This window comes from uncultured Bradyrhizobium sp., assembly GCF_964252615.1.
In the GTDB taxonomy this organism is placed as follows: domain Bacteria; phylum Pseudomonadota; class Alphaproteobacteria; order Rhizobiales; family Xanthobacteraceae; genus Bradyrhizobium.
Window position 1 is genome coordinate 1 of record NZ_CAXUNQ010000017.1, and the last position, 57,671, is coordinate 57,671.

Below are 57,671 nucleotides of genomic sequence, written 5' to 3' on the forward strand. Positions count from 1 at the left end.
AGAAGAATCCATGCCATGCGCTACGTCCACTTAAATCGAACCGGACAGCCGTGGGACAAGCCCGGCCATGACGGCCTCCCCCGTGTCCCGGGCGCGATGCGGCATTCTTCATGCCGCTTCGCAGAATCGGGACCCTGGTTCCTTGCAGCCGCAACAACCGAAACCCCGGTTCTTCGCGTCGTGCCGCGCATGACATAGACCGCGCCGTCATGCCCGGCCTTGTGCCGGGCATCCACGTCTTTCTTCCTGATGTGGGGCAAAGACGTGGATGGCCGGGACATGCCCGGCCATGACGGACTCCCGGAGTCCGGGCGATGCGGCGTGCAGCTCTGGGCAGCGCCGTTCGCAGAACCGGGCCGGCCGCCGTCCGTTCTACCTCAGGAGGTGGTCGCCTGATTTGGCGCATGCTATCGTGAGGCAAAGCAAAAACGAGCAAGGGAGAGAACATGCCGGTTTCAACGCAGGACAAGCGCGCGGCGTTCAGGAAGCTGCACGAGACGGGCTGCTTCGTGATACCCAACCCATGGGACGTTGGGGGCGCGCGGGCGCTGCAGCACCTCGGCTTCAAGGCCATCGCCTCGACCAGCGCGGGTTATGCATGGACGACCGGACGCCCCGACAACCGTGTCACCGTCGATGACGTCTGCGACCACCTCACCGCGCTGTGCAACGCCGTCGATCTGCCCGTCAATGCGGATTTCGAGGGCGGTTTTGCCCATAAGCCGGAAAAGGTGGCCGCCAACGTCGCACGGGCGGTGAAGACCGGCATCGCCGGCCTGTCGATCGAGGATTCCACGGGCGACCGGGAAAATCCGCTCTACGAGCGGGCGTTTGCGATCGAGCGCATCAAGGCGGCGCGCGCCGCCATTGACGCCGATGACAGCGGTACGCTGCTGGTCGGACGCTGCGAAGCGTTCCTGGTCGGGCTACCCGATCTTGCTCTGGTGATCGACCGGCTTAATGCCTATGCGGAAGCCGGGGCGGATTGCCTGTACGCACCCCGCATCAGATCGAAAGAAGATATCTCAACGCTGGTGAAAGCGGTGCATCCGAAACCGGTCAACCTGCTGATCGACTTTCCCGGCCTCAGCATCGCTGAAGTCGCCGACCTCGGCGTACGCCGCATCAGCGTCGGCAGCTCGCTGGCCCGGGTGGCTTGGGCCGGGTTCATGAACACGGCACGCGAGATCGCCGAGCAGGGGACGTTCACCGGACTGGGCAACGGATTTCGGGGCGACCTGAACAAGATGTTCGGCGCCTAATCTGGTCCGTCGCGAAAAAAGAGCAGCGGGCTGTCAGGCCCGCTGCTTTCCATGGTGGCATGCTTGACGATTATCTGGTGGTCGAAGCCGGCGCCGTGCTGTCGGCGGGCGGATTGGCCGAGCGGTCCACTTCCGCGCCGGTCGGAGCGGAAGCCGGTGGCTGCTGCGGACGCGCCGGTGCGGCACCCGTCGTCATGCCGGGCTCGGTATTGCTGCGCGGCGTTACGTCCCTGATAGCTGGAGCCGGCGACGTCTGGGCGGTATTCTGGGTGGCGGGTGCCGTCGCCGTCGACCCGGTGCCGGCCGGGTTCATCGATGAATTGTTCAGGCCATAGAAGACCGCGCCGAGCACGATCGCGGTCGCAAGGGCGAACATCGCCACCTTGCCGCCGCTGGCCCGGCCTTCGCTGAGTTCGGGGTCGGCTTGCAGCTCTCGGTCAAGACTCTGGTTCCGCTGCAGCTCGTCATCGGCGAGATTAGGCCGATAGGGATCGTTCGGGTTACGCTCGTAAGCCATGTTTGGTCCTCCGTTGTCTCGCAAGACAATTCTCCGGCTCGGCCGGGGTTCCCGGGCCGCCGTGGAACCTGAACCGGCGAGGGCACACGGTTCCCTGCTGTGAGGTGGACGGGGACCCTGAGGAGAAGGACGGAGCTTTCGTTCCTTCAGCGGCTTCGTCAACGCTTGTATTTTTTGGCAGTTTTCTTCTTGGCGGCTTTGCCGGCCGACTTTTTCGCGGCTTTCCGGGTGCTGCTTTTTTTCCCGGCCGATTTCTGAGCGGCCTTCTTGGCCTTCTTGACCTTGGCCTTCCTGGTGTTCGCAGCCTGCACGCCCGCCGCCGACTTTTTCGCCTTCTTGACAGCCTTGGCGACCGTCTTCACCGGCGCTGATTTTGCTGCCGCCTTCTTGACGCGCTCGACCACGGCCTTTGCGGCCGTATTTGCCAGCATGGTTGCGCCACTTACAATCAGGTCGCCGACGGCGTCGCCGATGCCTGGCTTCAACTGATCCGGCATTTCGTCATCCGGCTTTTTCTCGGTATCCATGATGCCCTCCATGATTGCGCCGCGACCTTAGCATGCAAACGCGCCGCGGCGCTATAACACGAGGCCAGAGGGTTTTAACGGATCGGCCTGTCCGCTGCTGCACCCGAACGCGGTGCACAAAAGCACGGTGCAAAGAATCGCTCGCATCGGGTGATTTCGGTGCCTTACCTGCCAAGTCTCAAGTCTCAAGCGCTATAGCGGGAAAAACGAACCATGTACCGGAGTCACGTCCTTTCGTGACGAGGCGTTGTCGGGACATAACACGCAAACCGCAGCCCCCGGTCCGGAACGAAATTGCTATCTGCGCGTGCCGAGCTGCCTTGCGGAGATTTCTGATGCGCTGGCTGCGAAAACCGACATAGACTGGTTCTAATGAGTTAAATAACCACGTAAAAACTGCCGCTGCGCCATGGCGCGCGAGTTCATGAGGGTGGAATGGGAATCAACCAAGGTCCGATCAGTCTCGATCAGAAATACACCCAGGCCTCCGGCCACGTATTCATGACCGGCATCCAGGCGCTGGTTCGCCTGCCGATGGCGCAAATCCGCCGTGACCGCGCCGCCGGTCTCAATACCGCAGGCTTTGTCACGGGATACCGGGGATCACCGCTCGGCGGATATGACCAGCAACTGTTCGCGGCACGGAAACACCTCGAACAATACAACGTCAAGTTCCAGCCCGGCGTGAATGAAGACCTCGCCGCCACCGCGATCTGGGGCTCGCAGCAGCTCAATCTTTCTCCAGGCGCCAGGCATGACGGCGTGGTCGGCATCTGGTACGGCAAGGGGCCCGGCGTTGATCGCTGCGGCGACGTGTTCCGCCATGGCAATGCCGCCGGCTCGGCAAAGAATGGCGGCGTGCTGTGTCTGGCTGGCGACGATCATGGCGCGAAATCCTCGACCGTGCCGCATCAGTCGGACCACGCTTTCATTTCGGCGCTGATGCCGTATCTCTATCCCTCCAGCATCCACGAGATGATAGAGATGGGGATGCTCGGCATCGCCATGTCGCGCTATTCCGGCTGCTGGGTCGGAATGAAAGTGATCACCGAGACCGTGGAGACTACCGCGGAGGTCGATCTCACCGATGAAATGAAACCCTTCATCATTCCGGCCGATTTCGAGATGCCGCCGGGGGGGCTTAACCTGCGCTGGCCCGACGACCGCTACGATCAGGACCGCCGGTTGCAGGACTACAAGGGTTTTGCCGCCGTCGCGTTTGCGCGCGCCAACAAGGTCAACCGCATCACCATGGACTCCCCGAACGCGCGCTATGGCATTATGGCGTCCGGCAAGAGCTATGAGGACATCCGGCAGGCGCTGCGCGAACTCGGGGTGACCCCGGAAGTCGCGGCCAAGATCGGGCTGCGCCTCTACAAGATCGGCATGCCGTGGCCGCTGGAGCCGCAAGGCGTGCGGGAATTCGCGGTCGGCCTTGAAGAAATATTCATTGTCGAAGAGCGCCGCGAGATCGTTGAAAACCAAGTCAAGCAGGAGCTTTTCAATTGGCGGGATGATGTGCGGCCGCGCATTGTCGGCAAGATGGACGAGCAGGACCACCGTTTCCTGCCGTTTGCCGAAGAACTGAGCGTCGCCTCGCTGGCGAGTTCGCTCACCGAGCGGCTGCTGCGCCTCAACCTCAATCCCGAAATCGCGGCCATGCTCCGCGCCAGGGCCGACTGGTTCAACGGCCGTCAGGCCACGCAGATGCAGGCCGTGGCGCCGATCACCCGCACGCCGTATTTCTGCTCGGGCTGTCCGCACAACACCTCGACCAAGGTGCCGCAAGGCAGCCGCGCGTTCGCGGGCATCGGCTGTCACTTCATGTCGCTGTGGATGGACCGCAACACCGAAACCTTCACCCATATGGGCGGGGAGGGCGTACCATGGGTCGGCGTCGCACCTTTCACCGATGAAAAACACGTCTTTGCCAATCTCGGCGACGGCACCTACTTCCATTCCGGCAGTCTAGCGATCCGCCAGGCCGTCGCCTCCGGCGCCAATATCACCTACAAAATCCTCTACAACGACGCGACGGCCATGACCGGCGGCCAGCATGTCGACGGCGAGCTGTCGCCACAGCAGATCACCTTCCAGCTCCATTCCGAGGGCATCCGCGACATCTATCTGGTTTCGGAAACGCCGGATGCCTATCCAACCTCCGACATCGCGCCGGGCACCAAGACCGCGCATCGCGACGAACTGGACGCGGTGATGAAAATCTGCCGCGAGATCAAGGGCGCTTCCGCCATTGTGTTCGTGCAGACCTGCGCCGCAGAAAAGCGGCGCCGCCGCAAGCGCGGCACGCTGGAAGATCCGCAGCGCCGGGTGCTGATCAATCCTGCGGTGTGCGAAGGCTGCGGCGACTGCTCGGTGCAGTCGAACTGCATCTCGGTGGAGCCGCTGGAGACCGAGATGGGGCGCAAACGCACCATCAACCAGTCGACCTGCAACAAGGACTACTCCTGCCTCAAGGGTTTCTGCCCATCCTTTGTCACCGTCGATGGCGGCAAGCCGCGCCGCCGCGCCCCGGCCGATCTCGGCAACATCAGCGGTCTGCCCGAGCCCGCCACCCGACCGTCACTCGACAAGCCCTATAACGTCGCGGTCGGCGGGGTCGGCGGCACCGGCGTGCTCACCATCGGCGCGCTGCTCGGCATGGCCGCGCATATCGAAGGCAAGGCGAGCATGATCCTGGACATGTCCGGCCTTGCGCAGAAGGGCGGCGCGGTGTTGAGCCATGTCCGGCTGTCGCAAAACCCCGCCGATGTGACGTCGTCCCGTATCGTCACCGGCACGGCCGATCTCGTGATCGCCGCCGACGAGGTGGTTGCCATCGCCAAGGAAACCATCACGCTGTGCGAATCCGGCCGGACCCATGGCGTCATCAACACTCACCTGATTCCGATCGCGGATTTCATATTGAATCGCGATTTCAACTTCCAGAGTGGCAAGGTCAACAGCGTGCTGCAAACCGCGCTGCGCAAGGATTCCTCGTTTTTCGATTTCACCAAGCCGGCCGAAACCCTGCTCGGCGATTCCATCGCCACCAATATGATGATGATGGGCTATGCCTACCAGAAGGGCCTGCTGCCGTTGTCGGCGGCGGCGATCGAGCAGGCGATCGAGATCAACGGCGTTGCGATCAGGATGAATACGCAGGCCTTCCAGCTTGGGCGTCTGGCCGCGGCCGATCCGGCGCGGCTGGCGGCGATGATGAAGGGGCAGGAGGAAACCGCGGCGCCGACGACGCTGGATGCGATGTCGCTGGACGAGATCATCGCGCACCGTAGCGCGCATCTAACCGATTACCAGAATGCGGCGCTCGCCGCGCGTTATCGCAATCTGGTGACGCAGGTGCGCGATGCCGCCGGCAAGCAAGGCTTCGGCGACGAGCTGCCGCGCGCGGTGGCGATCAATTATGCGAAACTCCTCGCCTACAAGGACGAATACGAGGTGGCGCGGCTTTTTGCCGACGGCAGGTTCGAGAAGCAGTTGCGCGACCAGTTCGAGGGCGATTTCAAGTTCAGCTTCAACCTGGCGCCGCCGATCCTCGGCGGCGGCGTCGATGCGATGGGTCGGCCCAGAAAGCGCGTATTCGGAGCCTGGATGCTGCCGGTGTTCCGGCTGCTCGCCAAGATGCGCGGAATACGCGGCACCGCATTCGACCCGTTCGCGGCAAGTCCCGACCGCAAGCTCGAGCGCGATCTGATCGCGGGTTACGAAAAGGACGTCGCCACGGTGCTCGGCCTGTTGTCGCCGCTGACGCTCGACACTGCGATCGAACTGTTGTCGCTGCCCGACCGCATCCGCGGCTATGGGCCGGTGAAGGAAAAATCGGTGCAGGACGCAAAAATCCGTTACGCGGAATTAGCCAAGGATCTGGTCAATCCGCCGCCGGCGCCGCGGCAGATCGCGGCGGAGTAATCTCTCGGGCCCCGGCCGCTGCGCCATAAGCGCGTTCACGCGTCTTCGACGCGCTATGGCGTCGCACTTGCAAAGCGGTGCGCCTGCATGAGGAATGCCGCACTGCGTCCGGGACACGGCTGCTATTCCCTCGCAGCGCGCTTGCCAAGCCTCTCCTGACAGGCCACAAAAACCGCTGGGGAAGAACGCCAGCGGAGACCGGCATTGAGTATTAAGGATAAGGCCTATATCGCCGGGATTTACGAACATCCGACCCGGCACGCACCCGATAAATCCACAGCCCAGCTGCACGCCGAAGTCGCCAAGGGAGCACTCGATGACGCCGGGCTGACCAAGGCGGATATCGACGGCTATTTCTGCGCCGGCGACGCGCCGGGTGGCGCCTGGCCGATGGTCGATTATCTCGGCCTCAGGGTGCGCCATATCGATTCCACGGAAACCGGCGGCTGCTCCTACCTCATCCATCTCGGCCATGCCGCCGAAGCGATTGCCGCCGGCAAGTGCTCGATTGCGCTGATCACGCTGGCTGGCAAGCCGCGTACCAGCACCATGCCGCCGCGCGCCGCAGGAGCCGAGCAGGATTTCGAGGCCGCCTACGGCGCCACCACGCATAACGCTTACGGCATGTGCGCCATGCGGCATATGCACGACTACGGCACCACCAGCGAGCAGCTTGCCTGGATCAAGGTCGCCGCCTCCCATCATGCCCAGTACAATCCGCATGCGATGCTGAAGGACGTCGTCACTATAGAGGACGTGCTCAACTCGCCGATGATTTCCGATCCGTTGCGCCGGATGGACTGCTGCGTCGTCACCGACGGCGGCGGCGCGCTGATCGTGACCACGCCGGAAATCGCAAAAAGTCTGAAAAAACCGTTGGTGCGGTTGATCGGTCACGGCGAAGCGATGAAAGGCCCGCGCGGCGGCAAGGATCTCGACCTGACTTATTCGGCCGGCGTGTGGTCGGGGCCGCGCGCGTTCGAAGAGGCCGGCGTGACACCGAAGGATATCAAATACGCGTCGATCTACGACAGCTTCACCATCACCGTGTTGATGCAGCTGGAGGACATCGGCTTTTGCAAGAAGGGCGAGGGCGGCAAGTTCGTCGCCGACGGCAACCTGATCTCGGGCGTGGGCAAGCTGCCGTTCAATACCGACGGCGGCGGGCTTTGCAGCAACCATCCGGTCAACCGCGGCGGCATGACCAAGATCATCGAGGCGGTGCGGCAGTTGCGCGGCGAGGCTCACCCCAAGGTGCAGGTGCCGAACTGCGACCTTGCGATCGCGCATGGCACCGGTGGCCTGCTTGGCGTGCGCCACGCGGCCTCGACGTGCATTCTGGAGCGGGCATGATGGCTGAACAGAAGAAATATCCGACGCCGCAGGGCAATCCGGAAACCGCGCCGTTCTGGGAAGCCGCTGCCCAAGGAAAATTCCTGATCAAGCGCTGCACCGCCTGCGGCGAGCCGCATTATTTTCCGCGCTCGATCTGCCCGTTCTGCTTCTCCGACAAGACCGTTTGGGAGGAAAGCTCCGGCGAGGGCACGATCTATACCTTCAGCCTGATGCGCAGATCGGCGAGCGGACCTTACGCGATCGGCTATGTTACGCTGAAGGAAGGACCCTCGCTGCAGACCAATTTCGTCGACTGCGATCTCGGATCGCTGAAGATCGGGCAGAAGGTCAAGGTGGAGTTCAAGTCCACCGACGGCGCGCCATTGCCGTTCTTTACGCCGGTGTGACGATGTCATTCCCGCGAACGCGGAAATCCAGTAAACGCCGGCATTAATGATTACTGGATACCCGCTTTCGCGGGCATGACGACAGGGAAAGATACCGATGCCCAAATACGATGAACTGATGGCGCTGAAGAACCTCGGCCAGAAATACGCCTATACCGATCGCGAGGTGATGCTGTACGCCGTCGGCATCGGCATGGGCGCGGACCCGATGGATGAGAAAGAACTGGCTTACGTCAACGAGGCGGTCTTCAGCCCGCGTCCCTTGAAGGTGGTGCCGACCTTCGCATCCGTCGCGGCATGGGGCGCCAACCCCGGCGAAATGAACCTCAACCGCCTGATGGTGGTCGACGGCGAACGCGACATCACCTTTCACAAGCCGCTTCCGGTCGCCGCCAATATCACCGCGGATTCCAGCGTTCTCGGCGCATGGGACAAGGGGCGGGATAAGGGCGCGGTGATCCGACATGAGACCGTGCTCAAGGGCGAAAACGGTGAGCAACTGGCGACGCTGGTCGCCTCGCGATTTGCGCGCGGCGACGGTGGTTTTGGTGGCCCGTCGGAAGGCCAGCCGGAGCCGCACAAGGTTCCTACGCGCGGTCCGGACAAATCCGTCGACATCTCGACGCGTCCGGACCAGGCGCTGATCTATCGGCTTTGCGGCGACCGCAATCCTTTGCACAGCGATCCGGAATTCGCCAAACGTGCCGGTTTTCCGAAGCCGATCCTGCACGGCATGTGCACTTACGGCATCACCTGCCGCGGCATTCTGCAGACCTATGCCGACTACGATGCGGGCGCGTTCAAACAGCACGCCGTGCGGTTTTCCTCGCCGGTCTATCCGGGCGAGACGGTCACCATGAACATGTGGAAGGACGGCGACGTGATTTCGTTCGAAGCAAAGGTCAAAGCGCGAGGCGTGACCGTCATCAAGAGCGGCAGGACGGTGCTGGGATGAGTTCGTCTCGCACCGAATGCATTAAACGATACCGTCATGCGTGGACGGGAACCGCGCATCCACCCATCTTTACAAGATTCAAAGGCGGATGGATTGCCGGTCAAGTCCGGCAATGACGGAGTAACGGGAGAGAAGACCATGGGATTACTCGACGGCAAGGTGGCGCTGATTACCGGCGCCGGCGGCGGGCTTGGCGAAGCCTACGCCAAACTGTTTGCGCGCGAGGGTGCGGCGGTGGTCGTCAACGATCTCGGCGGGCCCCGCGATGGCAGCGGCGGCGATACGTCGATGGCACAGAAGGTAGTCGATGCGATCAAGGCGGAAGGCGGCCGCGCGGTCGCCAATGGCGCGGATATTTCCACCATGGCCGGCGGTCAATCGGTATTCGATGACGCGATAAAGCATTTCGGCCGCGCCGACATCCTCGTCAACAATGCCGGCATTCTGCTTGACCAGACATTTGCCAAAGCGACCGAAGCCGCATGGGACAAGGTGCTGAAGGTGCACCTGAAAGGCACGTTCTGTGTCACCCAGCCGGTGTTTCGCTGGATGCGCGAGAACGGCGGCGGCGTCATCGTCAATACGTCGTCGACTTCGGGGCTGATCGGCAATTTCGGCCAGACCAATTATGGCGCTGCCAAAGGCGGCATCTTCGGCCTTAGCAATGTGCTGGCGATCGAGGGCCGCAAATACAATATCCGGCTGTGGTGCCTGGCGCCGGGCGCGCTGACCCGCATGACCGCGGACCTGCCGCGCTATATCGAAAACCCCGGCGCCGCGCTCGGACCCGACGGCATAGCACCTGCGGTGCTGTACATGGTCAGCGGGTTGTCAGGCGACCAGACCGGCAAGATTCTGGGCGTCTCCGGCCCGCGCGGCGTACGTGAGATGCGGATGATGGAAATGGACGGCTGGAAACCGCCGCGCGAGGGATGGAGGGCGGAGGATATTGTCGAGCATGCTTCGGAGATTTTCTTTTCCGAGGACGCAATCAAGAAATCGGCGCGGCGTTTCTAATAAGGTCGCCATTGCGAGCAATGCCAAGCAATCCAGACGCTGCAAGCAGGACTGGATTGCTTCGTCGCTTCACTCTTCGCAATGACGAAGTGCTTTAGTCCGGCGCGCAGCCATTGACGGGAAACATCATGAAACTCACCCACCAGGCCGCCGGCACCTTCGCCATTGCCCCGACGCCGTTCCACGACGACGGCCGCATCGATATGCAATCCATCGACCGTCTGACCGACTTCTACGCCGAGGTCGGATGTAACGGCGTTACCGTACTGGGCATTTTGGGCGAAGCGCCGAAGCTGGAAGGCTCCGAAGCCGAAGAAGTCGCAAAACGCTTTGTCAAGCGTGCCAAAAACATGCAGATCATTGTCGGCGTGTCCGCGCCGGGATTCGCCGCGATGCGTTCGCTGGCGCGCGCTACGATGGATGCCGGCGCAGCCGGCGTGATGATCGCGCCGCCGCCCACTCTTCGCACCGACGATCAGATCATCGGCTATTTCAAGCAGGCGGTGGAGGCGATCGGCGACGACATTCCGTGGGTGCTGCAGGATTATCCATTGACATTATCGGTGGTGTTTACCCCGGCGGTGATCCGCAGGATCGTGATGGACAGTCCGTCTTGCGTGATGCTCAAGCACGAGGACTGGCCGGGGCTGGAGAAGATCTCCGCGCTGCGCGCATTCCAGGCGGACGGTTCGCTGCGGCCGCTGTCGATCCTGACCGGCAATGGCGGATTGTTTCTCGATTTCGAGATGGAGCGCGGCGCCGACGGCGCCATGACCGGTTATGCCTTCCCGGAATTGCTGATCGATGTCGTGAAGCTGTCGAAAGCGGGCAGGCGCGATGCCGCGCACGACCTGTTCGACGCGCACCTGCCGCTGATCCGCTACGAGCAGCAGCCCGGCGCCGGCCTCGCGGTGCGCAAATATGTGCTGCAGAAGCGTGGAGTGATCGCATCCGGTGCGCAGCGCAGGCCGGGATCGAGCATCACCGCGACCGCGAAGGCGGAAGTCGATTATCTGCTGTCGCGGGTGGCGCGGGTCGACAAGCGCGCGGCGATACTGCCGCAATCCAGCGCGGCCGGGTGACCCATGGCCGAAGCCGCCAAAGCCCGTCCCGCGTCCACCATCCTGCTGCTGCGCGACAGCGCCGGGCCCGACGGCAATGGCGAGATCGAAGTCTTCATGATGGTCCGTCATTACGAGATCGATTTCAATTCCGGCGCGCTCGTGTTTCCCGGCGGCAGCGTCGATGCGAGCGACCATGAAATCGCCGCCCAAGCCGAACTCCATCCCGGCGGCGGCAAGCTCGATGCCGAGGCGTTGGGTTTCCGGATCGCGGCGATCCGCGAAACCTTCGAGGAAAGCGGCATCCTGCTGGCGCAACAGCGCGGCCCGGCCCGATTGATCGATGCGAGGCGGGCGGGCGAGATCGAAGCCGCCAGCCGCGCCGAACTGTGCGATGGCAAGGTCACGTTCCCGAAGGTTCTTGCCGATAACGGCTTGCTGCCGGCGCTCGACGCGCTCGTCCCCTATGCGCACTGGATCACGCCGGAAGGAATGCCGAAACGTTTCGACACCTGGTTCTTTCTCGCCGCCGCGCCGCCGGACCAGGCCGGCGCTCACGACGGCAAGGAGGCGACGGATTCGATCTGGGTTTCGCCACGCGAGGCGCTGGCGGGCGGCGAAACCGGCCGGTTCAAGCTGCCGTTCCCGACCACGCGCAACCTGATCAAGCTCGGCAAGCATCGCACCGTGAAAGAAGCGCTCGATCAAGCACGGAGCAAGCCGATCGTCACCGTAATGCCGGTGATGACGACGCTGAACGGCGGCCGCCAACTGCGGATTCCGGCGGAGGCCGGGTATGACGGGGAGGTATTCGAGGTTGGCGCCGTCTAGCGCGCGATCTGGCCGTGCTCCACCCGGGACATAGCGCATGCGCCCGGCTACTCCATCAACAACGTCGTCCCCGCCTGCGCGGGGACGGCGATGGGGCGGGGCGCCGGCTGCGCGGAGGATGCTGCGCCCGCGCGGCTTGCCATCATGGTGACGGCGGGCGCTATCCCACTTCGGCTCGCTCGCATGCCGCGTTGTTCTCGCCGTAAAGCCGTCGCAATTCGCGCTTCAGTACTTTGCCGGCGCCCGAAAGCGGAAATGGCTCGGTACGGATATCGACGCTACGCGGGCATTTATAGCTTGCGATTTTCTCCCTGCAGAACGCCATGATCTCGGCGGCGTTGACGCCGGTGCCGGGCTTCGGAATCACGAAGGCATGCACGGTTTCGCCCCATTGTTCGCTGGGAATGCCGATCACGGCGCATTGCGACACCGCCCGATGCTGCGCGATGACGTTTTCCACCTCCATGGAATACACATTCTCGCCGCCGGAAATGATCATGTCCTTTACGCGATCGACCAGATAGACGTAGCCTTCCTCATCCATGTAGCCGCCGTCGCCGGTGTGCATCCAGCCGTCAACCACGGCCTTGGCGGTTTCCTCCGGGCGTTCCCAGTAACCCATCATCACGTTCTGGCCGCGCACCGCGACCTCGCCGACCACGCCCGCCGCGACCGGTCTGCGATCCGTATCCACGATCCTTACCTCACAGCCGATCGCGGCGCGGCCGCAGGCGCGCTGCCGGTTCTTCTTAGTCGCGGCTTCGCCGGTGTGCTGGTCCCACGGCAGGTGGGTCGCCAGCGGCGACAGTTCGGTCATGCCGTAAAGCTGATGGAACGCGGTGCCCGGCAGCCCCGCCATCGCGCGGTTCAGCAGCGCCTCGCTGATCGGAGAGGCGCCGTACATGATGCGCTTCAGCGACGTCATGTCGGCGGTCCTGAACGCGGGATGATCGGTCAGCATCTGGATCATGGTCGGCACGATCAGGGTTGCCGTGACCTTCTCCTTCTCGATGGTCTGCATTACCAGTTCGGGATTGAACATCCGCACGATCACATTGGAACCGCCGCCGATCAACGAAGCAAACATCGCGCCGCCATTGGCAAGATGAAACATCGGCGCGGCGTTGAGATACACGGTGCCGTCGGGCAGCAGGCCTTCGCTCAGCATATGCAGCGCGTTGCTGACGATGTTGGCGTGGCTCAGCATCACCCCCTTGGAGCGGCCGGTGGTGCCGCCGGTGTAGAAAATGCCGGCGAGATTTTCGCGCGCCGCCATCGTGTCCGGGACAGGTTCGCTCGCGGCCAGCATTTTCTCGTAGTCTTGTGCCTCGGCGGGGCCGACATCGTCGTCGGCATAGACCAGTTTCAGCGGAACGGCCCGCGCCAGTTCAACGCCCATGGCCGCAAACGCCTTGTCCACCACCAGCGCCGAGGCGCGGCAATCGTGCAGCGAATCCTCGATCTCGGCCTGGCTCCAACGGATGTTGGTCGGCACGATCACCGCGCCGGCCCAGGCGATGCCGAGGTAGAGTTCGAGATAGCGATCGGAATTAAGCATCAGCACTGCGACCCGGTCGCCTTGTTTGACGCCAAGTCCCTGCAATCCGCCGGCGAGCCGCGCGACGCGGTCGCCGATCTCGCGCCAGGTGCGGCGGCGCTCGCCATCGACGGTCGCAATCCCGTCGGGATTGATCTGCAGCACCCTGCGCAGGCCCTGAGTGATGTTCATGCTATTCTCCCTGACATGCCGAGCGCTTGCCGCGCCTCTTCGACGGCCGCGGCGATCATAACGAAGCAAGGAGGGCTCGCAAGCGTCGCCCCTTGCTGACCCGGCTGTTTCCCGGCATCCTGCCGCGAAATCCGGCATGGCAGGGCGCGATCGGGGCAGGGGCACGCAGGATGAAGTTGAACAGGCACCGCATCGCCGTGGCGACTGCCTTGCTGGCATGCCTGACCGGGCCTAATGCAGGTTTCGCTCAGGAAAGCTTTCCAAGTCGGCCTGTCCGTATCGTCGTGCCCTATTCGCCGGGCAGCGTGACCGACGTGTTCGCGCGCATCGTCGCACAGAACATCGCTGCGCAATGGAACGGCTCGATCATCGTTGAATCCAAATCCGGCGCCAATGGTTCGATCGCCGCCGAGGAAGTGGCTCGCGCGGCACCCGACGGATATACGTGGCTGCTGGTCACGACGTTCTTCACCGCGAGCCCGGCGCTGAACGCGACGCTGCGCTGGGATCCCGTGCGCGATTTCGTTCCCGTCGGCCAGGTCTGCCGCGCGCCGAACTTTTTCGTCGTGCCGGTTTCGCTTCCGGTGCGGAGCGTCGCCGAATACGTCGCGCTGGCGAAGGAAAAGCCGGGTAAGCTGAATTACAGCCATCCCGGCAAAGGCTCGACGGGGCATCTCGGTTTCGAGCTGTTCAAGCGGCTTGCCGGGATCGATGTCGCGGCCGTCGGCTATCGCGGTTACCCGCAGATGGTGCCAGACATCGCCAGCGGCCTCATCACGTCGACCTTCCTGTCGGCCAATCAAGCCCTGGCACAGGTGCAGACCGGCGCGATCAGAATTATCGGCGCGATCAGCGATGGCCGCTCGAAGTATTTTCCTGACGCGCCGACCATGGCCGAACAGGGTTTTCCGGACGCCCAGGTAACGCCATGGTTCGGTGTCGTTGTGACGGCCGGAACGCCGCAGCCGATCGTCGATCGCATCAGTAAGGCGTTGGAGCAGGCGCTCGGCGCGCCGGATGTGCGGCAGCGTCTCGACACCGCCGGATGCGAGGCCAGCAGCGCGCCGCTCGCGCAGTTCGCCGACATCATCAAGACCGACGCCGCGCTGTGGGCGAAAGTGGTCAAGGAAGCCGCCATCCCGGCGGATTGAGCGGAGGTCGGGTGTTCCCCCTGACGCCGATTCCATCGTATATATGGCGCGCCTGTTTGGAGCTGGTTTCGATAGCCAATGCCGTTTGCCGCCCTTGTCCAATGGATACGCTCGCTCTCGCTTTCGATCGGTCAACTGACCTTTGGCAGCTTCCTGCTGGTATTGGCGGTGATCATGATGACAAGCATCGCCAGCGTCATCGCAATCCGCCACATCGATACGACCTTTGGCGAACTGCAGCGGCTGCAAAGCGTCGGCGATCTGGCCGAGGAGATCGATCGGCGCATGAACGAGCTGCGGCTGGCGGCCCGCGATTACGTCACCGACCCGGAAGCGCATTCTACTGGCGTCTGGGACGCCGCCTCGGCCCTAAACGTGCTGTTGAAGAAGACGCGGCTGGAGCTCGATCCCGAGCAGCGGGACATGATCGATGGCGTCGCGGCGCGGCTGTCGACCTATCGCAGCGGGATCGAGCGCGTCACCGCGCTGATCGCGCGCCGCGACGAATTGATCGCAGCATTGCCGCCACTGCGCGAGCGCTTCGACAGGACCGCCGCCGAAACCCAGGACAAGGCCACGACCGCGGCGTTGTTCAGCGCGCAGAGCCGGATCGCCGCGGCGCTGCTGGCGCGCGATCCGGCCAGCGCCGAGCAGTCGGCCCAGTCCATGCGCGCGCTGGACATCGCCGAGCCATCGGTTCGCAGCGTGATCGACGCCTATGCCGAGGCGATCATCTCGATATCGACCAGGGAGCGTCAGATCGCGGATCTTGACAGGGAGGTGCTTGGAACCGAGGGCCGGCTGATCGGACGCGTAACCGAATTGCTCCGCGAGCTCAGTGCCAAGCGGGGGCGGGTGCTGTCCAATGACCTCGCGCGCACGCTGACCGACGACAAGTGGCAAAGCATCGTCCTCGGTGCCGCCGGAGTCCTGATCGGACTGTTCGCCGCCCTGTTCATGGTGCGCAGGACGGTTCGGCCCCTCAGGGCCATCGCGACGGCAATCCGTTCGCTCGCCGTCGGCGAAAAAGATACGTCGATTCCGGCCACCGACGTGGATAACGAGATCGGCGACATCGCGCGCGCCGCCGAAGTATTTCGCCGCACGCTGGTCGATGCCGATTCCGCGCGCGAGGCCGCGGTTCACGCGCTGGCCGAACAGCGTCTGGCCGAGGAAAGCTATCGCAAGCTGTTCGAAGGCTCGGTCGACGGTATCTACGTGACCACGCCGGGCGGCCGCCTGCTCAACGCCAATCCGGCGCTGGCGCGGATGATGGGCTACGATACGACCGAAAGCCTGATCGGCGGCGTCAATGATATCGCGCGTACGGTCTATGTCGATCCCGAGGTGCGCGTGGAATACCAGGCGCGCATGCAGCGCGACGGCATGGTGCGTGAATTCGAGTATCAGGTGCGGCGGCGCGATGGCGGAGTGCTCTGGCTTTCCGACAGCGCCACCGCGGTGCGCGGCGAAAACGGCCAAGTCACCCGTTACGAGGGCACGGTGCGCGATATCACCGACCAGAAACGCGCCGAAGACGCCATCGCCGAAGGCCGCCGGCTGCTGCAGGAGGTGATCGACACCGTGCCCGCGGTGATCAACGTCAAGGACAAGCAGCTTCGCTATATCCTGATGAACCGCTACATGGCCGGGATCTTCGGCATCGAACCGGCGGACGCGATCGGCCGCACCACCAGCGACCTGATGTCGCGCTACGGCGCGGAAAAAACCGACGAGAACGACAAGCGCGTGCTGGAGGCGGGCAGCGAACTCGGATTCTACGAGGAGGAATACATCGATTCCTCCGGCAACATGCGACAGTGGCTGGTCAACAAGCTGCCGCTGCGCGACGCCGCCGGCGATATCGGAAATATCGTCACCGTCGCGCTCGACATCGGCGATCGCAAGCGCGGCGAACTGGAGATGCGCAAGGCCAAGGATGCGGCCGAGGCGGCGTTGCGAAACTTGAGGGAAACACAGAACTCGCTGATCGAGGCGGAAAAGCTGGCGGCACTCGGCCGGCTGGTCGCCGGTGTCGCCCACGAGGTCAACAATCCCGTCGGCATCAGCCTGACCGTGGCCTCGTCGCTGGAACGCAAGACCGCGCTGTTCGCCTCGGAAGTCGGCCGCGGTAATCTCAAGCGCTCCAGCCTGAACGATTTCCTGGAGACCAGCCGCGACGCATCATCGCAACTGGTGGCCAATCTCAATCGTGCCGCCGAATTGATCCAGTCGTTCAAGCAGGTCGCGGCCGACCGGAACTATTCGGATCAGCGCGCCTTCGATCTCGGCGACCTCACCGAGCAGGTCGTCATGAGCCTGCGGCCGGGATTGCGAAAGCACAACCTGACCCTCAATGTCGACTGCCAGCCCAACCTGACCATGAACAGCTACCCGGGACCCTATGGCCAGGTGCTCACCAACCTCTTCCTCAATTCCGTCGCGCACGCGTTTCCGAACGGCCGGTCCGGCACCGTCGACATCAAGGTGCGCGAGTCCGGCAAGGACAATGTCGAAATTCTGTTCTCGGACAACGGGATCGGCATGAGCCTCGATGTCAGGCGCCGGGCGTTCGATCCGTTTTTCACCACCCGCCGCGACCAGGGCGGCACCGGGCTCGGCCTGCATATCGTCTACAGCATCGTCACCAATCGCTTGGGAGGGCGGCTCGATCTGGATTCGCAGCCGGGCGGGGGCACGCAGATCCAGATCATCCTGCCGCGTGTGGCACCGATCGAGCAGGCGGCGGAGTAGTCCCTCATTTCGTCGCACCTTAAAATGACCCATGCCGACCGGCCCGCTACCTTGCCACGCGGCTATCCCCGGCGCCGTCGATCGCAGCGCATCGCCGGGACGGCCAAGACACGGAATGACAACGCTCTATCTGTCGGGTCTGACTCCAAACACGGCGCTGATAACGTGCGCTCAGCCGGGGAATGGAGGGCGGCGCTTAAGGCGCCTGCGCCATAAGCCGCAAAAAACGCCGTCGCCCCGGTCGCAAGCGAAGCCGTTGCCCCGGTCGCAAGCGAATCAGTGCTAAATCAGGCCAGCCGCAGCGCGGGAGGCCGTCGATTGACAGCACACGTCATCAGGAAAACTTCGGCCGGTCTTCGGGTTCGGTTGCTGGCCATTATTCTGCTCTTGCTCGCTCCGATCGCGGTGTTCGATGCGATCGGGCTCCTGCAGGTCAGGATGACCCGAATTCGGATCGCCCAGGAGCGTGCGTCCGAACTCGCTAAAGCCGCGGCGGCGCGTTATCAGGATATGGTCGATGACGTTCACACGGTCCTCGATCTGCTCTCCCGCGTACCGGAGGTTACCAGGGAATCACCGGGAACCTGCGCGAAATTTCTTAAGGACGTTGCCGTGGCCCATCATTGGGCCCGCTCATTTTCGTTGATCGGAGCAGACCAGCGCGTGGCCTGTTCCACCAACGCCGACGCCCTTGCATTCGACGTTGCCGCTCGGCCTTGGTTCCAGGCGGCGCGGCAGGCCGGCGCGTTCAGCGTCAGCGATTTTCAGGTCAATCAGATCGGTAACGTCCCCACCACGTTCGCAACGCTGTTTTATCGGGACGGTGAGAGCGGCGAACAGCAGGCCCTGACGGCGAGCATCGATCTGGCATGGTTCGATCGCCTGGCCGCGACGTTCGGCGAGAAGCAGGGCGCCCTGGTGCTGTTGATCGACGGCGGCGGCGTGGTCCTGTCACGCTACCCGGCAGCGCAGATTCCCGGCAATGCCCGCGTTTCGGCACGATTTCTCAACGACATTTCCGCAGCGAATGAAAGCATGTTCGCGGGCATCGGTCCCGATGGCAGCGAGCGCTTGTTCGGTTCCGTCACCCTGCCGGAGGCGCACGCCCATGTCGTCGTTGGCTTCGATCGCGCGGCGACGCTCGGATTGATCGACAAATACACGACGATTGCCGCAATCGTCTTCGGTGCCGTCACGCTGCTGGGCGCGTTCGTGGTTTGGGTCATCGGTGACCGAATTTTTGTGCGTCCGATAGAAGAATTAAACGGCTTGCTCGGCTTCGCCTTGAGCAATATGCCGAACGGTCTCTGTATGTTCGACAAAGATCAGAAGCTGATGATCTCGAACAACCGTTATCGCGAGATGTACGGTTTGACGCCGGAGCAGGTCAAGCCCGGGACCCCTCTCAAGCAGATTTTGGAGTACCACCTCGCTAACGGCGAAAGCAGCGAACCCGACATCGACGGATACATCGCGGTCATTGTCAATCAGAAGACTCAAACCCATGTATTGGCGGACGGCCGTACCGTCGCCATGCGCAGAACTCCGATGCCGGACGGTGGCTGGATCGCAACGCATGAGGACATCACCGACCAGACGCGCATCGAAGCTGCATTGCGCCATGAGCGAGATCGCGCCGAGACCGCGGCACACGCGACGACCGAGTTCCTGACCAATATGAGCCATGAATTGAGAACCCCGCTTACGGCCATTATCGGGGTATCGGACATGCTGCTCGACGGCCCGCAATCACCGGACAAGCAGCGGCACTTTATGGAAATGCAGCGCAACGCCGGGCGAGGCCTGCTCAGCGTCATCAACGACATTCTGGATTTTTCAAAAATCGAGGCCGGCCAGCTCGAACTCGAGAAGGCGCCATTTTCTCTCAAGGAAATGGCGGAAGATTGCGTCAACCTGGTTTCCGACCAGGCGCAACGCAAGGGGCTGAAGGTGATGGCGGCGGTTGCGAGCGACGTCAATGATTGGGTCGTGGGCGACGCCACCCGGCTACGTCAGGTGCTTCTGAACCTTGTATCCAACGGCGTGAAATTTACCCCTTCGGGATACGTCGCGCTCACGGTCGAGCGGGCTCCGGGATCCCGGCATGGGCTTCGATTCGCCGTCGCCGATAGCGGCATGGGTATCGAACCGGAAAGTCTCGCCACTCTGTTTCAACGCTTCGTGCAGGGCGACCGTTCGACGACGAGGCGGTTCGGGGGCTCGGGCCTGGGGCTGGCGATTTCCAAGCAGTTGGTCGCATTGATGGGGGGCGATATCGAGGTATGGAGCGAGTTGGGCGAGGGTTCGACATTCTCCTTCACGATCGAACTGCAGCCTGGCGCGGAGGTTCAGCCGGACCACGGTGTGCCGCTAACGCTACGCGGCGGTCGCTATCGCCTGCTACTCGCGGAGGACAATGACTTGAACCGGCAGCTCATCAAGGCGATGCTGGAACAGGCAGGGCACGAAGTCACCGTCGTCAATGACGGCGCGGAGGCGGTGCGAATAGCCGTCGAAAACGAGTTCGACGCAATCCTGATGGATGTTCAGATGCCTGAGATAGACGGCTATGCCGCGACCCGGGCAATCCGAAGCGCGACGCGCCATACCCCGTCATTGCCGATCATCGCCCTGACCGCCAATGCGCTGTCCGATGAAGCCGAACGGTGTCTGGAAGCCGGCATGGACGTCCACGTGCCCAAACCGGTGAACTGGCCGGCGTTATTTACCACCATCGACCGCCTCGTTCTTGCAGGTCGGAAAAACGGCGGTGGTGAAGCGGATCGGACGGCGGATCGGCAGATCGAGCAAAGCCCTCCGCAGCGGCGCGATGTTCTTAATGCGACGACGCTCAATGCGCTTCGAACGTCGATCGGCGACGAGAACACGGTAAATTTGCTAAAGCTCTTCGTCGTCGATGCCCGGCAGCGCTTCTTGTCCGATCGGCATTCGCCGGAGACACGCAAGACCATGGCCGAGGAGGCTCATGCGTTCGGCGGCTCCGCGGGAATGCTGGGCTTTGAGGTTCTCGCGGCGGCCTGCGCGGCATTCCATGAAGCTGCGCTGCAGAATCGCCAGCTCGATGAACTTCGTGAACGGTGCTGTCGCGCGCGCGATGCCGCGCTGGACAAGATAGAACAACTGATTGCAGGCGGGGAGTTCGGAATTCCAATGCGGACGATCGGCTGAGCCGTCAGACGCTCGCGAGCCAGCCCTGCGCCGAAGCATAGCGCACGATTTCGGCGCGGCCCTTGATGCTGAGCTTGTCGGCCGCCCGCGTCTTGTAGGTTTCGATCGAGCTTAGACTGAGATCGAGCTGACCCGCGATTTCCTTGGCAGTGAGGCCGGCGGCGACCAGCTTCAGCACTTCGCTCTCCCGCGGGGTCAGGGAAGATGAAAGTTTGCCGGCCGGCTTGGAATGCGACGGCGGAAACACATGTGCCGCCATCGCCGGATCGACATAGAGCCCGCCGACCAGGACACCGCGAATGGCATTGACGAGGCACTGCGCCGCCGATTTCTTCAACACATATCCTCGCGCTCCGGCGTCCAGGGCCTGGCTGAGATGAGCGCGGTCTTCGTATTGGGTAAGGACGATCACGCGCACCGACGGACAATCGGCGGAGAGTTGACGGGCAAGCAGGATGCCGTTCATGTGGGGAAGGGCGATATCGATAACGGCGATGTCCGGCATCGAGTCGCAAATGAGCTGCAACGCCTCGGGGCCTGATGCCGCTTCTCCGATAATCTGAAGGTCAGCCTCAGCCCGTATCAACATGCTCAAGCCGGCAAGCACAATCGGATGATCGTCGGCAACTGCGACGCGAATGATCTTCATGCAATACACTTGACCGAAAACATCAGACCGGGTCAATCTATCATTCGAACCAAACGAAATCGACATTCTAAATCGAATTGTCGAAATACTGGATAACAATCACTTAACATGTTCAGCGCAAAAACGACGGGGCCATGCCCCGTCGCCTTTGTTTGCGCCGTCGTGTTGATCATCAGCGAAAGAGCTGGAGCACCGACTGGCCCGCTTGCGACGCTAACGTCAAGGCGGTCGTCGACAGCGATTGACGGGTTTGCAGCGCGAGCAGGTTGGCGCCTTCCTCGCTGGTATCCGCCGCCGTCAGGCTGTCGGAAGCGGCGTTCAAGGCGCTGATCAGCGACTTGGTAAAATCCTGCCGCGTCGCCACAATGTCCGCATTGGAAGCAAACACGCTGACTTGCGACCGCAGCGTATTGAGGCTGTTGGCCAGGCTGGTCAAGGCGTCGTTGATGTCCTTGTCGGTCTGAAAGGTACCGACCGAGGCGGCGATACCGAGGCCTGCGGATGTATCCGTCACGCCGGCAACGCCCAGCGAACTGGTCGATTTCTCGTTGAAGGTCACTCTCAGGCTGCCGCCAGTGAGCAGGTTGGTGCCGTTGAAATTAGCGTCTGCCGCCAGTTGGTCGATCTGGGAGCGAATGGAATCGAACTGCGCAGCGAATGCCGACCGTGTCGCGTTCAAAGTGCCGGCAGCCGTCACGCCGGCAGTCAAGCCGAACTGCGCCAGTTCGGCCGCCGATGCCGTCCCGCCAATGGTAATCGTATTGGTGTTATTTGCCTCTAGTTGCAGTTTGCCGTCTGCGGTCAGCGAGGCCCTCATCTTGAGGCCGGCGGTGTTGTTGACGCCGTCGAGCACCTGCTGGGCAGTCAATGCACCCGCCGATGTGATGGTCGCGGTTGTGGAACCGTCCGACACGGTGAAAGTCTTGGTGGCGGCTACGGCGAACGAACTTGCGCCGGTCAGGCCCGAGACGCTGCCCGTGGTTCTCGCCGTCGTTCCAGTGCTCGACAACGCGTTACGGGCGGTCGATTGCGTACTCGTGATGAGACTGATGAGGGATGAGATGCTGTCGTTGGTGGACTTCAAGACCTTGCTTGCAGCGACAATGCCATCGAAAACATTGCTGAGGTCGGCGGCGCGATTGCTGAACGCGGATGCCGCAAAGAACGCGATTGGATTGTCGTTTGCGGAGTTGACCTTCTTGCCGGTGGCAAGGCGGTTTTGCGTGGTCGAGAGCAGAGCGTTGGTCTGCTGAAGAGAATACAGATTAGACCGGACAGAGTCCGAAAGCAGGATCGTAGGCATAGTAATCACCCCAAGGTTTACTTGATTCCCCAATAATACTCGTATCGAGCGAGGGATGATTTGCACTCAAAAACGAACAAGGTTGGAATCAACGTCGTTAATGCCGCCGCATTGGGCTACAGTGTACTTCAGACCTGCTTTGATCGATAATATTGCAGTAGCGTGTCGTAAAATTCACGACGGGTTCTACTTGCTTTCACGACAGTGAGATCGCAAATAACCTTGCTTAAGCGGCGGCAGGTGCTGCGATAGTGCTACTCGCTGTCGGCAAGTTTACGCAACGTCGCCCCGAAAATCTGGCTGGCTTTTCCGACCAGGGCCGTTCCGTTCATGACGGCGCCGGTGTCGGTGAACGTGCCGGAGACGCCGATTCCCACCGGCGTCGGTCCGCCGAACAACGGATTTGCATCGGGGCTGCTGGTGTGCCGCTGCACCAGCACCTCGCCCTTGAAACTGTCGCCCTTCACTAAATAGGTGCCGGTGTAAAACAGATACGCGTCGCCGCCGAGAATTTGGCCGTCCCGAAAAAGAATCACGCCGCTGCCCTTGCCCGAACGTCCGTCGAGCAAACTGACGTGGATCGAATACAGCCCGTTCTTCATCGTATTCCCAACGCGACCGTCCCGGGTCGCGGAGCGCCATCGCCATTGTGCCAATCCGGCGGCGCAGCGTCAACGCGACTGCTTGGCTATAGCTGTCGTCCTTGAGGCCGGCAGTTCGGTCCAAGCGCCCGGAAATATGACCAGCGAACGAGCAGACCGCCGCCGCGATCTGAGCCAGGATAATTTCGGCCGCTGAAATCCAGCCATTCACGTGCGGACTGTCCGTCGTTCCGTCTACGCATACTTCTTGTCGCGCTCCAGCAGCTCGATCGAGATGCCCTGCGGGCCTCGGATGAAGCAGATGCGCACGCCGGGGCGGATGGTCACAGGCTCCCTGGTGAATGCGACGCCCTTGGCTTTGATTTCGGCCGCGACCGCGTCGATATCCTTTACCGTCAGCCCGATATGATCGAGCCCCTGATAGGGCGTCACCGGCGGCGCGTTGACGCCATCGCCTGCCGTCACCGGCGCGATGAACACCTTCGCGCCGCCGAGCATCACGTCGATACGGTCGGGGCCGCGCACGATCTCGCCGCCGAGAATATCCTTGAGCCACGCCGCCGTCGCCTCCGGGTCGGGGCTGCGCAGGTGAACGTGATCCCATGTGACGATCGGCATGTTGCTCTCCCATTTTTACGGCATTGTCGGCGTCGGTGCCGCCTGCAATCACTTTAACGGCGGCATTGTTCAGTATAGCTCCGCTTTTGCAAAGCGCTCCTTGCTCGACCAGAGTTGCCCGCCCAACGTCCCGCATGCCATACCTGATCTACGATGATGGGTCATTGTCCGGATGGGCACGGTTTTGCGCGCGTTTCAAGAACATCCCTGGCGATGGATGATAGCCCTTAATGCCGCGGTAATGCTCGGCGTTCTGCTCCACAAGATAACGCTTCCTCCCTTTGTTCCATACATCCATCTGCTGGTGGATTATCATTTCGGTTTCACCAAGCGCGCGTTGATCGGCGCAACGGTGTCGGTTTTCGCACCAAAGGTGCCGGTCTGGCTGGTGTTTGCGCTTGGCGCCGCGATCTGGCTGGTTACGCTCGGTCTTTTCGTTGTGCTGTTTCGGCGTACCTTCAGCCTTGGCGAGAGGCAGATGCCGCTATTCGTGTTCATGGTCGGCTCGCCGTTTTTTTTCAAGAATTTCATGCATACGCTCGGGCACTTCGACATTTATGGCTGTGCATTCGCAATCGTGCTGCTCCTGATTCCCGCGCGCTCGATTCTGTTCGTCGCTGCGGCCGCCGCGGCATCGCTGATCCTGATCCTGATCCACCAGATTCATTTTCTGATGTATGTGCCGACCATCGCGGCTCTCGTGGTGCTGCGCTATTATCTTGTCCGCAGCGTGAGCCGGCCGGATGTGATCGCGGGAATTGCTGCGGTCGCTGCCGTCGGCGTGCTGTTTCTTGTCGTGCAAGTTCACGGATCAATGACCGTTCCGGAAGACCAGTTCATCTCCCATCTGCGCGAGCGGATGGCCGATCCGTCCCAGACCAGGCTGCTGACGTTCGGCTATATCTGGTATCAGGGCCTCGGCCGGGAAATTCGCGATACCTGGACGCGCATGCCCTCGAATCTGCTCGGCGTGCCGGTCTTTGCGCTGCTGATCTGGCTCCACGCTCCGCTGCAGCGCTATTTCGCGGCACTGATCCGGTCGCTGTCGGACGATATGCATCGGCGTGCCGCCGTCGCCGCGATCATCGCGGTAAGCGTGGGATATCTCGTCATCTTCGCGGTCGTGTTCGACTACTCGCGATGGATTTCAAATTGGGCGGTCTGCATGTTCCTGCTCCTGCATGCGGTGAAGACGCTGCCGGCCGCACTGGTAGAGCCGGTGGCAGCCTACGGCCGGCGCAACACCGTGTTCGGCTGGATCGTGACGCTGATTCCGCGGGTAGGGATCGTGCGGCCGTTCTAGGCCCCGGTCGGACGGAATAGCGTTAAAGCGTATTCCGCCTTACAAGCTGATTTCGGCGTGTCGCCTTCAGGAAGCCGGCGCGAAGTTTTGAAGCGAAGCCAAACGCTTTATTAGCGATGTCCGTAAAGGTAAACGCGCGTCTTTCGTTGACGACGGCAATAGCAGTCCTATTCATTCGAAGCAGATCGTAATTTGAAGGGCATCGAAATGACAACGTCACGCGCATTCGCAGCACTGCTGGCTTCGGCGGTCACCGTTATAGCGCTCCCGACCATCGCCTCCGCCGGATGTTACGGCTGCTATACACCGCCGCCTTGTGCCACGTGTTATCAGCGCCAGGTCGCTCCGCCCCAGTACCGTGCGGTTCAGGAAACGGTGATGGTAGCGCCGGGCGGCGTGGTCGCCCATCGCACGCCCGCGCAATATCGCATCGTCATGGTGCCGCAGACCGTCATGGTCGCTCCGGAAGGCGTGCAGTACCAGCAGATTCCGGCTCAGTATGCCACCCGCCAGCGCGTCGAAATGGTGGCACCCGCGCGCGAATATTATGTCGCCGCGCCGCCGCGCTGCGGGACGTGCGGATACTGAGGGGGCTATTCATCGGCCGCAGATTAGCGGGGCGCCGTAGACGCAACGTATTGCGCCGCCACTCGCATGAACCGGCGGACTACGCTCCGCTGTTCCGCTACGGCTCTGCAATGACTCTGCCGGTTCAGCTCCAAAAGGGCGTAAGAGCGCACGGCATTGCGATCGCTCCCGCATGATCTGGTGAAATGGACCGCTCACGCATGGCGCGCTCGGAGAGATTCGAACTCCCGACCCTCGGATTCGAAGTCCGATGCTCTATCCAGCTGAGCTACGAGCGCGTGTCGTGCGCACCTTAGCCGGGCGGCATCCGAAAGCCAGCCCCGGGCGACGCGTTTTTCCCAAGCTTTCAACGCGCTGAATCGCTTCGATTTGCGCCGGACATCTGCCGCAACCGGGCAGCCGGCGGAACCAGCCGCCTGCCAGCTTGTTGAAGTCATAATCAAACAGCCTGGGAGGAAACCATGATCCGACTCGCGATTGCGATGCTGCTACTGGTGTCGCCGGCATTGGCGCAGGGCATCGCTGCTCCCGACGCGCTTCGCGAGTGCCCCCCGATCGGGCAGACCGCAAAGGGCGAGATGGTCTATTCGCTCGATTGCAAAGCTCTCAAGGCGGAGAACAAGGACATCAATTACAAGCCGGATATGCCAGCGACCAATCTGCCGGAGACGGTGATTCCCAAATCGGGCGCTACCCAGACGCCCGAAACGACGCCGACCAAGGCCAAGTAGCGAAGGATTCACAGCCCGGCGGGTCCCAAGCGCCGGCTCCCAAGCGCCGGCTCTCAGGCCCGGTGTGGTCATTTAATGCATCTTTTCAGTAGTTTGATTACCTTTTTTTTAATTTCGCTCTCCCTTGGGATGCTTAACGAAATTCGAACACAGTACCGCCAGAGTCTTGCCGTTGGTGGCTGCTGCCTGCCAGCATCCCGGCAGATCGAACCCGGCTGTTCATCGGACCCATGCGCATCACGCCTCTTGCTCTGCTGTTGCCTGCTCTGCTCGCCGTGACGCCGGCGCGTGCCGATCTTCACATCACGCGCGACCACGGCGGCTATGTCACCGAATACAAAGCGAAATATGAACGCATCCGCGATCGTAAGGAGCGCGTCATCATCGACGGCATCTGCAATTCCGCCTGCACCATGGTGTTCGGCATTGTGCCGCTGAACAAGGTGTGCGTGACGCCGCGCGCCAGCCTCGGTTTCCATCAGGCCTATTACGACAAGGCATTCACCTTCGGCATCAAGGTCACGAGCTATGAGGGCACCTCGGATCTGATGGCCTATTATCCGCAGCCGGTGAAGGACTGGATCAGCCGCAACGGCGGGCTGACCACGACCATGAAGAAGATCAAGAACGGCGCGGATCTCTGGAAGATCGTCGATCCCTGTCCGGAAGAGTTCTAGGCAGCTAACACCGTGTCCCAGGCCCGATGCAATGTCGGCATGCGTGGGCTTGAACAGGCATCCATCCCTCTTCGAAGAGTCGTTCGAAGAACGTGGGTTTGCGAGGTAGGCCCGGCAACGACGCGTCAGCGCAACACCCCTAATAATCGCTCACGCACTTGTGAATGATCCTATTGGCTTCTTGAGCGGGACAGATCGAGAACTGGCCGCAGCGACAATCCAAAGGCCGATGCCGCGCCTGCGGCCATGCGTCGCAAGCATCGACTCGGGGCCGACAGGTTCAGCGGGACCATCTCCCATCGGCAGGGATACCGAGCTGCCATCCAACTTGCTGCATGACTCGTCGACATACCCATTGCTGGTCATGGTCCTCCCATCATGCCAAATCGATCGAGCCTTGCATCACCGGCACGCAGCGGCCGCCGATGAAGGTCGCGGCGACGACGCCGCGGCGTTTTTCCGCTCTGGCCTGCAGCAAACTCGCGCGGCCCATCTCGACGCCCTGCGCGATCGCCTTGGAAAGCGTAAGGTCCGTCTCCGGCCGCAACTGTGCGAGCAGTCCGACCAGCGCGACATTGGCGCTTCCGGTCGCGGGGTCTTCGGGAATGCCGTGCTGCGGCGCGAACATCCGCGCCCGGATATCGATGCCGTCCTCATCGACCTGCGTATAGACCAGGATGCTCGTTACCGGGTATTGTGAAACTTCCCCTCGAAAAATATGGTCGCGCGGGCTTGCCGCGGCGAGCGCCGCGCGGGTTTTCAGTTCTGCAAGAATGAAAGCCGCCCCGCAGGAGGCAATGCAGGGACAATGGTTTTCGGTTTCGATGTCATCGACCGCAACCCCGCAGGCCGATGCCACGAGTTCAAGCGAAATTTCCTGGCCGACCGTGAGGGGTTGCGGCGAGGCAAGACGTGCTCCGACGATCGTCGCGCCGTCCCGCAACAGCGTAATCGGAACCAGGCCGGCTTTTTCCTCGAAGATGACTTGATCGGCCGCGACGGCGCGGCCATATGCGGTGCCGGCGCGCGCCTGCACAAAGGCAGTGCCGACATTGGGATGTCCGGCGAACGGCATTTCGCCCCGCGGGGTGAATATCCGCACCTCGGCGGTATGCGTGCCGTCTTTCGGCGGCAGCACGAACGTGGTTTCCGCCAGATTGAATTCGGCAGCAATGGACTGCATCCGCTGCGTCGACAGTCCGTCAGCATTCAACACCACCGCGAGCGGATTGCCGCTGAACTGGTCGGCAGTGAATACATCTACGGTTTGAAACTGCAGGCGCATCGAATTCCTAAAACCTCACGGCGGCGACTGGCCCGGGGTACGGCGTCATGTGATTTCGAGCGAGTGCCCCCGCGCAATCTGTCATTGCGGCATAGCATACGATCGGGCACACGGGTCGGCAAATGAATCGTGACTTTGAAGCCATTGCCGCGCGCGCGGCGCCGGCGATTTTCGTTGTGCTCTGGAGCACGGGCTTTATCGGCACCAAATATGTGCTGCACAACGCCGAACCGCTGACCTATCTCGCGATCCGGATGGTGCTGGTGGTGGCATTGATGATGATCATCGCAGGCATCGCGCGTCCGCAGTGGCCGGATCGCATCGGCATTGCGCATAGCGTGGCCGCAGGCATTCTGGTGCACGGCTTTTATCTCGGCGGTACCGCGATTGCAATCGCCCATTCGATTCCCGCAGGCCTTTCCGCGCTGATCCCGGGATTGCAGCCGATCCTGACCTCGACATTGGCGAACCGCTGGCTCGGCGAACGGGTCACGCCGCTGCAATGGGCCGGGCTGTTGCTCGGGCTCGCCGGCGTCGTGCTGATCTTGCATGATCGTCCGATGAGCGGCGAAGCGGGGTGGGGATGGTTCGCATCCGGCGTGTCGCTGGTCAGCATCACATCGGGGACCTTGTACCAGCGGCGTTATTGCGGTCGGATCGACTGGCGCGCCGGCAACCTCGTGCAATACATCGCGGTGGCGATATTGTTCGGCGTCGGCGCGTGGCTGTTCGAGAACAATGTGGTGCACTGGACCGCCGAGTTCATTCTCGCATTGATCTGGCTCGCCGTGGTGCTGTCGCTCGGATCGATCGGGCTATTGTACTGGCTGATCCGGCGATCGGCGGCGACGTCGGTTGCGAGCCTGTTCTATCTCGTTCCCGCAGTGACTGCGGTGATGGCCTATGTGCTGTTCGGCGAACGGCTCGATGCGATAGCGGTTGCAGGGATGATCGCCTGCGCCGCAGCGGTATTCCTCGTCAACAAAAGCGCGCGCGTCTGAAAAGCGCAGCTTTGGGCGAAAGCCTCCGGAGTTGGTCCGGAGGCTTTGCGTGCAGCGGTCAGCGCTTCGCTTTCTTTTTCTTCTTGGGGGCTTTCTTCGTAGCCTTCTTCGATTTTTTCGCTTGCGATTTCTTGGCGGTCTTCTTCGCCTTCTTCGGCGTCACTTTCTTCGCATATTTTTTGACGGCCTTTTTGGCCTTCCTGGCCACCGTCTTCGCGGCCGAGGTAGTCGCGCTGGCGGCACTGTTCACCGCGTCGGTCGCTGTTTGCACCATCGATTTATCGTCGTCCATGTCATCCCCCAGGGGTTGCCGAAGCCGCAACGATAGCCGATTCGCATTATTGAAACACATGCTGCGGTTAGCTCGTCGCCCTGACCCTGGCGTAGGCCGCCAGCGCTCGCTCACGTCCCTTCCTGTGGTCGATGATTGGCGCCGGATAGGTCGCGCCGAGGGTAATACCGGCCTCGGCAAGCTCGCGGGCTGTGGCGGTCCACGGCTGATGAATCAATGGCGCAGGCAGCTGCGCCAGTTCGGGTACCCAGCGTCGGACATAGGCGCCGTCCGGGTCGAACTTCTCACCCTGCAGAATTGGATTGAACACCCGGAAATAGGGGGCGGCATCGGCACCGGAGCCCGCCACCCATTGCCAGTTGGCGGGATTGCTGGCGGCGTCGGCATCGACCAGGGTGTCCCAAAACCATTTCTCGCCGTCGCGCCAGTCGATCAGGAGGTGCTTGACCAGGAATGACGCCGCCACCATGCGCACCCGATTGTGCATCACACCCGTGTGCCAAAGCTCGCGCATGCCGGCATCGACAATGGGATAGCCAGTCCGGCCGCGCTGCCAGGCCTGCAACGCGATCGCATCAGGGTTCCACGGGAATCCGTCGAACGAGGGCTGCAGGTTGCGTTCGGCAAGGTCAGGAATATCGAACAGCAGATGGCGGCAGAACTCGCGCCAGCCCAACTCGCTGAGGAACTTGTCGATGTCGCCCGCAAGCCGCGGACGCTCGGCGGCGGCATATCGCGTGGCGTGCCAGACCTGACGGGGGCTGATCTCGCCGAACCGCAGATGCGGAGAAAGCCTTGAGGTGTCCTCGCGGTCGAGGCGGTCGCGGTTCGTGGAATAGCCAATTACGCTTTCGTTGAGGAATTGCCGCCTGTGCGGAAACCTCTCCGGGCGTCCACCTGTTGCGCAATCCGCCGGCCCAGTCCGGATGCGCTGGTTCGAGGTTCCAGTCGTCAAGCACGTCGCCGATATTCCCCGCTGGAGGACTTAGCGCCTTCGGCGCCGGCAGCGGCTTCGGTGGATCGCCAAACCTCTGCACGCGTTTCCAGAACGGCGTGAACACGCGCAAGCCCCGGCCGTCCTTGTTGCGGATATTGGCAGGCGCCACCAGCAGGTCGCCGGGAAACGTTTTTGCGGCGACGCCGAGGTCCTGTAGCGCGGCGGCGACCCGATCGGCGATGGCCTGATGGGGCGCTTGCGCGATCTCGTTCCAGAAAACGGCGCCGGCTCCGGCATCCCGAGCCAGATCCGCGATGATCTTCGCCGCCGATCCGCGGCGCAGCAACAATGGCGAGCCGATCGCCGCCAGATCTTTCTGCATGGCGCGCAACGATTGCGCCAGCCACCAGCGCGAAGCCCCGCCCAACGGACGCACATTGGGAGGTCGCTCGTCGAATACATAGAGACAAATTACCGGCGCGCCGGTGTCGGAGGCGGCATTGAGCGCGGGATGGTCGGAGAGCCGCAGATCGTCACGAAACCAGACAATGCAGGGGCGGGCGGTGCGTGCCATCAGGCGATTTCAACTCGAAATGATCTGTCAGATCGGTGCTGGCTGAACGAGCCCGTATTGCAACTTTACATGATCTCGCCCGTAATAAAGAAGGAATTGGCTCTGGAGGGCCGAATGAAGCGATATGCGGTTCTTTATCTGGCAACCCTGATTGTCATCGTCCCGATCGACTTTCTATTTCTTGGCACCGTTGCCAAGAGCTTTTTCGCCTCGCAGGTCGGCGACATGCTCGGCGACATCAGGCTTGCGCCGGCGATCCTGTTCTATCTGTTCTACGTGGCGGGAATCCTGATCTTCGTCAGCGCGTCGCCCGATGCGAGGTGGCAGTCGACGCTCCTGTACGGCGCTTTATTCGGATTTTTCTGCTATGCGACCTTCGAGTTGACGTCGCTGTCGCTGCTCCGGCACTGGACCTGGGCGGTCGTCGTGGTCGATGTGGCCTGGGGAACGTTCGTAACCGCGGTATCGTCAACCCTTGGACTGCTCATCGCCAACTGGATCGTGCCAAAGATTTGAACCGCAGAATCTGGGGCAAAGCCCGTCGCGTCCACTACGACACGGCATGGTAGAAATGGCGGGCGCGGCGCTATCGCGCAGTTGCCCACCTGATGAAACTTCGCGCGTTACTTCGGCTGCGGCACGATCCGGATATAGGGCTTGGGCGACTTCCAGCCCTGCGGGTAAATCGTCTTGGCCTCGTCGTCGGTTACCGAACCCGCGATAATGACGTCTTCGCCCTGTTTCCAGTCGGCCGGGGTCGCCACTCGATGCTTGGCGGTCATCTGCAACGAATCGATCACGCGCAAAATTTCCTGGAAATTGCGCCCCGTCGTCATCGGATAAACCAGCACCAATTTTACCTTTTTATCCGGTCCGATAATGAAGACGTTGCGCACGGTGGCATTATCGGCGGCGGTGCGGGTGTTAGCGTCGCCCGAGGTGCTTGCCGGAAGCATGTCGTACAGCTTCGAGACATTCAGGTCGGTATCGCCGATCATTGGGAAATTCGGCGCCGCGCCCTGCGTCTCCTTGATGTCATCTGACCATTTGGCGTGCTTGTCGACCGGGTCGACGCTGAGCCCGATCAGCTTGACGCCACGCTTGTCGAATTCGCCCTTCAGTTTTGCCAGTGCGCCGAGTTCCGTGGTGCAGACCGGGGTGAAATCCTTCGGATGCGAGAACAAGAGCGCCCAGCTATTGCCGATCCAGTCATGGAACTTGATCTTGCCGTCGGTGGTTTCGGCCTCGAAATCCGGAGCCACAGCGCCAATCTGAAGAGCCATATTCGACCTCATGTCCTTCAAGTTACAATTAAATTCTTATTTGAGTATAGCGGGCAGGGGGCGAAAGCGAAATGGCCCGCGCAAAAGGACAATATCCTTCTCTTAACGAGGTTGCCTCTGAAATCTTCTTTTGCTACGCCCCGCCGCGACGAAAAAACCACAATGGCATCAAAAGGATTGCTGCCTCGATATTGCCGCTTGCGTGCCGCAACCCTGCCGGACGAGGTTGCGACGTCTGCGAACCGCGATCGAAGTTATCGCGACCAATCGGCAACCATTTAAAAAAGACGCCTGTGCGGTGTCGATCGATTAACCACCCGTTTACGCCCGCGTGGAAATGCTGGGATGAAGAAGAAAACAGAGAAGAGCACCGATGTCTGCCCCTGGAATGTCTGCCGAACCGAACGCCGCCATCACCTCGAAGATTTCCTGCCGCAAAACCGCGGCGCAAGCGCTCACTATCGTCCGCGACGGCGTGATCACCGGTGAGGGACCGACTACCACGGGCCGTATCCATTTTTCCCGCGCGCTGGATGCTGCCGACGCCGCCTGGTGCGCGAGAATTCTCACCGCGACCGCCGTCGAGCATCAGCCGGTCAGCCGCGCCGAAGCCGAAGCCCTGTTCGAGATCAACGACGCCGCCGCCGAGCGCAGCGATGACGGACTGTTCGACGATCTGTTCGCCAAAGCGGTCGTTCATCACGCGGCCTCTGCCTCGGGCTTGCCGGTGCCCTCGCGCACCGTCGCCCTGTCGCCGGACACCGCGATCGAAAGCTGGGCGCCCACCAAGGCGGTCGGCGTGGATACCGAAGTGCTGGAATGGATCGCCAGCCAGATGCGCGGCCGGCGTCGCGGCAACCACACCTTGATGCGGCTGGTTGCAACCATTATCGGCGCCGCCACGCTGCCGCTGGCGCAAATCCCGACCGTGTTCGATATCGGGATATAAGCCGGCCGATCGTCATGCCGGCGCCTGTCGCGGGCATCCAGGCCATTCTTCCTTTGTTGATAGCAAGACGTGGATGGCCGGGACGAGCCCGGCCAAGACGACAAACTATTTCTCCACCGTTTTTTATTTGCCGCCTTCGACATCGAGGCCGAGCGTCCGGCCCGGGAAGCCCGCCACGTCGAAATAGCGCTGGGTCTCAACGCGCTGGAATTTCAGCACCGTCTTCAGCCCGTTTGCCGACGCGCGCGAGCTGACGCTGCCGCTAAAGCTGCGCGGCGTCGCGCCATTCGGCATCGCCTCGGTGATCACCCGGCCGATCAGATTGCCGTTCGGTTTCGGATTGAGGCCTAAAAGCCGCGCGGTGGTAGCGCCGACATCGGCGTTGCTGACCGGCAGGTCGCTAATATAGCCGGCCTTGAAGTCGGGTCCGATCGCCGCCATGAAATTCATGGTGTCGCCGCGGCTGAAACTGCCGTGCATGCCCTGGCCCTGCCGCAGCACGGTGTCGGCCACCTCGACGGAACAATTGGTCGGCTCCTCGCAACCGCTCGACCAGGAGCGGAAGTTGACGACGATGGCCGGGTGCGGCGTCACGGCCTTGCCGCGCAGGCCGAGCTGCGAGATCGGCAGCGCGCCTGGAAAGCGCCCGAGATCGTCCTCCACGAACAGCCCGCTGACATAATCCTGCTCCAGCAGCGCCTTGACGATGCGGCCCGCCAGCTTGCGATCGTTATTCGGCAGATAGATCAGGTCGGATCCGCCATTGGTTGCGACCACCACGTCCGGCTTCGCGGGATCCTTGCCCAGTAACCCATTGCCCGCTTTGGGATGGGTGTTATCGGCGACGGCCGCGTTCTTGTCGTTAGGATCGAACAGCGGCAGCTTCAACGCCTTGGCAAGATCGATCGCAAGAAAGCCCAGCGGCAGAAGACCGCTCGGCGTGTCTTCATAGGTTATTTTTGCCGACAGACTGCTCTTGCTCTCCTTTGAGATCGTCGAGAAACCGTGATCGGATGAGATCATGATATTGGTGGATGCCGTGAGGCCGAGTTCGTCGAGCGACTTGCGCAGCTGCGCCAGGTTATCGTCGGCATTTTTGATGCCGGCCATCGAGGTAGGACCATTGATGCCCGGCGTGACCGTATTGAGGCTGTCACCGGTGTTGTGCTGGCTGCCGTCGGGGTCGCGCGACCAGAACACCAGTACAAATGGCTTGTTTCGTGCCTTGAACATCGGCAGCACGACCTTGGTGGCGACGTCGGCCATGTAAGCCTGTTGCGCAATGTTGGCGGATGTGGTGCCCGGCGTCTTGGCATCGCCGGCCTTGCCATTTTCGCCGCGCGGTGTCGTTACGAGTGGAAGGCCGGCTTGGGTCAGGGCGGCCTGCATTTCCTGTGACAGCGGCATGCCGTTCTTGCCGCCGGTAGCATCGTCGATCACGATGGAATGCAAACCATCGGCGCCGATCTTGTCGGTATGGTCGAAGATCAGGGTGGGACCGACCTTACCGATCGCCGCAGTGCTGTAGCCTTGCTCCCGCGCCATTCTCAGCACGGTTTGCTCATTCAGGTAATCACCGCCGAAATGCTCGTCGATATCGAGCAGAACCGGGTCGACTTCGAGAAACGGTGTGACAGTGCCGTTGGCATGGGCGACGGGATAGCCGGTATAGATCGTGTTGCTGAAATCGCCGGTATCGCCGAGATAGTGGCCGGTGGCCATCGCGGAGGCGTTGGCGGTAGTGAAGGTTGGAAACAGCGAATGCGAATTCCTGAAATTTACGCCCTTGTCGCGTACTTCCGCCATCGCCGGCGCCGTCTGCGGCGTGACAATCCGCCCGCGCAGCCCGTCCGGCACGAACAGGATGAGATTGCGCGGTGTACTATTCTGGCTGAAAGCCGCAGCACCAGTCAGTACCGTCAGTCCGGCCGAAAGCAGCACGATTTTCAAGTGCATTAAAATCTCCCCTCAAATGCCAGTTCCAGCATAAGACAGCCGTTGCCTCTCTTTAGTTTTTCTCTACGACGGAATTGTTACATGCATCCCGGCGTGTCAGATTGCGGGCTGGACCCTCCACCGCAAGGTTGCAAGTAAACAAGCACATGTTCAAACGAATTCTGATCGCCAACCGTGGCGAGATCGCCTGCCGGGTTATCAAGACTGCCCGCCGCATGGGAATCGAAACCGTCGCCGTCTATTCCGAGGCCGACCGCGACGCGCTTCATGTTGAAATGGCCGATGACGCCGTCCCGATCGGACCGCCACCGGCCGCGGAAAGTTATCTGCTGATCGAAAAGATCATCGAAGCCTGCCGCAAGACCGGCGCCGAGGCGGTGCACCCAGGTTACGGGTTCCTGTCGGAGCGCGAGGCCTTTCCTCGCGCGCTTGGCAAGGCCGGCGTCGTCTTCATTGGCCCCAACGCCGGCGCCATCGCCGCCATGGGCGACAAGATCGAATCCAAGAAGGCTGCGGCGAAAGCCGATGTTTCCACGGTGCCGGGTCATCTCGGCGTTATCGAGGATGAAAAGCACGCGGTGAGAATCGCCGACGAGATCGGCTATCCGGTAATGATCAAGGCCTCCGCCGGCGGCGGCGGCAAGGGCATGCGCATCGCCCATTCGACCGCGGAAGTGGCCGAGGGATTCAGTCTGGCGAAGGCCGAAGCCAAATCCTCCTTCGGCGACGATCGCGTGTTCATCGAAAAATTCATCGTCGATCCCCGTCACATCGAAATCCAGGTGCTCGGCGACAAGCATGGCAACGTGATCTATCTCGGCGAACGCGAATGTTCGATCCAGCGCCGCAATCAGAAAGTGATCGAGGAGGCGCCGTCGCCGTTATTGGACGAAACCACACGGCGCAAGATGGGCGAACAGGCGGTGGCGCTGGCGAAGGCGGTAAACTACGATTCGGCCGGCACCGTGGAGTTCGTCGCCGGTCAGGACAAGAGTTTTTACTTTCTGGAGATGAACACGCGGTTGCAGGTCGAGCACCCGGTCACCGAGCTGATTACCGGCATCGATCTGGTCGAGCAGATGATCCGAGTCGCGGCAGGTGAAAAACTCGCGCTCGCGCAGAAGGACGTGGCCCTCATCGGCTGGGCGGTCGAGTCGCGGGTTTATGCCGAAGATCCGTTCCGCAACTTCCTGCCCTCGATCGGTCGCCTGGTAAAGTACCGGCCTCCTGTCGAGAGCAGCATCGACGGCATTACCGTGCGTAACGATACCGGTGTGCAGGAAGGTGGCGAAATCTCGATCCATTACGACCCCATGATCGCCAAGCTCGTCACCCACGCGCCGTCGCGCGCCGCCGCCATCGAGGCACAGGCCACCGCGCTGGACTCGTTCTATATCGATGGCATTCGTCATAACATTCCCTTCCTTGCGGCGCTGATGGATCATCCGCGCTGGCGCGGCGGCAATCTTTCCACCGGCTTCATCGCTGAGGAATTTCCGAAAGGTTTTGCGGCGCGCGAGCCGGCAGGCGAGATCGCACGCCGGCTCGCCGCGATCGCAGCCGCAATCGATCACGTGCTCGGCGAACGCAAGCGGCAGATTTCCGGGCAGATGATCGGACGACCGGTGCAGCGCGAACGGCGCCGCGCGGTATGGCTGGAACGCAACGAAATTTCACTGGAGGTCGCGCGCGAAGGCGAGGGTATTGCGATTCACTTCATAGCTCCCGACGGCGCCTTGGGCGCGCCGCATCATCTGGTCTCGGCATGGAAACCCGGCGATCCGGTGTGGCAGGGCACACTCGACGGCCATAGGGTTGCCATGCAGGTGCGGCCGATCCCCAACGGCATGCGTCTTGCGCATCGGGGTTTTGAGGTTGCGGTCAATGTTTTCACCGAAAGCGAGGCCGCTGCGGCGCGGCTCATGCCGGTCGGTGCCAAAGCCGATACGGGCAAGAAACTGCTGTGCCCGATGCCGGGCCTGGTGGTGTCAATCGCGGTCAGCGAAGGCCAGGAGGTCAAGAACGGCGAAACGCTGGCCGTGGTCGAGGCCATGAAGATGCAGAACGTGCTCCGCGCCGAGCGCGACGGCACGGTCAAGAAAATTCATGCCACGGCCGGCGCGACACTGGCGGTGGACGCGCCAATCCTCGAATTCGCGTGAGATTGCAATGCCTTTCCGCAAACGCCGTGAGAGCTTGCGCGCCATCCTTACAGGACCAGCCTGTATCCGTCCGGCTTCGGTTTATGACGCGATTTCCATCCGTATTGCCGAGGATATCGGTTTCGAGATCGGTATGTTCGGCGGATCGGTGGCGTCGTTGGCGGTGCTCGGCGATCCCGACATTACGCTGATCACGCTCACCGAGCTCGCCGAGCAGATGCGCAGGATGTCGCGCGCCGGGTCGCTGCCGGTGCTGGTCGATGCCGATCACGGCTATGGCAACGCGCTGAACGTTCGACGCACCGTCCAGGAACTGGAGACGGCCGGCGCCGCCGGTCTGACTATCGAGGACACGTTGCTGCCGCAGGGTTTTGGCCAGGCAAAGACGCAACTGGTCTCGCTGGAGGAGGGCGTCGGCAAGATGAAGGCCGCGCTCGACGCACGTAGCGATCCGTCTCTGGTGATCATCGGCCGCACCGGGGCCGCATCGGTGACATCGCTGGACGACGCCACCGCACGTGCTAGGGCTTATCAGGCCGCCGGCGTCGATGCGCTGTTCTTCACCGGTGTGAAGACGCGCGCGGAGCTCGAAACCATAGCCGCTGCAACGACGCTGCCCATCGTGCTGGGCGGCCCGACCGAGCAGATGACCGATTGGGATTTCCTTTGCAGCCTGAGGGTGCGCATTGCGGTGCAGGGCCATGCACCGATCGCGGCGGCGACGCAGGCGGTGTTCGAGACGCTCCAAGCCGTTCGCAAGGGTGCTACGCCGAAAGCGTTGAAAAGCGTCGCGTCGTCCGAACTCATGGGCCGCGTCGGCCGCAATACGACGGTAATACAGCGCTCCGCTGATTTTCTCGGGCTGAGGCGGTAGATGGCCGGCGTTGTCCGTCATGTCCTGATCCGGGGCATCGTTCAGGGCGTCGGCTTTCGCTACTGGACCAGGCGCACCGCGACCGCGCGGGGGCTTGAGGGGTGGGTGCGCAACCGCCGGGACGGCAGCGTCGAGGCTTTGTTCGCCGGCCCCGAACAGGCAGTGATCGACATGATCGCGCTATGCCGCCGCGGGCCTGACGCGGCGCGGGTTGATTCCGTTGCCGAAGGAACCGGGACTGCGGATGCGCTGGACTTGCGCCGGAGAGGTGAGCGTTTTTCCGAACTCGGGACGGTCTAGCCGAACACCTCCCTGAAGGCCTGCCGGAGCGCCACATCGACATCCGCCATAGTCAGGAACTGGCCGAGATCGGCCAGGCTCGTGACGCCGTAGCGGGGATCGGCAACGCCGCACGGCACGATCGCCTGGAAGTGGCTGAGATCAGGCTCCACATTGATCGAGATACCGTGGAACGATACCCAGCGCCGCAGGCGCACCCCGATGGCGGCGATCTTGTCCTCATGGTCTTGGCCTTTGTCGGGCCGCGCGACCCAAACACCGACGCGGTCCTCACGCCGCTCGCCCCGCACGTTGAAGGCAGCGAGCGCCAGGATGATCCACTGCTCCAGACCGGCCACATATGCCCGCACGTCGGGCCGCCGCCGCTTCAGGTCAAGCATCACATAGGCGACCCGCTGACCAGGGCCATGATAGGTCAGTTGTCCGCCGCGGCCGGTCAAGAACAGGGGAAAATGGGCGTCGAGCAGATCGGCGTCCTTGCCGCTGGTGCCGGAGGTGTAAAGCGGGGGGTGTTCCAGCAGCCACACAAGTTCCGCAGCTTTGCCGTCGGCGATGGCCCCGGCCCGCGCTTCCATCGCGGCCACCGCCTCCAGATAGGGCACCGGTGTACGGGAAACCTGCCATTCGACCGCGCCCCCGCCAGGCAGGGCAAACGCCCTCAAATCGAGGCTTTGACGGTCGTTAATCATTGGCTAACCATAACGTGGTGTTCTGGAACCCGGCAATTGCGTTCGGATTGCAGTGTGGTGGTTCAGAAGTGCCAACGCTAGATAAAGTCTCGGTCGATCTCATGGTGGTTCTCGGGACTACCTCGATGCCCATTCATCAGGTTTTGCGGCTCAGCCGCGGCGCCATCATCGAACTGGACGCCACCGAGCAGGACGAGGTCAGGGTGCTGGCCAACAACCTGCCCATCGCCAGCGGCGTGGTACTCGTCGACCGCAACCGGATCGCGGTGGAAGTCAAGCAGATGCTACCCCGGACCCCGGGCCACCGCTAATCCGCACAGCTGTCGGCTGGGCCTTGTCCCCCCATCCCTGATTTGTTACATCGGCGCCGTCGATCCGGCCGGGGCGCGAGCCCTGCGCCGATCCAAGGTCGATCTTTGCGCTCGTGGCGGAATTGGTAGACGCGCTGCCTTGAGGTGGCAGTGAGTAACATCGTGGGGGTTCGAGTCCCTCCGAGCGCACCAGGCATCACTGAACAGTGATTCCATGCGAAGGCGAGCATGGTGCTGCCCAGGCAGTGTCTGCCTCAGCGCGCCGTCACCGGCACGCGCTTGAATCGCGGTTCGGCAATAGGCAAGCTTCCAGGGATCATGCGCCTGGATGAGCCGGCATCAACCGAAATAAGCTTTGCAATCGAATCCGGTTCGTTTCTGGCCGGAGCGGCAGACCGCTCAGCATGACGGGCTGACGGGACGACTACGTGCTGCATGGTCAAACCGGGCTTTTTCTGAAGCTCAAACACGTTTTTGGCCGGCACCGGCAAGGTGATCGTCGCGCTGGCGGCCTGCGGTGAGGAAACCGGCGGCCACGGAGCTTGCGGCGGCATGGGAACGGCGCCGGGCGCAAGCCGTTTTGGGCGATCGAAAGATCCCGGCAGCGCCACCAGCCGGCCATCGCGCCAGTCGGAATCCGATACCGCGGGAGCAGGAAGCATCTCCGTTACGGCAAACGCGAAATTGGGAATTTTTGGCCAGTGCGAAATCGCCACGGTTTCCGATACCGGATGTAGCTGCCACTGCAGCGGCTCGGTCGGCGTCTTCGGCCGCTCCGGCGCCGCCGGCAGCACATGGACGATGCGGTAACCCCGGGCTTTCAGATCATGTAGGATTAGCGGCAATGCGGCCACGGTCCGGGCCTGGATATCGTGCAGCAGCAGGATGCCTTTGCCCTTGGCTTCGAGCCGCTTCATCGCGAGGTCGTACACCCGGGAGGAGGGAATGTGCCGCCAGTCGTCAGCCGGAAAATCAGCGCTCCAGGTCTGAATGCCTTTTGAGGCGAGATAATCCTCGACGGCCTCCGCGCGCAACAGGCCGGGAATGCGAAAGAACGGCGCCAGTCCGCCGCCGTCGCCGAGCGCGGCTGTGGTCGCAGCGATGCCGTCGTCGATTTCCTGGCGGGCGTGCTCGATCGGCATCCGGTTCATGCTCAGCGGATGATTCTGGCTGTGGGTGCCGATGCTGTGGCCTGCGTCGCGAAGCCGGCGGACGCCCTGGGGAAAATCCCGCGCCATGCGGCCGATGATGAAGAATGTTGCGTGGACGCATTGCGACGCAAGGATATCCAGAACCTGATTGCTGTGCGGCGGCAGCGGACCGTCGTCGAATGTCAGCACCACCTCGTGGTCCTGCAGCGGCAGGGTTTCGTCGTATTGCATGGTGCCGATTCGAGTATGCTCGCGCGGATCCACGACCAAGGTCCGCGACGTCCCCAGCGCGGCGGGATTGCCCGGGCAATCGGCCGCGGTGGCGGTGCTGGAGGCCAGCAAACCCAGGGCAAGCAAGGCCATTTGCCGTACCCGGTTTCTCAACGCCTTACCCATTCCAGAACACCATCACGCTCAGTGGAGCACAAACTATACGCAGGGCCATAAAAATCGCCTTAATCCTGTTTCTCCGATGGGGATAAATTCTTCGCTGAAGGGGGATGGTCCGGCTTTTCGACCGGGACAGCGGGCACGAGGTGCACCACGCGATAGCGATTGGCGCGGAGATAGCGCAGGAAATCCGGCAGCATGGCGGCGGTTTGCGCCTTGGGGTCGTGCAGCAGGATAATTCCTTTGCGAGCAGCCCTGAGCCGATCGGTCAGCAACTTGAGTTCCTGCTGCGCGGTCATGGGATTCCAGTCGCTGGCCCAGAGATCGGCGCCGAATACCATGATGCCGCGAGATTGCAGCAGGGCGAGAGTGGCCGGCGTGGTCTCGAAACCCGGGAAACGGAAGAACGGCGTAGTGGGGGTCGTGGTCGCCATGCCGTGAAGCGCCACCTCCACTGCCGAAATGCCGTGGTCGATCTCTTCCGTCGTTTCGTCCGGTTTGATCCGCATCAGGCTGCGATGCAGCCAGGTATGATGCCCGACGGTATGGCCTTCGGCTGCGGTCCGCCGCGCCAACTCCGAATGTTCCGATGCGGGTTTACCGATCAGGAAGAACGTTGCCCGCACGCACTCGTTCGCAAGCGCCGCTAGTACCCGGGGTGTGGTCCGGGGCCACGGGCCATCATCGAAGGTCAGTACCACCTCATGATCATCGAGCGGCAGGGTCTGAGGAAAGTTCTTCAACCCCACGCGCGGCGTCTGCGCCGCATTGACCGCGAGAATGCGCGAGGTACCGAGCGTGCCCGGGCGCGGACAGTCTGCGGCTTGCACAGCCGTCATGCCGGCGATCAAGGCAATAGCGGCAGTTCGTAATACGATCATGGATCTTTCCAGCCGTGCAATGCTTTTCTCGGAGTCCGCACATTTGTCATTGCGCTTGGTGTTGCCGATTGGGTAATGCACGAGACGAGCACGGGTTCGCTCCCTCTCACGAGATAGCGCAATTCGCTTCAGGCGTTAGCACACACTTTAACCGGCGAGGCGCGGCATGGCCGATGATGTGGACGTTGCCCAGCCCCCCGGTGCGGCCCCTCAAGCCGTGCTCCATCGTCATTCGATGCGGAATCAGGACGGCGACATCCGGCCGGAGTTTGTGGAGGAAGTTTCACGCGCGGTTCAGGCCGACGATGCGGTATTCCTTCGTGAAATCATCGCCGAACTCCACGAGGCCGACCTCGGCGATCTCATCGAGGAGCTCGATCCGGAGGAGCGGCCCCGTCTCGTGGAACTCATGGGTGCCGACTTCGACTTCTCGGCGCTCAACGAAGTCGACGACACTGTCCGCGAGGAAATTCTCGAAGAACTGGAGCCCGAGACGGTCGCGGAAGGCGTGCGCGAACTGGAATCCGATGACGCCGTCGAACTGCTCGAAGGCCTCGACGAGGAAGATCAGGAAGAGATTCTCGAGAAGTTGCCGCACTCGGAGCGCGTCGCACTCGAGCGCCGCCTGCTTTATCCGGAAAACTCCGCCGGCCGCCGGATGCAGACCGAGTTTATCGCCGTGCCGGCGGACTGGACCGTCGGACAGGCGATCGACTATATGCGCGACACGCCCGATCTGCCGGACCGCTTTTATGAAATCTATGCCGTGGACAGCGTCCAGCACTGGCAGGGCGCGGTGTCGCTCGATGCCTTGCTGCGCGCCCATCGCCCGGTATCGCTTGCCAATCTGATCGACGAGGACCGCCGCCGCATCTCGGTGATGGATGATCAGGAAGAGGTGGCGCGCCTGTTCGGCAAGTACAATCTTGTTGCGGCCCCGGTGATCGATACCGCCAACCGGCTGGTCGGCGTCATCACCATCGACGACGTGGTTGACGTCATTGAGGAAGAGGCCGACGAAGATCTGAAGGCGCTCGGCGGCGTCACCAGCGACGAAGAACTCTCCGACAGCGTCTGGACCATCGCCAAAGGCCGCTTCAACTGGCTGATGGTCAACCTCGCCACCGCCTTTCTGGCATCGTCGGTGCTGGGCCTGTTCGAGGGCCAACTGGAAAAGATGGTTGCGCTGGCGGTGTTGGCCCCGATCGTGGCCAGCCAGGGCGGCAACGCCGCTACGCAAACCATGACGGTCGCGGTGCGCGCGCTGGCGACCCGCGAACTCGGCTCCAACAACGCGTATCGCGTGGTGGTTCGTGAAGGGCTGGTCGGCCTCGTGAACGGTATCGCCTTCGCCATCATCACAGGCGTCGCCGCCGTCGCATGGTTCAAGATTCCCGGCCTCGGCGTGGTGATCGGCCTTGCCATGCTGTGCAACCTCGTTGCCGGCGCGCTCGGGGGCATCCTGATCCCCATGGTGCTGGAGCGGGCACGGGCCGATCCGGCAGTGGCGTCCGGTACCTTCGTGACCACGGTCACCGACGTCGTTGGTTTCTTCTCGTTTCTCGGTATCGCCACGCTGTGGTTTGGGCTGAAATAAATAGACCGGTGAGGCATCTATCGTTCATTGCGCCTTAATGGGAACCGGCGACCATGCTGCCTGGAGTCGAACATGCAGCGCTTGCGGCTGAAAGCGGACGGACGGATTGTCGAATTGCGGGGCGGGCAGGAGTTTCCGCTTGAGCCTGCGATGCCCGCCTTTGAGTTTGCCGATGCGGCCGCGGTCCCCACCGCGCGCAATCTGCGCCGGCGTGCTCGAATGACACAGATCGAGTTTGCTGCCCGGCTCGGTGTGTCCGTCGAAACCATCCGCAACTGGGAGCAGGGCAAGCGTTTGCCGCGCGGACCGGCCAGGGCACTTCCGGCGGTGATTTCCCCCGCACCGGAAACGGTATTTGCGGCGCTGGCTGCGCAAAACTGAAGGCCGAACTCTGCGCCCTGGATCAGCTGCGCGGGAAGCCGGCGGCTCAATCCTGCCGCGGCAGCCCCAGACGATAGACGCCGCGGAAATCACCGGGGTCGGCGGCCTTGCCCTTGCGGTAGATGACAAGACGGCCGGCCTGCGCCAGCGCGACCGCTGCGCTGCGGATCGGCATCAACAGCCCAGGCCAGTCGCCCTCGGGCGCAATCGCAAGCGCGATCTCGGGCGCGCTTAGCGTCCTGCTACCGGCCTGCAACAGCACATCAACGATGGATTCTTCGAGGGGAACGGCGCGCGGCGAATCGTGGGCGGTCATGCATGATGCAATGGCGCATGGATGGGAACACCGCAAGCTCCGAACGTTCCGTTGCTGCAACGCCGATCGCCCGCACCTAGCCGGCCTGGATCGAGGTATGGCTGCGACAATCCCATGCACAATGCGCATCGTGGCGCTTTCTTTGGAAAATGTCCGGTCGGCGCCATCCTCCGCGAGGGGCGGCTTTCCGAACAAGGGCAAAACGTCGCCCGGTCGTTGGATGGCATCAAGCTCGCAGCAATCCTGCGCCTCACCGATGTCGAGTGGGGCGGACGCTCGGCGGTATTGGCAACAGAGGCCATGGGTCGGGCGGATTTTAGACGGGTGAAATCGCGACGTGCGAGGAACCCAGGGCAGCAAAATCAGAATTATGGAGTCAGATGAGCCTATTCGAGCGTTCTGGTCGAGGAGGGCGCGCCCTCTAGCAGGCGCGCCCTCTCCGTGCGATCATCGGGAATATTGCTCTTCCGATATCGGTCTGACCTCGGACGAAACCATCCCCGGTCGCCGCGAGGGAGAGAATACGGGATAGAGAAGTTGCACGTACCACCGTTCGGGTCCTTTGACCGGATCGACTGGAACGCCGTATTCTGGGGGGTATTGCTGTGTGATCCTCGCCGTTCCGAACACAATGTCCCAGATGAAAAGCAGAACGGAATAGTTGCCGTTGAAGTGACCGATGCCATCGTCTTCACGCGTGGCGTGATGCGCGAAATGCGTGGCTGGGGTAGAAATCGTATGCTGGATCACCCACGCCACCGGGCTTAGGAACTTGTAGCGGTAAAGAAAAGCATCCCAGCGGATCGCGCTATGGGCAGCGGTTTGCACGGTATTCTTGATCGCAAGATACCAGACAAAAACGTCACCGAAGCCGAGATAGACGAGAATGCCCACAAAATACAGGTTGGGATGCAGGAACAGGTAGATGTAACTGTTGCGGCGCGCGATGCTGGCGCTCATGTAGGTCGGAGTATGGTGGGCCATATGATAGTACCAGAGCCAAGGGAAAGTGTGCGTGGCGCGGTGGTACCAGTAACTCACCATGTCATCCAGAAGGAGAAACGCTAAAACTTGTATCCATATCGGCGTACCCGCCAATGCTCCAGCGTCTCCCGGCAGCAGTGCCGTCGTGATCGCGGCCACGACGAAAATGACCACGGGCCGGACCACCATTTCTGGAAACAGGAAGGTGCCGAGATCAAGGATCGAGTCATTCAGGGAGCGAGGCTTGAAGTTTCCAGTAGCCATCTCGAGAAGACAAAAGATGACGATGACGAGCGACGCAGAGCCCATTACCCAGAGTAGTTGATGTAACATAGTAAGTTCCTCCTTTGTCAGTTGCCGCTGTTAGTTTCGTAATCCAGTTAAGCGCGAGGCGATGTCCAGTCCGTCGAAGCCAATAAGCAGAACAGCAGCTGCCGCCACGAGGACGATCAGCGGAATCACGCCAAGCGGCCAGGCGCGCGAATAGACGGCCCGCTCAAGCTCAGGCTTGCCCACAAGGGCGCAGCCGACCGCGATGCGCACCGGGGAGAGCATGGTCGCTGCCGCTGCGGCTGTGTTCTGAAGAGCGGCAAGCCAAGGCAAGCTCAGATGGGTCTCGGCGGCGAGCGCGGCCTGGGACGGCATGAGCAGGCCGTTGGTCGCGCTGCTGCTGCTGGTGAGGAACCCGAACAATCCGGCAAACAACGGCGTCGCCAAGGCGGCGAACGGGCCAAGGGATAGCCTCAGGCCCTTCGCGAGGCCGCCGGCGATGCCCGAAATGGTCATCACCTGCGCCATGGCAAGAAAACACATGATGGTGAGGATCGGTTTTCGCCCTCTGAACCAAGCGCGGGCGAGGGCGCCTGCAGCCAATGCAGGAGGTCCAATCGCCAACGCCGTGACGAGCCCGATCGCCAACAGCCAGGAGCTCGGATGCAACAAAGGGAACCATGTCGGACCATCGGCGAACGGACGGATGGCGATTGCCTGACCGAGAACTCGGTTGACGGGTGGAATCGCCCGCGTCGCAATCAAGATTGCGATCAGCGCGGCATAAGGTAGTCCGAAGCGAATGACCGATTGCCACCGGTCGCGATCCGGTTGTCCACCGATCAGAAACTGCACGGCGATGAGCGGTCCGAGGGCCGCCAAGCCCGCGACTTCCGGACCGAACATTGCATTGGAGAAGATGAGCAAGGCGCCGGCAATCATCGTGCAGGTGACCTCGGCGCCGAAATCCAGCATCGTCCCCGGCACTCCGGCGGCGGCGGCGATGTGCCAGAAGACGCCAAGCCATGCCAGGAGAAGCGGCACGGTGAGAATTGCACTGTGAACGCCGAGGTCGCTCGGGCTGAGGCCGGCCAGCTGCGAGCCGACGATGGTGCCGTTCGCCAGCGCGCCCCAGGACACCATGACCTGGCTGAAAAGACCAAGGAGCACCGCGTAGATCGGCGCGAGCCTGATGCTTTTCAGGATCGGTGCAATCGTCACTTGACCGACGCCCGAACCGGTTGCGGCTTCGGCAAAGGGACCGACGAGAAAGCAGGTGGTGTATAGTTGCTTCCGTCGCAGCGATGGGCGAATCGGCACCGGCTCGCCCAGGACCGCGTCGCCCGAAACGGTCTCGCGGAAAAACAGGCCGCCGAAGATGACCGACCCCACGAACAAGGCGAGCCAGCCGCCACGTGCCACTGCGAGAACAGCGTCAAGCGGTCCGAACGGGTTGGGCTCGGTCGCCAGCGCCACGGCGATCGCGGCGACCAGACCAAAGAGCCCGGCAACGACGGAAGACGCGCGCCCCGAAGCGATGAGGATTGCCACGCCGATGAACGGCAGCGACCAGAGGAGATAGTCCAACACTGCTCTGCTCTTTCCATGAACGGCTCGATGGTTTCCCGTGCGAGATGACCGACGCACGACGTATCCGCGGCGACGATCCACGTCGGAAGGTTCTTGCCGCGGCGAGCTGTTCATTTGCGAGCCCTCACCGATGCACGCCGTTCGTTGGCCGCGACTTGTGCGCGATCGGCTGAGATGAGGCGCGTGAGCACATACGGTAGAATGCCGCCATGGCGGAAGTACTCGAGCTCATCGATCGTATCGATGCGGCAGATCGCCGGAACTTCGAGAATGCCGCCGCCGGGATATCCGATATGGAGGATGAGTTCGACGCGGGGCTTCAAGATCTCGCGCAGCCCCCGGATCGTGATGGTCTCGCGACCGGTGATTCCCAGATTTTTCCAGGAGACGCCGGGCTTTAGAACGAGTGGTAAGACGCCCATGCCAATCAGGTTCGAGCGGTGAATGCGCTCGAAGCTCTGGGCGATGACGGCGCGCACGCCGAGCAGTTTCGTGCCTTTGGCGGCCCAGTCGCGCGACGAGCCGGAGCCGTATTCGTTCCCGGCCAGGATGATCAGCGGGACGTGCTCGGCCTGATAGCGCATGGCGGCATCGTAGATCGGCATCCGCTCGCCGGACGGTTGATGAACCGTCACGCCACCCTCCACGCCCGGCACCATCTGATTCTTGATCCGGGTGTTCGCGTAGGCGCCGCGCATCATGACCTCGTGGTTACCGCGGCGGGCGCCGTAGGCGTTGTAATCGCGCGGCACGATCTGATGCTCCGAAAGATAGAGTCCGGCTGGACTGGTTTCCTTGATCAAACCGACCGGCGATATGTGATCGGTCGTGATCGAATCGAGAAACAGCCCGAGAATGCGGGCATCGATGACGTCCGCCACGGGCTTTGGCTGGGCGAGAAGCCTTTCGGTCATGTCGGCGAAGTATGGCGGCTTGCGGATATAGGTCGACTCCGGCTGCCATGGGTAGGTGGAAGTCGGCGCGACCTCGAGCGCCTGCCAGCGTTGATTGCCATCGAAGACGTCGTGATAGCGACGCTGGAACAGCTCTCTCGAAATCGCGGGGCGGATCGTGTCGATGACTTCCTGCGCGCTTGGCCAGATATCGCGCAGGTAAACCGGCGCGCCGTTGCGGTCGGTGCCGATCGGATCGCGGCTGAGATCGAGCCGGATCGTGCCGGCGAGCGCATAGGCAACGACCAGCGGAGGTGAGGCGAGATAGCTTGCTCTCGCATCCGGGCTCACGCGTCCCTCGAAGTTTCTGTTCCCCGAAATTACGGCCGCAGCCGCAAGGTTGTGCGCATGGATCGCTGTGCCGATGGTTTGGAGGAGCGGCCCTGAATTGCCGGTGCAGGTGGTACAGCCATAGCCGACGAGATGAAAGCCGAGTTGTGCCAGAGCGTCGTCGAGCCCGGTCGTGGCGAGATAATCCATGACCACCCGGCTTCCCGGCGCGAGAGACGTCTTGACCCAAGGCTTGGTGCGAAGGCCGCGTTGGATTGCCTTCTTGGCGAGGAGACCGGCGGCGATCATGACGCCGGGATTCGAGGTATTGGTGCACGACGTGATGGCGGCAATCACGACATCGCCATGACCCAGATCGAAGTCTGACTTTGCCACGGGAACGCGCCGCGTCTGCGCCTCAAGCGTCACGCCATACTCATGTTCGAGCGCATGGGCGAAGTTGCGCGGCAGATCGGATAGCGCGACCCGGTCATGCGGCCGCTTCGGCCCCGCCAGCGACGGCTCGACCGATGCAAGATCGAACTCCACCACGTCGCTGAATATCGGGTCGGGACCGGCGTCGCTGCGGAACATTCCCTGAGCTCGATAATATGCGTCGGCGAGGCGGACGCGGTGATCGTTGCGGCCAGTCGCCTGCCAGTATTCCAGAGTGCGGGCGTCGACCGGAAAGAAGCCGCAGGTGGCGCCGTATTCGGGTGCCATATTGGCGATCGTTGCGCGATCCTCGACCGTGCTGTCGGCAAGCCACGGGCCGAAGAATTCGACGAAGCGGTTGACCACGCCGCGGCGCCGCAACATCTGCGTGACCGTCAAGGCAAGGTCGGTCGATGTGACGCCTTCGCGGAGCTGACCCGACATCTTCACGCCAACGACTTCCGGCAGCAGCATGGAAAGCGGTTGGCCGAGCATGGCGGCCTCTGCCTCGATGCCGCCGACCCCCCAGCCCAGGACACCAATAGCATTCACCATGGTCGTATGGCTGTCCGTGCCGACCAAAGTATCCGGATGTGCGAGAGGCGGCTTGGTCGCCGCGTCGATCCACACCGGCTGGGCGAGATATTCGAGGTTGATTTGGTGGCAAATGCCGGTGCCGGGCGGTATCACGCGACAGTTCTCGAACGCCGATTGCGCCCAGCGCAGGAATCGATACCGCTCCGCATTGCGCTCGAATTCCTTCGCGGTGTTGAAGGCGAGTGCGTCGGGGGTCCCGGCGCGGTCGACGACCATGGAGTGGTCGATGACCAGATCGACCGGCACCACGGGGTTGATACGCTGCGGGTCTGCCCCAAGCGCCACCGCCGCATCGCGCATGGCGGCGAGATCAACCATGGCAGGGGTGCCTGTAAAGTCCTGCATCAGGACACGCGTCGGCCGAAAGGCAATTTCCCTTTCGCTGCCGCGGCTGGCGCACCATGCCCCGGTGGCACGAATATCCTCGGCCGTGACCGTTTCACCGTCCTCATGACGGAGAAGATTTTCCACCAGGATTTTTAGGCTGATGGGCAGCCGGGAAATGCCGGTGAGGCCATTCGCCTCGGCGGCGGCGAGGCTGAAATAATCATAGGATTTTCCATCGACGGTAAGCGTGCGACGACACCTGAAGCTGTCGATGGGCTGACGGACGCCCGGCATTTTTTTCTCGACAGAACGGCCGAGCACCGCGGGTGGCAAGCTCGCGGCCGGCGCCGTTGCCATCTGTTCTTCGTCAAGAAGACGATCTGCGAGCGCTCTGCACTGCGTGCGAATGTCGCGGACAACCATGATTTCAAGCAGCGTCCCGCGGCAGATCGGCCCTATCGCGAACAGCCGCTCTGCCGGTCGTCCGGATGCGTCAAGCGGAACGCCGTCCATGGTGACGGCGATGCCCTGACCGACATCGTCCCAACGTATCGTCCCCGACGCGAGCAAGGCCGCCACGAGGGGGGCCTGGGGCTTCTGAAGGTCCCACCACGGGCCCGTACAATTGATGACCGCACCCGCCGGCATCTCGATGACGCTATGTTCGCCCCGCGGCCGAACATGAAGCATAACGCCGGTGTCATTCGACGTCGCACCAACAATCCGGCCGGCCACGACCGCCACGCGCCCCGTCGCGCGCAGTTCATTGAGCCGTAGGGCGGCCTGCGGCGGCAAACGCGAGCGATGCAAATACCAGAATGGCGCCATATGCTCGAAAAAGCGACGCTTCTCGGCCGGCGAAAATCCGTACCATATCTGCTGCGTGTAAGGCCGTAGAGCATTGATGACGCCGCGCCAATTGCCGCCCTCGTCGATGAAACGTTCGGACTCGCTTCGTAGCCAGCGAATGAAAGGCTGGAGCCGGCGTGGAATGCGAGTGACGTCGAGCACATACGGTCGGTCGACCGCGACGAAGGGAACGGCAACCCGGCCGCGACGCGAGAGCAGGCTGACAACGCCTCGATGACCGTTGGATATCATGCCGAGCGCAAGGTCGACCGCACTCTGGCCGCTGCCGACGATCGCCACCGGGGCGTCGGCGGGTATTGCACCGACCGCGCTCGCGTCCCAGGGATCGTCAATCAGATATCGCGGGTCGATCAATGTCGCGAGCGACCGGGGTGGGGGATGCCCGATCGCAAGAACGGCGACGTCTGCGCGCAGGTGCGTCCCGCGGTCCGTGACAATTCCCACGTGGTCTGGCCGCTTGACGATATCTTGGATGTCAGCGTTAACGAACGTCACCGTCGCCCCGGTCGGGGACGGGCGCGTGAGACCGGTACTGATCTGCCGGAGAAAGCGTCCGTAAAGCATGCGCGGGACGAACTGGCCACTGATCGGTTTGGCGGGATCGAGGAAGCGCTGCGCCTCCGGGTCGTTTGCGAGGAAGTTTGTAAATTCATCCGGACGGTCGTCGAACGGGCTGTGATTCGAGGCCGGGCCATTGAGAAAGTGCACGGGTTCATGCGTCGCGAACGCGACCCCGGCGCTGACTTTCTTTCGCTCGAATACGAGAATTCGCACCGGCCGGCGCGCGGCGCGATGCAAATGTGCAGCAAGGCAAATGCCGGAGAAGCCTCCGCCTATGATCGCAATCGTCGTCATGCCTTCCGAGCCCAAGGCGTCGGTTTGGATGTCGCCCCAAAGGGGCCCTGATGTTGCACCAGATTCAACGCGCATCAAAAGCTTCCGTCGAGTTTACGGCCATGGCAACGATGTCGCTCAACCCCCTTTTGTCGAGCTTTCCACTATTGGTGCGCGGCATGGTTTCGATGATATCGATTCTTGCAGGCACCATGTATGCGGGTAGAACGCTTCGCAACCGACGGCGCAATGTCTCGCCGTCGAGCGCGCTTCCGGAGACCGAAGCGACGATCTTTTCGATTACCGTGGCGTTGGGCGGCCAGGCGAACGCTGCCGCTTCGACGACATTCGGCTGCGCGCGCAGCGCGGCCTCGATCTCGGCCAGCTCGATGCGATGTCCTCCGAGCTTTATCTGATGATCGCGTCGTCCGACGAAACGCAGCTCGCCGTTGGGAAGTTCGCGCACCAGATCGCCGGTGCGGTAAAAGTGCGCCGATTTCCCATCGCAGTTCGTCGATTCATAAAACGCGGCTGCCGTCGCCTCGGGGTTGCGCCAATAGCCCGCGAAGGTTTGCGGCCCCGCCACGCAGAGCTCGCCGATTTCTCCACGTGCTACAGGCTCCAGGTCTTGATCGACGATTTGCCGTGACAGCGGTTCGTATAGGCGACCGATCGGGACTATTCCGTTCGAGCACATGCCCGGTGAGGTTTCTCGGTTCCACCGGTGTGCGGCGCATGCGATGGTCAACTCCGTCGGACCGTAAAGATTTTCCAGTACGGAGGCAGGTGCCGCTTGTTGCCATGCTTCGGCATGCTCTCGCACCAGCGGTTCCCCGCAGAACAGGCTCAGCCGCAGGGTCGGGAGCGAACCAGGGAGGAACGGTCCAAGCCGCAGTTGCATCGCAATCATCGAGGGGACGGAGAACCATACTGTTATTCCCCGGGACTGGATAACCGAAAGCGGCGCCAACAGCTCGGTGTGGGTGAAGCTGTACAACGATGCGCCCGCGCTCCACGCCATGAAAATATCGAACACAGAAAGGTCGAAGCTCTGCTCGAATGTCTGCGATAGCACATCCTCCGGCTCGATCAGGTAGCGCGCGAGATTGACGTTTAGAAATGACGCAGCGTTTGCATGCGAAATCGGCACGCCCTTTGGGATGCCCGTGGTTCCGGAGGTGAAGAGAATGTAGGCGATATCGTCCGGCGCAATGCGGACCGGAGCGCGGAGCGGCTCGATGACGCAAAGATCATCAGAATCCAAAACCCTTAGGCCGTCGATATTTTCAATTTTGCGCCGCGAGGCGTCCGCGAGGAGCACCGGCGGCAAGCGTCCGTTATGCAACGGCCGAAGCAATGCAATGTGCTTATCTTCGCAGATGATTGCGTCAAGTTCTGCGGCCTCGGCGATTGCGCGCAGTCGGGATATGGGCAGTGTCGGATTGAGCGGGATGAAGGCTGCGCCGGAGAACAATGCGCCGAGTACGCCGGTGTAGGAGGTGAAGCTGCGTCGGGCCAGAATCCCGACGCGCTTGGGCGCGTCGGATATCGCCAACAGGCCAGCGGCCAAGCGCCGGGCCGCTGTATCGACCGCCGCGTATGTCCAACGCTCTTCACCCTGCAATAGTGCGGGACGATCAGGCCAACGCGCCGCGCTGGCGATGAAACCTGCGTGCAGTGTATCGAGCAGCGCCGGCCTCGAGCGGAGGTCTTTCATCGGCCCATACCCTAATCATAGCTTCGCGCTGGCGGGCCCACATAGAGCAATTGCGGACGAATGAGTGTATTGTTGTCCCGTTGCTCGCGGATATGTGCCACAAGACCGGCCATCCTTGCCGCTGCGAAAACCGGGCCAAAGAGATCCCGGGGGATTCGCAGAGCTTCGAAAACGGCGCTGGCGTAGAAGTCCACGTTGATATCAAGTCCCAAACGACTATAGTCCGCGAGCGCGGCGGCGACTGCTTCGAGGATGTCGAGTATTCGCGTATTGCCGCGTGCCTCGCACAGCCGCCGTGCCGCCGCGCGAAGAAGATGGCCTCGCGGATCGGCGGTCCGATAAACCCGGTGTCCAAAGCCGTACAGCACTTCGTTGCGATCGAGACGGCTACGGACAAACGCCGCCGCGGCTTGTGGCGACCCGATTTCTTCCGCCATGGCTATGACTTCATTGACGGCGCCGCCATGAAGCGGCCCGGAGAACGCGGCAATTGCGCTCGACAGCGCGGCATGGCACCCGGCATTTGTGCTGGTCGTGATACGGGCCGTGAAGGTTGAAGCGCTTGAGCTGTGGTCGGCCAGCAAAATGAATGTCTTGTCGAGCGCCTCCTGCGCCAGCCGGTCGGGCACCCGGCCGCTGAGCATGTAGAGCAGGTTCGCCGCGTGGCCGAGTTCGTCGCGGGGGACGAGCGGTACGGCACCGATGCGCAGCCGATGAAAGTTGCCTAGTAAGGTCGGCACCTGCGCTATCACGGCGATATCGGCATCCGCGTCGTCTGTGACAAAGGCACCTAGTGCCGCCACTGCCGCCTGCATTGCAAGAAACGGAGGAGCCTCCGACATCGAGCGGAGAAGGGCGTCGATCGGCGCCGGAAGCGTGCGATGGATCCGCAACGCATCGGAAAATGCTGCGAGTTCTTCCTTGCCGGGTAATCTGCCGTGGACAAGCAGAAATGTCGTTTCCTCATAGCTTGCCCGGTCGACCAAATCGTCGACGCTGTATCCGCGGTACCGAAGCGCCGAGCCCGATGGATCGATTTCGGTTATGACGCTGCGATCAAAGTAAATGCCGACCAGGCCGCGGTTGACGGTGGGGGCGGATTTCGACTGGTTCGCCGGAATTGCTTTTCGCGCCGAAATCGGCGTTGGCGCCTCGGCGCCGCTCAATTGAGCCACGAATGCCGACAATGAAGACACGGACGTCAATTGTGGGACAAGGTGGCGACTGATCGTCGTCGAGAAGGCCTTCTCAAGCGCCAGCATCAGCGATACGTGGCCCATGGAATCCCATTCGGCGATGTCTTGATAAGCCAAATCTGCCGTTACAGCGCTAGGTGCGACACCGAGCGTGGAGCAAATTACAGTCTTAAGACGCTCCGATGCTGGATATGGATATGCTTCTGCTGCCAACGCGCTAGAAGCGGCAGCGTGGCTTGATGCGATCATGTTTTTGCCCCCCTGGCTTCTCATCTGATCTCGTGCGGGAGACCCGCCATTTTCAGAACATTTTCCGAATGACGCGGAGAACTAAACCGGAGATTGCAAAATCAGAAAGCGCTAGTCAATCTATAGTTGATGTATAAATTAAAACATCCTGAAGTTTAGTTGAAATCGGCTGGCATTTTGGCGGTACGTAGCAAAAACTTCTCAACCGTGTGACGATGCAACGTCACTTCGACTACGCAATGAGCTTAAGCATCACCGATTGCAATTAGCGCTCCGGCCCAAATCCGAGTCGTCGGGTTTGCTGACCCGGTTGACGTCTTCATGGATATATTTCCATCAGGAATCTCCCAGCAAAGATCACCAGCATTGCCTTCGGATGGCTGACGCCAACTTCGGCGTCTAGCGCTGTCGCGACCAAGCGCCAAAAGATGACATCGATACTTTTTTGCCTCCTTCTCTTTCTGCATGCGGTCGTGCCGCGGTCGGCCTGCATCCGCAGCACTTTCTCGAGAGGGGCTTGCCGTTGGCTTGCAGGAGGTTGATTTTGAACGCCGACATCGGCAGATATCGATCTCATTTGTTGACCTCAACACACACGGAGAATGCTAGTTTCGCGCCATCTCAGAGGGGATGCTGCGATCGCCCTTGGCCAACGCCTCCAGCCTGTCGAACTGCGGGGCGAAGCTGAAAAATTCGAAACGGAACCGTGATCGTCGCTCGGTTTGGACCACGGCATCGATTGCTACTGCGACAACACGCTGGGCGCCAGACCACGGCTGACATGCTTCCGGATCGATCATCACCTTGCCGCGCCCGGCTATCTGCAGCGTTGTGCCAGTGGCAAAGTCTATGAAAAGAAGTGCGCAACGCGGCTCAACGCTGAGATTGCCGAGCGTGTTGAAATATGAGTTGCCACGATAATCCGGGAACCGCAGGTGGTGATCGCTGTCGATGAGGACGAAGCCCGGCCGGCCGCCGCGATGGGAGATGTCGAGACCTTCGCTACGTGCGAGCCCCGGCGTCTTGGATCGGCTGGCAATGAAGAAGGTATCCGATCTACGGATCAGTTCGCGATCGTCAACCGACAAAGTCGCCCGCCGCGTAGTTGCGGGCGCACCTACCCCATACATGCGCGATGCCCGCCGCGTCTGGATATATTGTGCACAGTTTCCGAAGCTCTGCTCGACCTCGACGAGAAAGCCCTTGATGTGAGGCGCAAGACGAACCCGCCCGTTGACCCGGTTACGCCGCCGGGTCTCGAATTCGAGACCAAGGCCGCCGATAGGGGCGCCGTCCTCAATGCCCGCGGCTGCCGGATCATCGGCGGTCGGAACGGCGGCTATCGCCAGTTGCGTTGGCGACGGTGATGTCACGAACCCGTTTTCGCCTTCAACCAGCGTTGCCCATGGTTGTCCCGATACATCCAATGTCGCCAGGAACATCTGGGTACGCTCTGCGAAAAACAGCCGGTGCTGATCGGGCATATGGTCGCGGAGTCTGACACGGCCCCGCTCTTCCATCGTCTCCCGCACGCCTGCAAGCGCCTGCAGCGCCTGTTCGCCGTCGTGCCAAAACGCCGGATCGCCAGAATAATATGGTCGCGCCGCCATCATGCAGGCCGCGTCGTTTGCATCGAGGGACGCGACTGGAATTTTCTGTTCCAGTTGGCGAGTTTTATCCTGCCGGCGCGCCAGTCGAACGCCGCCATGCGGAAGTCGAGCCTGCCGAGCGCGCATCCGAGCGCGATGTGACCGATGGTCAACGTTTCCCCGAACTCGCCGATTTCCGCCTCGAAGGCATCGAGCGCGCGAACGATGACCTCGGTTTTCCGATGAATCCAATCCAGCGGATGCTTGCCCTGCATAGAAACGCCGGCGTCTATAATACCGTCAGCCAGGGCTTGCCGCCGCAAAGCATCCCATCGCGAGCGCCCCTCGGACGGGATCAGCCGCGGCGCAGCGAGGCCGTCGAGATACTCGGCAATGACGGGGCTGTCGAAGAGGACCTGGTTATCGTCGGTTACGAGCGTTGGAACCATGCTGAGCGGATTGTGTGCCAAGAGCTCGGGCGGCCTGTCCAATGGCGCGCACATAACGGCCTCAACTTTACTCTCGTGGCCCTTCTCGATGAGCAGGACGCGAACCTTCCGGGAGTAGGGCGATGTGGCCGCGTAATACAGCTTGTGCATGTACCGCTCATCCTAACCGCGGCTGTACATACTACAAGGTACAACCCAGGTCAATATAAGCCGTCATGTACGTTTTGTGGCCTCGCTCAGCAGCGCCAACCCAGCGGCGGTTGCGCGATTGATGGCGTCCTTGTCGCGGTGAATGCGGCTTAGAACAAAGCCCCCTTGGACGATGGCGACCAACATCGTTGCGAGATCTTTCGGCTTGCATTTCGAGGTTAGCTCGCCTGCGCGCTGCGCATCCGAAAGGGCTTTTGCAAGATAACGTTCAAGCACGGAAAAGTAGCGTTCTATCGGCGCGCGCAGCTCGGGTTCGTTGATCGCCGCGTCACCGGCGAAGCGGCCGAGTCGGCAACCCTTGAGCCCATCGCGGGTCTGCAGCAGGTATCGGGTGACGCGGTCGCGCCCAGAGGCGTCAGCATCCAGTAAACCGGTGGCCGATGCGCACATCTCGGCCGAGACTTCTTCCAAGGCCGCCACCGCCAGCGCGAGCTTGCCCTCGAAATGATGATAGAAACTTCCTTGCCCGGCGCCGCTCGCTTCCTGAATGTCACGCGGGCTTGTTGCCTCGTAGCCGCGCTCCCAGAGAAGTTTTTTAGCAGCCCTCAGAAGATCGTCGCGTTTCGAGCTCATGGCAGGGCTTTCGGTTGGTGAAAAAGTGGAGATCATATAATAGCGGTGGATAGCTCAATCCAGCAGGCGCGGCTTACCCTTGAACGCATTATGGCC

General features: G+C 61.9%; 48 protein-coding genes, 2 tRNA genes and 2 pseudogenes. 25 read left to right on the top strand and 27 right to left on the bottom strand.

All coding sequences use genetic code 11. From position 1 onward, the window contains the following. The first annotated feature begins 446 nt into the window (after positions 1–446). A complete protein-coding gene (locus tag ACFE72_RS11360; protein ID WP_375413195.1) occupies positions 447–1,262 on the top strand; it encodes an oxaloacetate decarboxylase in 816 nt (271 codons plus the stop codon). Between the two features lie 70 nt (positions 1,263–1,332). Here the strand turns inward: ACFE72_RS11360 and ACFE72_RS11365 are convergent, their stop codons facing one another. Beyond that, a complete protein-coding gene (locus tag ACFE72_RS11365) occupies positions 1,333–1,779 on the bottom strand; it encodes a hypothetical protein (protein ID WP_375413196.1) in 447 nt (148 codons plus the stop codon). A gap of 158 nt (positions 1,780–1,937) precedes the next feature. After that, complete coding sequence (locus ACFE72_RS11370; protein ID WP_375413197.1) at positions 1,938–2,306, bottom strand: hypothetical protein; 369 nt, start codon at positions 2,304–2,306, stop codon at positions 1,938–1,940. A gap of 435 nt (positions 2,307–2,741) precedes the next feature. Here ACFE72_RS11370 and ACFE72_RS11375 point away from each other — a divergent pair, with 435 nt between their 5' ends. The 7 genes from ACFE72_RS11375 (at position 2,742) to ACFE72_RS11405 (ending at position 11,839) form a co-directional block, all read left to right on the top strand. Further along, a complete protein-coding gene (locus tag ACFE72_RS11375) occupies positions 2,742–6,233 on the top strand; it encodes an indolepyruvate ferredoxin oxidoreductase family protein (RefSeq protein ID WP_375413198.1) in 3,492 nt (1,163 codons plus the stop codon). Between the two features lie 204 nt (positions 6,234–6,437). Beyond that, the gene (locus ACFE72_RS11380) at positions 6,438–7,586 is read left to right on the top strand and encodes a thiolase domain-containing protein (protein WP_375413199.1); all 1,149 of its coding nucleotides are present in this window, start codon (positions 6,438–6,440) and stop codon (positions 7,584–7,586) included. Next, entirely contained in the window at positions 7,586–7,975 is a 390-nt protein-coding gene (locus ACFE72_RS11385) for a Zn-ribbon domain-containing OB-fold protein (RefSeq protein WP_375413266.1), read from the top strand. Before ACFE72_RS11380 ends, ACFE72_RS11385 begins: the two co-directional genes overlap by 1 nt. A 97-nt stretch (positions 7,976–8,072) precedes the next feature. Then, the gene (locus ACFE72_RS11390) at positions 8,073–8,930 is read left to right on the top strand and encodes a MaoC/PaaZ C-terminal domain-containing protein (RefSeq protein ID WP_375413200.1); all 858 of its coding nucleotides are present in this window, start codon (positions 8,073–8,075) and stop codon (positions 8,928–8,930) included. Positions 8,931–9,068: 138 nt separating this feature from the next. Further along, entirely contained in the window at positions 9,069–9,947 is an 879-nt protein-coding gene (locus ACFE72_RS11395) for an SDR family oxidoreductase (protein ID WP_375413201.1), read from the top strand. A gap of 128 nt (positions 9,948–10,075) precedes the next feature. Then, positions 10,076–11,029, top strand: coding sequence for a dihydrodipicolinate synthase family protein (locus ACFE72_RS11400; RefSeq protein WP_375413202.1), 954 nt, complete (start codon positions 10,076–10,078; stop codon positions 11,027–11,029). 3 nt (positions 11,030–11,032) lie between these two features. After that, positions 11,033–11,839: an NUDIX hydrolase gene (locus ACFE72_RS11405; protein WP_375413203.1), complete on the top strand. Its 807-nt coding sequence runs from the start codon at positions 11,033–11,035 to the stop codon at positions 11,837–11,839. Between the two features lie 160 nt (positions 11,840–11,999). On the opposite strand, the gene ACFE72_RS11410 is transcribed toward ACFE72_RS11405, so the two are convergent. Then, complete coding sequence (locus ACFE72_RS11410) at positions 12,000–13,568, bottom strand: long-chain-fatty-acid--CoA ligase (RefSeq protein WP_375413204.1); 1,569 nt, start codon at positions 13,566–13,568, stop codon at positions 12,000–12,002. Between the two features lie 92 nt (positions 13,569–13,660). Here ACFE72_RS11410 and ACFE72_RS11415 point away from each other — a divergent pair, with 92 nt between their 5' ends. Further along, entirely contained in the window at positions 13,661–14,719 is a 1,059-nt protein-coding gene (locus ACFE72_RS11415) for a Bug family tripartite tricarboxylate transporter substrate binding protein (RefSeq protein WP_375413205.1), read from the top strand. Positions 14,720–14,797: 78 nt separating this feature from the next. Then, positions 14,798–17,473 (top strand): PAS domain S-box protein, encoded by a 2,676-nt coding sequence (locus ACFE72_RS11420; protein WP_375413206.1) that lies wholly within the window; start codon positions 14,798–14,800, stop codon positions 17,471–17,473. A gap of 282 nt (positions 17,474–17,755) precedes the next feature. Here ACFE72_RS11420 and ACFE72_RS11425 read toward each other — a convergent pair whose 3' ends face one another. Beyond that, a complete protein-coding gene (locus tag ACFE72_RS11425) occupies positions 17,756–18,001 on the bottom strand; it encodes a hypothetical protein (protein ID WP_375413207.1) in 246 nt (81 codons plus the stop codon). Between the two features lie 396 nt (positions 18,002–18,397). Between ACFE72_RS11425 and ACFE72_RS11430 the strand changes: the two genes are divergently transcribed. Continuing rightward, a complete protein-coding gene (locus tag ACFE72_RS11430) occupies positions 18,398–20,662 on the top strand; it encodes a PAS-domain containing protein (RefSeq protein ID WP_375413208.1) in 2,265 nt (754 codons plus the stop codon). A 4-nt stretch (positions 20,663–20,666) separates the two neighbouring features. On the opposite strand, the gene ACFE72_RS11435 is transcribed toward ACFE72_RS11430, so the two are convergent. From ACFE72_RS11435 to ACFE72_RS11450, 4 genes are all read right to left on the bottom strand, one after another. After that, positions 20,667–21,311 (bottom strand): response regulator, encoded by a 645-nt coding sequence (locus tag ACFE72_RS11435; protein ID WP_375413209.1) that lies wholly within the window; start codon positions 21,309–21,311, stop codon positions 20,667–20,669. 172 nt (positions 21,312–21,483) lie between these two features. Next, positions 21,484–22,614, bottom strand: coding sequence for a hypothetical protein (locus ACFE72_RS11440; protein ID WP_375413210.1), 1,131 nt, complete (start codon positions 22,612–22,614; stop codon positions 21,484–21,486). Positions 22,615–22,868: 254 nt separating this feature from the next. Further along, the gene (locus ACFE72_RS11445) at positions 22,869–23,216 is read right to left on the bottom strand and encodes a GrlR family regulatory protein (RefSeq protein ID WP_375413211.1); all 348 of its coding nucleotides are present in this window, start codon (positions 23,214–23,216) and stop codon (positions 22,869–22,871) included. A gap of 234 nt (positions 23,217–23,450) precedes the next feature. Then, positions 23,451–23,834: a VOC family protein gene (locus ACFE72_RS11450; RefSeq protein ID WP_375413212.1), complete on the bottom strand. Its 384-nt coding sequence runs from the start codon at positions 23,832–23,834 to the stop codon at positions 23,451–23,453. Positions 23,835–24,051: 217 nt separating this feature from the next. On the opposite strand from ACFE72_RS11450, the gene ACFE72_RS11455 reads away from it, so the two are divergent. Together ACFE72_RS11455 and ACFE72_RS11460 are read left to right on the top strand one after the other, a co-directional pair. Continuing rightward, on the top strand, positions 24,052–25,137 hold the full coding sequence (locus tag ACFE72_RS11455; protein ID WP_375413213.1) for a hypothetical protein: 1,086 nt from the start codon (positions 24,052–24,054) through the stop codon (positions 25,135–25,137). Positions 25,138–25,344: 207 nt separating this feature from the next. Then, entirely contained in the window at positions 25,345–25,725 is a 381-nt protein-coding gene (locus ACFE72_RS11460; protein WP_375413214.1) for a hypothetical protein, read from the top strand. Between the two features lie 201 nt (positions 25,726–25,926). Here the strand turns inward: ACFE72_RS11460 and ACFE72_RS11465 are convergent. Beyond that, positions 25,927–26,003, bottom strand: a tRNA-Arg gene (locus ACFE72_RS11465). Positions 26,004–26,186: 183 nt separating this feature from the next. Here ACFE72_RS11465 and ACFE72_RS11470 point away from each other — a divergent pair. Both ACFE72_RS11470 and ACFE72_RS11475 read left to right on the top strand, forming a co-directional pair. Further along, positions 26,187–26,456: a hypothetical protein gene (locus tag ACFE72_RS11470; protein ID WP_375413215.1), complete on the top strand. Its 270-nt coding sequence runs from the start codon at positions 26,187–26,189 to the stop codon at positions 26,454–26,456. A gap of 230 nt (positions 26,457–26,686) precedes the next feature. After that, positions 26,687–27,133 carry a hypothetical protein gene (locus ACFE72_RS11475; RefSeq protein WP_375413216.1) on the top strand — a complete coding sequence of 149 codons (447 nt, stop codon included), beginning with the start codon at positions 26,687–26,689 and terminating at the stop codon, positions 27,131–27,133. Between the two features lie 376 nt (positions 27,134–27,509). On the opposite strand, the gene ACFE72_RS11480 is transcribed toward ACFE72_RS11475, so the two are convergent. Next, a complete protein-coding gene (locus ACFE72_RS11480; protein WP_375413217.1) occupies positions 27,510–28,418 on the bottom strand; it encodes a PhzF family phenazine biosynthesis protein in 909 nt (302 codons plus the stop codon). Positions 28,419–28,540: 122 nt separating this feature from the next. Between ACFE72_RS11480 and ACFE72_RS11485 the strand changes: the two genes are divergently transcribed. Further along, positions 28,541–29,419 carry a DMT family transporter gene (locus ACFE72_RS11485; protein ID WP_375413218.1) on the top strand — a complete coding sequence of 293 codons (879 nt, stop codon included), beginning with the start codon at positions 28,541–28,543 and terminating at the stop codon, positions 29,417–29,419. Between the two features lie 58 nt (positions 29,420–29,477). On the opposite strand, the gene ACFE72_RS11490 is transcribed toward ACFE72_RS11485, so the two are convergent. Together ACFE72_RS11490 and ACFE72_RS11495 are read right to left on the bottom strand one after the other, a co-directional pair. After that, on the bottom strand, positions 29,478–29,741 hold the full coding sequence (locus tag ACFE72_RS11490) for a histone (protein ID WP_375413219.1): 264 nt from the start codon (positions 29,739–29,741) through the stop codon (positions 29,478–29,480). Positions 29,742–29,778: 37 nt separating this feature from the next. Beyond that, positions 29,779–31,222, bottom strand: a pseudogene (locus ACFE72_RS11495) (cryptochrome/photolyase family protein). A gap of 114 nt (positions 31,223–31,336) precedes the next feature. Here ACFE72_RS11495 and ACFE72_RS11500 point away from each other — a divergent pair. Beyond that, entirely contained in the window at positions 31,337–31,738 is a 402-nt protein-coding gene (locus tag ACFE72_RS11500) for a DUF2177 family protein (RefSeq protein WP_375413220.1), read from the top strand. A gap of 107 nt (positions 31,739–31,845) precedes the next feature. Here the strand turns inward: ACFE72_RS11500 and ACFE72_RS11505 are convergent, their stop codons facing one another. Further along, positions 31,846–32,505 carry a peroxiredoxin gene (locus ACFE72_RS11505; protein ID WP_375413221.1) on the bottom strand — a complete coding sequence of 220 codons (660 nt, stop codon included), beginning with the start codon at positions 32,503–32,505 and terminating at the stop codon, positions 31,846–31,848. Between the two features lie 388 nt (positions 32,506–32,893). Here ACFE72_RS11505 and ACFE72_RS11510 point away from each other — a divergent pair, with 388 nt between their 5' ends. Beyond that, positions 32,894–33,454 carry a hypothetical protein gene (locus ACFE72_RS11510; protein ID WP_375413267.1) on the top strand — a complete coding sequence of 187 codons (561 nt, stop codon included), beginning with the start codon at positions 32,894–32,896 and terminating at the stop codon, positions 33,452–33,454. 123 nt (positions 33,455–33,577) lie between these two features. Here ACFE72_RS11510 and ACFE72_RS11515 read toward each other — a convergent pair whose 3' ends face one another. After that, complete coding sequence (locus ACFE72_RS11515) at positions 33,578–35,410, bottom strand: alkaline phosphatase family protein (protein WP_375413222.1); 1,833 nt, start codon at positions 35,408–35,410, stop codon at positions 33,578–33,580. A 146-nt stretch (positions 35,411–35,556) separates the two neighbouring features. Here ACFE72_RS11515 and ACFE72_RS11520 point away from each other — a divergent pair, with 146 nt between their 5' ends. Genes ACFE72_RS11520 through ACFE72_RS11530 form a run of 3 tightly spaced genes read left to right on the top strand, consistent with a single transcriptional unit; the run spans position 35,557 to position 38,746 of the window. Then, entirely contained in the window at positions 35,557–37,572 is a 2,016-nt protein-coding gene (locus tag ACFE72_RS11520; protein WP_375413223.1) for an acetyl-CoA carboxylase biotin carboxylase subunit, read from the top strand. 7 nt (positions 37,573–37,579) lie between these two features. Then, the gene (locus ACFE72_RS11525; RefSeq protein WP_375413224.1) at positions 37,580–38,446 is read left to right on the top strand and encodes an oxaloacetate decarboxylase; all 867 of its coding nucleotides are present in this window, start codon (positions 37,580–37,582) and stop codon (positions 38,444–38,446) included. Then, complete coding sequence (locus ACFE72_RS11530) at positions 38,447–38,746, top strand: acylphosphatase (RefSeq protein WP_375413225.1); 300 nt, start codon at positions 38,447–38,449, stop codon at positions 38,744–38,746. Here ACFE72_RS11530 and lipB read toward each other — a convergent pair. Further along, complete coding sequence (gene lipB, locus ACFE72_RS11535) at positions 38,743–39,435, bottom strand: lipoyl(octanoyl) transferase LipB (RefSeq protein WP_375413226.1); 693 nt, start codon at positions 39,433–39,435, stop codon at positions 38,743–38,745. The two genes, ACFE72_RS11530 and lipB, sit on opposite strands and share 4 nt — an antisense overlap. Before the next feature lie 68 nt (positions 39,436–39,503). Between lipB and ACFE72_RS11540 the strand changes: the two genes are divergently transcribed. Together ACFE72_RS11540 and ACFE72_RS11545 are read left to right on the top strand one after the other, a co-directional pair. Then, positions 39,504–39,746 (top strand): FliM/FliN family flagellar motor switch protein, encoded by a 243-nt coding sequence (locus ACFE72_RS11540; RefSeq protein WP_375413227.1) that lies wholly within the window; start codon positions 39,504–39,506, stop codon positions 39,744–39,746. A 107-nt stretch (positions 39,747–39,853) separates the two neighbouring features. Further along, a tRNA-Leu gene (locus ACFE72_RS11545) sits at positions 39,854–39,938 on the top strand. A 62-nt stretch (positions 39,939–40,000) separates the two neighbouring features. Here the strand turns inward: ACFE72_RS11545 and ACFE72_RS11550 are convergent. Further along, positions 40,001–41,260 carry a polysaccharide deacetylase family protein gene (locus ACFE72_RS11550; protein ID WP_375413228.1) on the bottom strand — a complete coding sequence of 420 codons (1,260 nt, stop codon included), beginning with the start codon at positions 41,258–41,260 and terminating at the stop codon, positions 40,001–40,003. A gap of 92 nt (positions 41,261–41,352) precedes the next feature. Next, positions 41,353–42,168, bottom strand: a complete 816-nt coding sequence (locus tag ACFE72_RS11555) for a polysaccharide deacetylase family protein (RefSeq protein WP_375413229.1) — start codon at positions 42,166–42,168, stop codon at positions 41,353–41,355. Positions 42,169–42,334: 166 nt separating this feature from the next. Between ACFE72_RS11555 and mgtE the strand changes: the two genes are divergently transcribed. After that, a complete protein-coding gene (mgtE, locus tag ACFE72_RS11560; RefSeq protein WP_375413230.1) occupies positions 42,335–43,765 on the top strand; it encodes a magnesium transporter in 1,431 nt (476 codons plus the stop codon). A 72-nt stretch (positions 43,766–43,837) separates the two neighbouring features. After that, positions 43,838–44,146, top strand: a complete 309-nt coding sequence (locus tag ACFE72_RS11565) for a helix-turn-helix domain-containing protein (RefSeq protein WP_375413231.1) — start codon at positions 43,838–43,840, stop codon at positions 44,144–44,146. A 46-nt stretch (positions 44,147–44,192) separates the two neighbouring features. Here ACFE72_RS11565 and ACFE72_RS11570 read toward each other — a convergent pair whose 3' ends face one another. The 10 genes and pseudogenes from ACFE72_RS11570 to ACFE72_RS11615 form a co-directional block, all read right to left on the bottom strand. Continuing rightward, positions 44,193–44,462 (bottom strand): DUF3253 domain-containing protein, encoded by a 270-nt coding sequence (locus ACFE72_RS11570; RefSeq protein WP_375413232.1) that lies wholly within the window; start codon positions 44,460–44,462, stop codon positions 44,193–44,195. A 447-nt stretch (positions 44,463–44,909) separates the two neighbouring features. Beyond that, positions 44,910–45,779 (bottom strand): sterol desaturase family protein, encoded by an 870-nt coding sequence (locus ACFE72_RS11575; protein ID WP_375413233.1) that lies wholly within the window; start codon positions 45,777–45,779, stop codon positions 44,910–44,912. 30 nt (positions 45,780–45,809) lie between these two features. Then, positions 45,810–47,303 (bottom strand): L-lactate permease, encoded by a 1,494-nt coding sequence (locus ACFE72_RS11580; RefSeq protein WP_375413234.1) that lies wholly within the window; start codon positions 47,301–47,303, stop codon positions 45,810–45,812. Positions 47,304–47,416: 113 nt separating this feature from the next. After that, the gene (gene acnA, locus ACFE72_RS11585) at positions 47,417–50,182 is read right to left on the bottom strand and encodes an aconitate hydratase AcnA (protein ID WP_375413268.1); all 2,766 of its coding nucleotides are present in this window, start codon (positions 50,180–50,182) and stop codon (positions 47,417–47,419) included. A gap of 966 nt (positions 50,183–51,148) precedes the next feature. Then, positions 51,149–51,688: pseudogene (locus ACFE72_RS11590) on the bottom strand (FAD/NAD(P)-binding protein); the annotation flags it as partial. After that, positions 51,678–53,309 (bottom strand): amino acid adenylation domain-containing protein, encoded by a 1,632-nt coding sequence (locus ACFE72_RS11595; protein ID WP_375413235.1) that lies wholly within the window; start codon positions 53,307–53,309, stop codon positions 51,678–51,680. The gene ACFE72_RS11595 and the pseudogene ACFE72_RS11590, both read right to left, overlap by 11 nt. Positions 53,310–53,320: 11 nt before the next feature. Continuing rightward, positions 53,321–54,754: a citrate/2-methylcitrate synthase gene (locus ACFE72_RS11600; protein ID WP_375413236.1), complete on the bottom strand. Its 1,434-nt coding sequence runs from the start codon at positions 54,752–54,754 to the stop codon at positions 53,321–53,323. Positions 54,755–55,359: 605 nt separating this feature from the next. Then, positions 55,360–56,367 carry a pyridoxamine 5'-phosphate oxidase family protein gene (locus ACFE72_RS11605; RefSeq protein WP_375413237.1) on the bottom strand — a complete coding sequence of 336 codons (1,008 nt, stop codon included), beginning with the start codon at positions 56,365–56,367 and terminating at the stop codon, positions 55,360–55,362. After that, positions 56,364–56,942: a glutathione S-transferase family protein gene (locus ACFE72_RS11610; RefSeq protein WP_375413238.1), complete on the bottom strand. Its 579-nt coding sequence runs from the start codon at positions 56,940–56,942 to the stop codon at positions 56,364–56,366. Before ACFE72_RS11610 ends, ACFE72_RS11605 begins: the two co-directional genes overlap by 4 nt. Positions 56,943–57,005: 63 nt before the next feature. After that, positions 57,006–57,575, bottom strand: coding sequence for a TetR/AcrR family transcriptional regulator (locus ACFE72_RS11615; protein WP_375413239.1), 570 nt, complete (start codon positions 57,573–57,575; stop codon positions 57,006–57,008). Positions 57,576–57,671 lie beyond the last annotated feature (96 nt).

Excerpts from the sequence above, each read along its gene's own strand:
- ACFE72_RS11445 (WP_375413211.1), bottom strand. The coding sequence starts at position 23,216 with ATGAAGAACGGGCTGTATTCGATCCACGTCAGTTTGCTCGACGGACGT.
- ACFE72_RS11510 (WP_375413267.1), top strand. The coding sequence starts at position 32,894 with ATGTCTGCCGAACCGAACGCCGCCATCACCTCGAAGATTTCCTGCCGC.
- ACFE72_RS11450 (WP_375413212.1), bottom strand. The coding sequence starts at position 23,834 with ATGCCGATCGTCACATGGGATCACGTTCACCTGCGCAGCCCCGACCCG.
- ACFE72_RS11480 (WP_375413217.1), bottom strand. The coding sequence starts at position 28,418 with ATGCGCCTGCAGTTTCAAACCGTAGATGTATTCACTGCCGACCAGTTC.
- mgtE (WP_375413230.1), top strand. The coding sequence starts at position 42,335 with ATGGCCGATGATGTGGACGTTGCCCAGCCCCCCGGTGCGGCCCCTCAA.
- ACFE72_RS11500 (WP_375413220.1), top strand. The coding sequence starts at position 31,337 with ATGAAGCGATATGCGGTTCTTTATCTGGCAACCCTGATTGTCATCGTC.
- ACFE72_RS11525 (WP_375413224.1), top strand. The coding sequence starts at position 37,580 with ATGCCTTTCCGCAAACGCCGTGAGAGCTTGCGCGCCATCCTTACAGGA.
- ACFE72_RS11575 (WP_375413233.1), bottom strand. The coding sequence starts at position 45,779 with ATGTTACATCAACTACTCTGGGTAATGGGCTCTGCGTCGCTCGTCATC.
- ACFE72_RS11395 (WP_375413201.1), top strand. The coding sequence starts at position 9,069 with ATGGGATTACTCGACGGCAAGGTGGCGCTGATTACCGGCGCCGGCGGC.
- ACFE72_RS11375 (WP_375413198.1), top strand. The coding sequence starts at position 2,742 with ATGGGAATCAACCAAGGTCCGATCAGTCTCGATCAGAAATACACCCAG.
- ACFE72_RS11365 (WP_375413196.1), bottom strand. The coding sequence starts at position 1,779 with ATGGCTTACGAGCGTAACCCGAACGATCCCTATCGGCCTAATCTCGCC.
- ACFE72_RS11460 (WP_375413214.1), top strand. The coding sequence starts at position 25,345 with ATGACAACGTCACGCGCATTCGCAGCACTGCTGGCTTCGGCGGTCACC.
- ACFE72_RS11595 (WP_375413235.1), bottom strand. The coding sequence starts at position 53,309 with ATGAAAGACCTCCGCTCGAGGCCGGCGCTGCTCGATACACTGCACGCA.
- ACFE72_RS11605 (WP_375413237.1), bottom strand. The coding sequence starts at position 56,367 with ATGATGGCGGCGCGACCATATTATTCTGGCGATCCGGCGTTTTGGCAC.
- ACFE72_RS11440 (WP_375413210.1), bottom strand. The coding sequence starts at position 22,614 with ATGCCTACGATCCTGCTTTCGGACTCTGTCCGGTCTAATCTGTATTCT.
- ACFE72_RS11370 (WP_375413197.1), bottom strand. The coding sequence starts at position 2,306 with ATGGATACCGAGAAAAAGCCGGATGACGAAATGCCGGATCAGTTGAAG.
- ACFE72_RS11550 (WP_375413228.1), bottom strand. The coding sequence starts at position 41,260 with ATGGCCTTGCTTGCCCTGGGTTTGCTGGCCTCCAGCACCGCCACCGCG.
- ACFE72_RS11455 (WP_375413213.1), top strand. The coding sequence starts at position 24,052 with ATGATAGCCCTTAATGCCGCGGTAATGCTCGGCGTTCTGCTCCACAAG.
- ACFE72_RS11400 (WP_375413202.1), top strand. The coding sequence starts at position 10,076 with ATGAAACTCACCCACCAGGCCGCCGGCACCTTCGCCATTGCCCCGACG.
- ACFE72_RS11410 (WP_375413204.1), bottom strand. The coding sequence starts at position 13,568 with ATGAACATCACTCAGGGCCTGCGCAGGGTGCTGCAGATCAATCCCGAC.
- ACFE72_RS11565 (WP_375413231.1), top strand. The coding sequence starts at position 43,838 with ATGCAGCGCTTGCGGCTGAAAGCGGACGGACGGATTGTCGAATTGCGG.
- ACFE72_RS11615 (WP_375413239.1), bottom strand. The coding sequence starts at position 57,575 with ATGAGCTCGAAACGCGACGATCTTCTGAGGGCTGCTAAAAAACTTCTC.
- ACFE72_RS11475 (WP_375413216.1), top strand. The coding sequence starts at position 26,687 with ATGCGCATCACGCCTCTTGCTCTGCTGTTGCCTGCTCTGCTCGCCGTG.
- ACFE72_RS11505 (WP_375413221.1), bottom strand. The coding sequence starts at position 32,505 with ATGGCTCTTCAGATTGGCGCTGTGGCTCCGGATTTCGAGGCCGAAACC.
- ACFE72_RS11360 (WP_375413195.1), top strand. The coding sequence starts at position 447 with ATGCCGGTTTCAACGCAGGACAAGCGCGCGGCGTTCAGGAAGCTGCAC.
- ACFE72_RS11405 (WP_375413203.1), top strand. The coding sequence starts at position 11,033 with ATGGCCGAAGCCGCCAAAGCCCGTCCCGCGTCCACCATCCTGCTGCTG.
- ACFE72_RS11555 (WP_375413229.1), bottom strand. The coding sequence starts at position 42,168 with ATGATCGTATTACGAACTGCCGCTATTGCCTTGATCGCCGGCATGACG.
- ACFE72_RS11470 (WP_375413215.1), top strand. The coding sequence starts at position 26,187 with ATGATCCGACTCGCGATTGCGATGCTGCTACTGGTGTCGCCGGCATTG.
- ACFE72_RS11390 (WP_375413200.1), top strand. The coding sequence starts at position 8,073 with ATGCCCAAATACGATGAACTGATGGCGCTGAAGAACCTCGGCCAGAAA.
- ACFE72_RS11515 (WP_375413222.1), bottom strand. The coding sequence starts at position 35,410 with ATGCACTTGAAAATCGTGCTGCTTTCGGCCGGACTGACGGTACTGACT.
- ACFE72_RS11520 (WP_375413223.1), top strand. The coding sequence starts at position 35,557 with ATGTTCAAACGAATTCTGATCGCCAACCGTGGCGAGATCGCCTGCCGG.
- ACFE72_RS11435 (WP_375413209.1), bottom strand. The coding sequence starts at position 21,311 with ATGAAGATCATTCGCGTCGCAGTTGCCGACGATCATCCGATTGTGCTT.
- acnA (WP_375413268.1), bottom strand. The coding sequence starts at position 50,182 with ATGCCGGGCGTCCGTCAGCCCATCGACAGCTTCAGGTGTCGTCGCACG.
- lipB (WP_375413226.1), bottom strand. The coding sequence starts at position 39,435 with ATGATTAACGACCGTCAAAGCCTCGATTTGAGGGCGTTTGCCCTGCCT.
- ACFE72_RS11530 (WP_375413225.1), top strand. The coding sequence starts at position 38,447 with ATGGCCGGCGTTGTCCGTCATGTCCTGATCCGGGGCATCGTTCAGGGC.
- ACFE72_RS11385 (WP_375413266.1), top strand. The coding sequence starts at position 7,586 with ATGGCTGAACAGAAGAAATATCCGACGCCGCAGGGCAATCCGGAAACC.
- ACFE72_RS11485 (WP_375413218.1), top strand. The coding sequence starts at position 28,541 with ATGAATCGTGACTTTGAAGCCATTGCCGCGCGCGCGGCGCCGGCGATT.
- ACFE72_RS11420 (WP_375413206.1), top strand. The coding sequence starts at position 14,798 with ATGCCGTTTGCCGCCCTTGTCCAATGGATACGCTCGCTCTCGCTTTCG.
- ACFE72_RS11570 (WP_375413232.1), bottom strand. The coding sequence starts at position 44,462 with ATGACCGCCCACGATTCGCCGCGCGCCGTTCCCCTCGAAGAATCCATC.
- ACFE72_RS11610 (WP_375413238.1), bottom strand. The coding sequence starts at position 56,942 with ATGCACAAGCTGTATTACGCGGCCACATCGCCCTACTCCCGGAAGGTT.
- ACFE72_RS11600 (WP_375413236.1), bottom strand. The coding sequence starts at position 54,754 with ATGATCGCATCAAGCCACGCTGCCGCTTCTAGCGCGTTGGCAGCAGAA.